We start from the raw sequence: 57,671 nt of genomic DNA, 5'->3' as shown, positions 1-57,671 counted from the left end.
AACCCCATCACCATCATCACAGCAACTAAAAGTTTGTTAAGATGTTTCATACTTAATTTTTTTAATTACAATTTAGTTAATTACAGACAAAAGTAACACCAAATTTTTTAAATACAAAATGAAATGTTAAAAAAAACCTACAAAAATTATTTAAAATGGGAATTATATAACTTTTAACATTTTTCCTACTGATATAAAAGCATTTATTGCTTTTTCCAAATGTTCTTTAGTATGAGCCGCCGATAATTGAACTCTAATTCTCGCTTTATCTTTAGGAACAACCGGAAAGAAAAACCCAATTACATAAACTCCTTCTTTCAAAAGCTCATTAGCCATTGTCTGTGACAACTTTGCATCATATAACATTACAGGTACTATGGCAGAATCACCATCTATAATATCAAAACCGGCTTTCTTCATACCTTCTTTGAAATAATTGGTATTCCATTCTAATTTATCTCTTAAGGAAGTATCTTTCTCTAGTAGCTCAAAAACTTTAATTGAAGCTCCAACAATTGCCGGAGCAAGTGAATTTGAAAACAAATAAGGACGTGAGCGCTGACGTAGCAATTCGATAATTTCTTTCTTCGCAGTAGTGTATCCTCCCATCGCACCACCTAATGCTTTACCTAGAGTACCAGTAATAATATCAACTCTGCCCATTACACCTTTTGCTTCAAGAGTTCCTTTTCCTGTTGCACCAATAAATCCGGCAGCGTGGCATTCATCAACCATTACCATTGCATCATATTTATCTGCCAAATCGCAAATTTTATCCAAAGGCGCCACAAGACCATCCATTGAGAAAACACCGTCGGTAACAATTAATTTAAAACGGGCACCAGCTTCATTGGCTTTAATTAATTGTTGTTCCAAATCTTCCATATTGCTATTTTCATAACGATATCGGGCTGCTTTACACAAGCGTACACCATCTATAATAGAAGCATGATTTAAACTATCTGAAATAATGGCGTCGTTTTCTCCCAATAAAGGTTCAAAAACCCCACCGTTAGCATCAAATGCTGCTGCATATAGAATCGTATCTTCGGTACCATAAAATTCTGCAATCTTTTTTTCCAATGTTTTATGAATATCCTGTGTACCGCATATAAAACGTACAGACGACATTCCAAATCCATGTGTATCCATCGCATCTTTTGCAGCCTGAACAACATCCGGATGCGAAGAAAGTCCTAAATAATTATTGGCACAAAAATTCAAAACTTTTTCTCCTGTCGAAATTGTAATTTCTGCATCTTGTGCAGACGTTATAATTCTTTCTTTTTTGAAAATCCCGTTTTCTTCAATTGTCTGCAGCTCACTTTGCAGATACTCTTTAATTTTACCGTACATTTTAATATATTTAATATGTTAAAAATTAACAAGTTAACCTCATTAAACTCTTAACACCTGATTAATTTTATCACAAATTTACCACATCGATTTCGGTTCCGATGTACACTAATGCCCTTTTTAACACTTTGTATCCTAAATCCTCAATTGCATCCTGGTATTCTTGAATTTGCTGTGTGTATTTTGAATTTATTGCTCCGGTTTTATAATCCAACAAATATGCTTCTTTGTTTTGGGTTAAAACGATTCGGTCCGGCTTTAAAATCTTCCCTTCTTTTTGTACGATTGTCTGTTCGTTCAGAATGTTATTTTTTCCATCAAAACAAATATTCAATTCAGGGTGATTTACTATTTCCAGAAGTGTCTGCAGGACTTTTTCGGCCTGATCAAAATTTATCAAACCATTCTCTAATGCTTTTGTCACTGCCAAATCAACATCTGATTTATCTTTTATAAAAGCTAAAATCTCATGAACTATATTTCCATAAGATATAGCTTCCTGCTGATGCGTTCCCCACATTAAAGATTCTCTTTGCGCAATTTTTATATTTTTCGGATTTAAAACTTCTGAAACAACAGGAATAGTTTTAACCAAATTCAGTACTTCACCTGAAATAGAAAGTCTTTTTTTATCTCCAAATTCGTATTCTAATTTTTCTGAGTCATAAACTCCTTTGTGCATCAAATATTTAATAAAGAAAGAAGCCATATTATTTGGATATTCTCCATCTTTTTTCTCGTTTAAGGATTGGGATATTACATATAATTGCTCCTCGGCACGAGTTAACGCTACGTACAAGACATTAATATTATCCAGTAATTCTTCTTGTTTTTTCAGATTAAAAACCGCCGAAGCACTTTCGCCAAAACCTTCAACCGCACTGCTATTGTCGATCAAAGCTTTTGGAATGCCTAAATCAGCATCTTCGGCATCAAGCCATAATTTATCTTTGGGTTTTCTACTATAATCTTCTTCTGCAAAAGGCATAATTACGACAGGGAACTCCAAACCTTTTGATTTATGGATAGTCATAATTCGAACAGCGTTATTTCCTTCCGGAGATGGGATACTGAATTTGTGTGCATTTTTATCCCAATAACTCAGAAAATCAGCAATTCCGGCTTGGTTTCGAATATCACGTTCCAAAACAATATCCAGAAAATATTGCACATAAGCATTTCCTTCTGAAGGAAGAACAAATTTAGAAATGATAATCTCTACAGCTTCGTACAACGATTTTTTTCGAATATCTTCAAATGAAAGCGAAACATCAAACGATAAAAGCCATTTTTCGAAATCATTTTCAAATCTTTGAGCCATTCCCTGTGCGATAAAATCATGAATTGGCATTTCAATTTCTTTTGTATTTCCTAAAAAATGCAGGAAGTTAGCTTTTGCCTCCAGATCGATACTATTGTTAAGATATTTTAGCAGATGAACAATCAAACGAACTTCTGTCGCATTTTGAATCATCAACGTTTCTGATGACAAAAGCGGAATATTTTGTTCTGTTAAATAATTTGCAATCGCAATTCCCTGATCTCTTTTTCGGGTCAAAATCACAATATCCCGATATTCAAAACCTTCACGAAGAACATTCTGAATTGTGTTTAAAGTTGCCAGAACATACAAATCTGATTTTTCAACAATATCTTCTTCATCTCCAAAATCACTTTTTTCAATTATTGGAAGAAAAGAAATATTTACGTAACCGCCTTTTTTAGAATTTGAATTCTGAAAACTATGATTCTCGTACAAATCCTTATAATCTTCGTTAGAAAATTCAGTCGAAATCAATTTAAAAAAAGCATTATTAAAATCAATTACTTCACTATAACTTCGGTAATTTGTATCTAAATGTTTGATTAACTTATCCGGATTATTGAAAGGGTTTGCATCTTTACTTAATTCAATAAACTGTTCTGCTTTTCCTCCGCGCCAGCGATAGATTGATTGTTTGGGATCTCCAACAATCATTAAAGTTCCTTTGTTTCCTAAATCATCCTGACCAGAAAGTGCATTATCAATTAACGGAATTAAATTTTGCCATTGCATCTCTGAAGTATCCTGAAATTCATCTATAAAAAAATGACGATAACGCTCCCCCAAACGCTCATAAATAAAAGGCGCTGGCTGATTTTGTATTTCGCGATGAATTATGGCATTGAATTCTGAAATTGATAAAATATTTTGTTCTGATTGTATTTTGGCCAGTTCATTACTAACGGTATTTAGCAATGAAAGTGGCGTAATATTTTTTAAGAATGCTTTATAAAAATCTCTTTTTTCGAAGTTTTTATAAACCTTATCCAGAGATTGAAGCAACTCGGGAATTATATTTTCAATTAATGTTCTGTCTTTGGCTGTTTTATTAATGGCAATATCATCAAACTCATGAAACGTTTTATTTCTCGGATTAAATTTTCCATCACGAATACTTTCTAAATGATTTGGAAAAGTTCCTCTCGAAAATGATTTCAAATCAATTCCGTTTTTTTCAATTAACAAAAGAAGTTCTAAAGCATAATCAGCATTTTCTTTTTCTAAATCGCCACATAAAACCGACATTTTCTTTTTGATGGCAACAAATTCTTCAATTGAAGTATCGTGAAAATGAGAAATTTCATTTCGATTATTTTCATTGAGAACTAATCTTCCTGTTTCAAGAATTTCACGCGAAACATCCCAACTTTTATCATCGTCGGTTTTTTCCATCGTAAAATCTATCAATAATGTTGTCAGCGTTTCATCCTGACCAGCTTGAGCAATAATTGCATCTACAGCTTCTACCAATAAATTTTCGGTATCCAAAGTAACCTCAAAAGTCATTGGCAAATTAAGATCATGCGCAAAAGCACGAATTACCTTATGCGTAAATTTATCTATGGTAGAAATATCAAAAGCAGCATAATTATGAATTAAGTGCTTTATAATATTTTGAGATTTTGTTTTGATTTTAATTATAGAAAGTCCTGTTTCACGAGACAAATCTTCCATTAAATCCATGGCTTTCGCCGAAGGTGTATCTTTTGTAAATTCAGACAAACTGCCAACAATACGGCTTTTCATTTCGTGAACCGCCTTATTCGTAAAAGTTATTGCCAGAATATTACGATAAGCGTCATTTTTTGGGGATGAAAGGATAATTTTCAGATATTCTCTAACCAAAGTATAGGTCTTTCCCGAACCGGCTGATGCATCATATATAGAGAAAGACGGACTTTGCATAAGTTTGGTTTTAGTATTGTAAAAATAGGATATTAATATTAAAAACAAATCCCAAAAAAATCAAATTCCAAATTCCAACAACTATGTAGTAAACACAAAATCCAATAATAAAAATTCCAAATCCCAATATCTGTATTTAATTAATACTTCAAATTTTGGAATTTGGAATTTGATTTTTTTGAAATTTAATTTTTTGGAAATGCTCTTTTATTGAAAATAAGCAAAATACCTACTCCTGTAGAAATCGCCATATCGGCAACATTAAAAATAGCATTAAAAAACATAAAGTGTTTACCTCCAAAAAATGGCAGCCAGGCTGGAAGATTTCCTTCCCAGATTGGAAAATAAAACATATCGACTACTAAACCATGAAACCATGTTCCATATGGTTGTGGAGAAAAAAGTGTTGCTAAATTATTTGTGCTGTCATCAAAAATAACTCCGTAAAAAACAGAATCTAAAATGTTTCCGGCAGCTCCGGCAAAAATCAATGCAATAGAAACAATCAAATAAGTTGAGTGGCGTTTTTTAATAGAATCTGCCAGCCAATACCCGATTCCAAAAACTGCAAAAATTCTGAAAACGGTTAAAATTAATTTTCCGTATTCGCCAGGAATTTTTGTTCCCCATGCCATTCCTTCGTTTTCAATGAAATGGATTCTAAACCAATTAAAAACTTCAACTTCTTCGCCTAAAATAAAATTGGTTTTTACGTAGATTTTCGAGATCTGATCAACAAGTAAAACTAAAAATATGAGGAAATACGCTTTTCGTAATGACATTTTATGATTTTTTGATGCGCAAAAGTAACAATTTAATCAAAAAAAACCCTCATTACGAAACGTTAATTCTTTCATATTAAAACGAATTAAACAAAGTCTGATCTCTTTTTTCAAGGCAGACTTTCTCCCAAAAGCAATTTTGCTTTTTATATAAAAACAAAAAACGCCCCTAAAAGGAGCGTTCTTATATATTATCGTTGTAGATTTTTTGCTTCGATACTCATTGTTGCATGAGGTACAATTTTCAGCCTTTCTTTGCTGATCAGTTTACCTGTTACTTTACAAATACCGTATGTTTTATTTTCTACACGGAATAAAGCATTTTTAAGGTCACGGATGAATTTTTCCTGTCTGATAGCCAACTGCGAGTTCGCTTCTTTGGACATTGTTTCACTTCCTTCTTCAAATGCTTTAAAAGTTGGTGAAGTATCATCAGTTCCGTTATTCAAATCATTCATGTAAGCACTTTTTATTAAATCCAGATCGGCTTGTGCTTTTTGTATTTTATTTTGAATTATTTCTTTGAACTCTGCTAAATCAGCGTCAGAGTATCTTGTAATTTCATCTATCATGGTATTTCTATTATTTTGAAATTAATATCACTGTTTTAATATCATCAAACTCAATTTCTGTGCCGTTTTCTAAAGCGTCTACAAAAACCAAATCGTCTGTTAATGTCTCAGACTTAATATAGTCTTCATTTTTAAGAATTGCTTCTTCTAAAAGACCGCTTCTTTGTATTTGAACTTTAATTTTATCAGTAACTTCAAATCCTGAATCTTTACGGATATTCTGAATTCTGTTTACTAATTCTCTCGCGATTCCTTCGTTTTTCAATTCTTCAGAGATTGTAATATCAAGCGCAACTGTAATTCCGTTTGAATTTGCAACCAGCCATCCTTCGATATCCTGAGATGTTATTTCGACATCTTCTAATGATAAAGTTACGTTATTTCCAGCAATAACAATATCTAGCGTTCCCTGCTTGTCCAATTCATTGATCTGATCTGCAGAAAAAGCTTGTATCTCCTTAGAAATCAATCCCATATCTTTTCCAAAACGGGGTCCTAAAGCTTTAAAATTAGGTTTAATCTGTTTTACCAAAATTCCTGAATCATCATCTAAAAGCAGGATTTCTTTTACATTTACCTCTGCCTTTACTAAGTCAGAAATAGCTAGAATTTCAGCTCTTTGATTCTCGTCAAGTACCGGAATCATTACCTTTTGCAAAGGTTGACGCACTTTTATCATTTCCTTTTTACGCAGTGAAAGAACCAAAGATGAGATAGTTTGCGCTTTCTGCATTTTGCTTTCCAACGTTTTATTAACAAAGTTTTCGACAAATTTTGGGAATTCTGCCAAGTGAACACTGCTATATTGCTCAGTTTGCGTCGAACTTGTTAAATCGCGGTACAATTTATCCATGAAAAAAGGAGCGATTGGAGCGCTTAATTTACTGATCGTTAACAAACAAGTATAAAGCGTTTGATAAGCTGCAATTTTATCGTGAGCATATTCGCCTTTCCAGAAGCGACGACGACATAAACGAACGTACCAGTTACTTAAGTTTTCCTGAACAAAGTCGGAAATCGCTCTTGCTGCTTTTGTTGGCTCATAATCTTCATAACATTCGTCAACAAATTTTATTAACGTGTGTAATTCAGATATAATCCATTGATCGATTTCAGGTCTTTCGTTTAACGGAATTTCCGCTTCAGCGTATTTAAACCCATCGATATTGGCATATAACGAAAAGAATGAATAAGTGTTGTATAATGTTCCGAAGAATTTACGACGCACCTCAGCAATTCCCTCAATATCAAATTTTAAGTTATCCCACGGATTTGCGTTTGAGATCATGTACCAACGTGTGGCATCAGGACCGTATTCTGCAATTGTTTCAAAAGGATCTGTCGCGTTTCCTAAACGTTTCGACATTTTTTGTCCGTTTTTATCCAGAACCAAACCATTCGAAACTACATTTTTATAAGCTACTTTATCAAAAACTAAAGTTCCGATTGCGTGCAGCGTGTAAAACCATCCACGAGTCTGATCGACACCTTCTGCAATGAAATTTGCAGGAAAATCTTTGTTCTCGTCGATTTTGTCTTTGTTTTCAAAAGGATAATGCCATTGTGCATACGGCATTGCTCCAGAATCGAACCAAACATCAATTAAATCACTTTCGCGTTTCATTGGTTTTCCTGAAGCCGAAACTAACGTAATTTCATCAACTACATTTTTGTGTAAATCGATTAAATCATAGTTTGACTCAGACATGTTTCCGATTTCAAAACCTTTAAACGGATTTTCTTTTTGAAAACCTGCTTCGATAGATTTCTCGATCGCATTGTATAATTCTTCAACAGAACCAATAAGAACTTCTTCTTTTTTATCTTCAGTTCTCCAAATTGGCAACGGAATTCCCCAATATCTAGAACGAGATAAGTTCCAGTCGTTGGCATTTTTTAACCAATTTCCAAAACGTCCTTCACCAGTAGACTTAGGTTTCCAGTTGATAGTTTCGTTCAGGTCGAACATTCTATCTTTTACATCGGTTACTTTAATAAACCATGAATCTAGTGGATAATATAACAACGGTTCATCAGTTCTCCAACTGTGTGGATAACTATGTACGTATTTTTCAACCTTAAAGGCTTTATTTTCTTCTTTTAATCGAATCGCAATTTCAACATCAACAGAACGCTCTGGCGCCTGACCCGCATCATAATATTCGTTTTTAACGTATTTACCAGCCAATTCTCCTAAATGCGAAGTGAATTTTCCTTGTAAATCTACTAGAGGAACTGCAGTTCCGTTTTCGTCTAAAACTAACATTGGCGGTACTTCCGGAGTTGCTTCTTTTGCAACTTTAGCATCATCTGCACCAAAAGTTGGAGCTGTATGTACAATTCCTGTTCCGTCTTCTGTAGTTACGAAATCTCCGGCGATTACTCTAAATGCATTTTCAGCATTTTGATAAGGCAATACGTATGGTAATAATTGCTCGTAACGAATTTCAACTAAATCAATTCCTTTCGCTTCCGCTAAAATTTTATACGGAAGTTTTTTATCTCCTTCTTTTACATTATCGAAATCAGCATCGTCTTCGCTTGCAAAAAATCCTTTTCCGAATTGTTTTCCAACTAAATTTTTAGCCAAAACAACATTTACAGGTTCAAAAGTATATTGATTGAAAGTTTTTACTAAAACATAATCGATTTTTGGACCAACTGTTAAAGCAGTATTCGAAGGCAATGTCCAAGGTGTTGTCGTCCATGCCAAAATGTGAATATCTCCAAAACCTTGTAAAAAGCTTGGAAGCGTTTCCGGTAAAGTTTTAAATTGTGCTACAATCGTAGTATCTGTAACATCTCTATAAGCTCCGGGCTGGTTTACTTCGTGAGAAGACAATCCTGTTCCTGCTTTTGGAGAATAAGGCTGAATGGTGTATCCTTTGTACAACAAACCTTTATCGTAGATTTGTTTTAAAAGCCACCAAACCGATTCCATGTATTTTGGTTTATAAGTCACATACGGATCTTCCATATCTACCCAATACCCCATTTTTTCGGTCAAATCATTCCATACGTCGGTATAACGCATTACGGTTTTTTTACACGCTTCGTTATATTCTTCGATAGAAATTGTTTTACCAATATCTTCTTTTGTAATTCCTAATTCTTTCTCGGTACCCAATTCTACAGGTAATCCGTGTGTATCCCAACCTGCTTTTCTTTTTACCTGAAAACCTTTTTGAGTTTTATATCTGCAAAAAATATCCTTAATTGCACGTGCCATCACGTGGTGAATTCCCGGTAATCCGTTTGCTGAAGGCGGACCTTCAAAAAACACATAAGGCTCTGCGCCTTCGCGGGTTGTTACACTTTTTTCAAATATATTTTCTTTCTTCCAAAAATCAAGAACTTCTGACGCTACTGTTGGCAAGTCAAGTCCTTTGTATTCAGTAAATTTTGTACTCATTTTATCCTTTTCTTAAACGAGGTGCGAAAGTAAGAAATTTTGAATTATTGACCGCCAATTTCTTGAAATTTCACAAACTTTTGTTGAGATAATAAATACAAAAACAAAAGAATCGATTAGTTTCTGGTATTATTCTCAAAACTTTGAGCAAATAAACCAAAAACTAATCGATTCTAAATATCCGTAACAGGATGGTAACAATTATTTAAATCCGCCGAAATATACTTCTTTCATAAAGATTCGATTTCCAAAAACAGGATTAATTTCAATCTTCTCCCTTTGTTCCTGAAAAATGGTTTCTCCGTTAAAATCTTCAATTTCATAATTGATTTTGTATGGTATTTTCCCAGAATTTAATGCTGCAACCGGACGATAATCTCCAAAAAGTTTTTTCTCGAAAAAGCTCTTGTTGCCGTTATCAAATTCTGTTTTTTCAGTAGAAACGATATTGAAATTTTCTTTATCAATAAAAACGTGATAATCTGTTTTAGGAATTGTTCTGTTTCCCGTACTTAATGTTTTTTCAAAATAATTCAAATGATAACACATTCTTCCTTCGTACATTTCATCTTGCAGAACTTCAAAATTATTCCATAAATCAAGTCTTAAATCGGTAAGAAAGTTGATTAAGTCTACATTTTTAGACAAATTGCCAAAATCATACGGTGTTAATTTTGTCCATTTTGCATTTAATCCGCTTTCGCGATCGTCATGGCTCCAGGCTTCGGCTCCATTAACGATTTCATAATAGCTTTCGGGCATTTTTTTTCTAAGAAGATAATTCGAGTTCGTTGCCCATTTTTCTTCTGTTTGAGATACATTATTTCCTTCAATTTTTAATTTCGAAAACAAATGTGCTTTTTCGACTTTTTTTAAGGCTTCACTTCCTCCTAAATTAGCAACCACTTTTGACAGTAAATTAGCATTTAGCTGATACGGAATAGAATCAAGCATATTAAATCTTTGCATTCTTGCTTTCTCTACGCTTGCTTCTCTGTTTGCTTTTTCAACTTCCCATTCTGCTTCTTGTTGTGATATTTTTTCAAAAAAAGCTAATCTTTTTTCTTCTTTTTCCTCGGCAATTTTAACACCTAATTTTTTAAGATCGGCAAAACGGGTGGTATGGCTTCTTATTTTTTTATCGGCAAAATAACCATTATTTACTTTTTTAATAATCGAAGATCCTCTTGAATCCTGTTTGTCATTCTCGACAAGTAAATTGGCATACGTTAATGCTTTTTCTTTGTTTTCAAGTAAAAAATAAGTCTCAGCCAAATTGTTGGTTACAATAAAGCGGATGTTTTCGTTTGCAGGCGAAGGAGGATATTTAACCAGCAAGCTTTCCAGATATTGCAAATGTGGTGTCAGCAACTTTTCATCTAAACCTTTTTCCAGGGTCACTTTTTCCATCTGAGCCGTTATTTCGTTCTCAAATGCCAACATTTGGTTGTATTCAGAATGCCCTTTAGAAGTTACAAATTCAAATTTTATTTTGGCTTCGTCTACATAATAAGCCAATTTATAATTTAGAAAATTCTGAATTCTGTCGACAGAACTAAAAATGATATGATCTATCCCTAATTCTTCTGCTGTATAATCACCGTCTTTTTCAGCTTGTGCACTTCTTTTATTACTTAGCTCAACAGCAAGTTTCACCTTACCTTTTTCGTACATACCTCCAACTATATGTGATTCCGTACTATTAAAATCCTGAGTAAATAAAATTTTATCTCCACACTTAGCATCCACTTTTATTCTTACATCATAATTAGAATAAACCTGAAATTCCCAGCTATTTCTTTTTTTATCAAATGTGCTATCTACTTTCGTTGCATTGAACTTAGGCAACGCAACAGTCAAGAAAATTTTTAGTTTTCCGTTTGCAGGATCCTTTATAAAACCATCTATGTGAAAATATTTTTTCTTTAAAATAATCTCCTCTTGAATCAACTCTTTATCCATCTGATAAAAAGTGGTTTGCGTTAGAGCATTATCAAGAACAGGAAATTCTGAATATTTTATTACGGGTATATAAAATTTCTTCTTTTTTGAATTTATTTTTTCTTGTGCCTGAATTGAGGTAATTACAAGCAGAATAATAAAGAGTAAAGTTTTTTTCATAGGCAAAAAAAAAAGCCATCAGAAGTAAATCCTGATGGCTTTTATGTGTTATTATTATTTTTTGTTGAAGATTTGAATAGATTTATCCGAAACATAAAAAATGTTTTGTGTCGCAGGATCTATTTCATAAAGTGGTTTGTTGTTGTTGAAGATAATTTTGTCAACTTCAACTCCGTCAGCTTTATTTACTTTAACTAATATTTTTTCTCCTGTATCTGCTTTTGCAAAAATATAAGAGTAATCTCTGTTTTGTTTCATTGCGTTGAAACGTTTGTCAAATTTAGCCGCTACCAATCCCAAAGCTGCTGAACCAGCTGCCATATCTCTTGATTGTTTCATTTTTGATGAATTCTCTTCTCTAACAACAGTAGATCTCATGTTTCCGTTAGAATCACGATATGTCATTGTTAATTCAGAACCTTGTATAGCACTTACTCCAGAACCAATTCCTAAACCAATACTTCCTGCAATTGCAGCACTTTTAAGTAAACGTCTTGTTCCTTCGCCTGGTTGTGTGTATACGTGGTGGTATTTTACAGTTCCGTCCAGATTAACTCCCATTACTTCAACTGGGCCGGAAAGAACAACTCCCCAAGGGAATAATTCGATACTGTTTAATTCTTTTTCTTTTTTGATGTTTACTTTAGCAAACGGCTCTGGCTTATCGCTGATGCTTGGGTCAAATTTGTATAATTTTTCGTCGTTGTAAACTAAATACGAATTTGTTGCTTCGTCGTAAGTTGGTAAAACCGGACGGCTTTTATCAAAATTGATGTTACGTTTCCAAAGTTTAATTCCGGTTTTGTAATCAACCATGTTTCCGTAAGTACCAGTTAAGTACATTACTTTTTCACCTACTTTACCTAAGTAATAAATTGGATCTTCTTTGTCATCAGAAATTTCGATGAATTTTTTCCAAAGTTTTTCTCCGTCTTTATTGATTAGCATCATTTCATTTTCTGCAACATATAAGAAATCCTGATCGATAGGAATTACTCTTTTCAATCCATCTCCACGTGCATCTTTTTTCCAGATTTTTTCTCCTGTTTTTAAATCAAAAAAGTTAAAACCACTATTATGAGCCACTAATAACTTTGTTCCCCAATCTTCTAAATAAACAACTTGTTTTGTTTTGATAGATTCTTTCCATATACTTTTTCCGTCATCTGTACTTAAAACATTTAAATATTGTTTGTTAGAAAATAAACCTGCAGCGTTCACTACAACAATATTTTTATCGTTTTGTGTTTCATAGAATTTTGTATATTCTTCAGCTGCTTTCCAGTTTAATTTTCCAGTTTCTTTATCAAAAGAATACAAATTACCGTAAAGTAAATAATAAACAGTATTTCCGTGAATTTTTGCTTTGTTGGTATTAGCAGATAATTTCAAAGAAAAACTAATCATTGCTTTTGCTTTGTCAACAGTTGTAGTCCATTTAAGTTCCCCTGTAGCCATATCCAATAAAGCAATTGCCATATCTCCGTCTTTTTTCAAAGTAAGAAGATATTCATTCGTTTCAGGAATAAAATCTGATTGAAATACCCAGAAAGATTCTTTAGAAGAGTTGTAAACAACTTTTCCTGTATCTGTATTGATAATTAAATACTTTGAATTGATATAAGCTTCAACATAAGGACTTCCCGAAACGGTTGTTAAGTCTCTTTTGTCTTTGAACATGTTTCCAAAATCTGGATCAGTTAATATATCTTTAGACGTAATTGTTCCAAAATCTTCTTTCGTTAAAGTCCAGACAACTTTTTTTGTTTCAGGATCTAAACCTTTTACAGTTCCACCTTCTTTAAAAACAACAATTCCTGTTATTTCGTTTTGAACAATATCCTGTACACTGTTCTCTGTTGTGATTATTTCATCGTATTTTCTTTGAGCAGTCGCCGAAAAGGCAACTAAGAAAAGCAAAATAATCGAAAAAGTAATTTTCTTCATAGTTGTTAGCTTATAAAATTAATAAATTAAGTATGGGCAAATTTTTGATCTCACTAATCGTTTGCGAATATATATAAATTATACTTTAATTAAGAAAAAATTTCCCTCAAAACATCTAGCGATTTTGGCCTCTTAAATCCCTCTAAATGAAAACTATAATACTCAATTAAGACTTTTAGTAAGACTTGTCTTTCAACCACATGAAATACCCTTTGATCGTTGTCAAATTTTAGGTCAATTAATTTTTTAAACAGATTTGTTTCATGCTCCGTTAAGGCATTTATTCCATGAAAAAGTGTAAAAACGCCATCGTTCATTTCAAAAAAAGGCAAATCAATTTCGGAAATATCCGGATAAAAACCCAAATATTTTGTTGCCTCTAAAAGTAGGATTAAATGAAAATTGGAAACTTCGTCGTGATGGTCAAACCAGATTAAGGCGTTTTCTAAAAATTCAAAAAGTGATTCGTTTTTTTCTTCTTCCTGAATAGAATGATGCAGCATTTCTGAAAGAAACATTACAATAGTGCTTTTTACAATGTCGGTATGAATGGTTTGAAAAGGAACTGCCGTTTTTATTTCTTTTAAATTTTCAAGCGTGCCTTTGTTCTTATGAACAGCTTCAATTTCTAAAATCGAAAATGGCTGGAAATAAGCAATCTTCTGACTGGTTTTTCGATTTGAAAAAGCGTCACGCACAAAATAAGATTTCAGTCCGCTTGAAAGTGTAAAACATTTTACGATCAAACTTTTTTCCTGAAATTTTAATGCTGAAATAACAATTGCTTTGGTTTTGACTAACAACTTTTAATTTAGATTTTAGATTATTAGACTTCTTATATATTAGACTTTTGATTGTAGTCATTAATTAGATTATTTAGTCCAAATAATTATCTAATTATCTCCATTTCCACATTATCTAATTATCATTACTTTCTTCACTTTCGTTTCGCCACCGTCCTGAGCAGAAATAAAAATCATATACACGCCAGAAGCCACTTTATATCTTCCAAAAGCTGTTGTATCCCACTCAATTGTTCCTCCTGCCGAAGTTGCTTCGTAAACTAAACTTCCGGTAATATCGGTAATTTTCACATTGGCTTTATCCAGCAAACCTGCAATTTTTACAGTTCCCGTAAACTCCGGACGTACCGGATTTGGGTATACATATACACTATTCAGATCTTCGTTGGCACCTGTTGCAATACCGCCAAAAGAAATTAATCCTTTATTGGTTGCAATAAAAACTTCTCCGGTTGTACTGTTGATTTTTATATCGTTGATGGTATTACTTGGTAAAGGTGAATTATTTATAGTAAAATGATATTTCGTTTCCTGGCCGTTTGGTGAAACCATAAAAACTCCCGAATCTGAAGTTCCAATCCATTTATTATTGGCTCCGTCGACTACAATCGAAGTAATGAATTGCTCATACAATAATTCCTGAGCCAGATTATCATCTATAATAATGATTGCATTTGCCGTTAACTGACTTTCTGTTTGAAAACTGCTTACGTTTGACAAAACCCGTAATCCTTTTGTGGTTCCAATCCACAATTGGTTTTTAGTATCAACTGCCAATGCACGAACATCTACAGAAGGTAAATTCCCAACATCGGTACCAAAAGTCATTTTTTTAAAGGTATTGGTAGTTTCGTTAAAACCCACTACTCCTTCTCTGTAAGTAGCGATCCATTTTGTATTATTTTTATCTACAACAAGCCCGCCGTAAGAATTGTTTTCAACATTATTAAGAATCGTTGCCAGCGAGTAACTGCCCCATTGTCCGTTTGTTTTTAAAACTTTCAATCCATTTTTAACCCTGCTATTCGTTATCCATAAATTTCCTGATTTATCAAAAGCAGTTGCATTGGCACGAATATCTATAACATTATAACCATCAATTTTTAAACTTTCCAGACTGCTGTTTTTTTCATTATATAAAATAGTTGGAGTATCGTTTTCTAATTTTAATAGACCTGAAAAAAAGGAACTTGCATAAACCTGATTGTCATTATTAGGATTAATAATAACACGAGACATTGATTTTGCATCAAAAACATCTTCGTAAGGAATATTTAACCAGCCTGAAGTATTGTATTTACTAATACCGTAACTATCTAAAGGATAAGGATTATAACTCAAATCATAATCTCCATAAACAGCCCAAACACTGTTTGGACTAACATCTAATGAGAAAATATTGTTTCGTACCGGCCCAATTGGTGTTATATTTTCGAAAGCTGAATTCCCGGAAAGAGTTGAAGAAAATAATCCGTTTTCTTTTGTCCCGATGTAAATCACATCTCCAACAGCAGTTGCACAACTAAAACTTAAGGTATTATCTAAAACCTGAGTATTGGTTATTTGACGATTTAAAACCATTTTGTTATTATAAACATAAACCGAATTTGCTGTTGTAATAAACAAATTATGATTTTCTGCTTTCATATCCGCAGAAGGCTGCGAAAGCTGTAAAAACCCAATAAATGTATTTGAATTAAATCGATGAATATATCCAACTGAATTAATTGCAATAAGTTCTGTATCCAGCGCTTCAACGCTTGACCAGTCGCCGGAATTTACAATGCCCCATTGATTAAAGTCAATTAAGTTAGGACTTGTACTATTTGCTCTTCGAATACCGCTGGAAGTTGCTGCGTAAATAAATCCGTTAAAAAATGCGGTTTGTTTTACACTAATTTCGGCTCCGTTATCGCCTATAAAATAAGTATCACCAAACTGAGAAGTAGTTAAATTAAATTGTACAATACCAAAATCACATGAAACATAAATCAAGCCATTATATTCCATAAAATGATTGACTTTTTTAATATTGGCCGCCAATTGTTTATTAATGATATCGACTTTTTTTATTATACTTCCGTCAGTTTCATTGATTACAATGATCATCCCGTTTTCGTAACCTATAATTGTTTTTTTGAAAGTTTCGCTATGATATACTGCCGAAATTGTTTGTCCCGAAAGTCCATCAATTGTAGTGGTTGTTTTAACAGCATTTGAAACATTACTTTTAGAGAACAAAGCATTTTCTGAAGCAGCAAAAACAGTTGTCGAACTTTCTGAAATATCTTTTATTTCATTAAATGAAAAATAACCTTGCCACGATAAAGTATTCTGTGCAAAACTTAATTGCATAAAAATAAAAAACAAAATATACAGAAACCTTCTCATCATATTAAATATATTCGGATAGGCAAATATACTACAAACCAAAGTATTTGAATTTTGTTCTGTATAAAATGATTTTCCTTATAATTATCCACCACGATTTCACGAATTTTTTCATTATTTAATTCGTGAATTCGTGGCGAAAATAAAAAAGCCCTCATTTATCATAAAGAAAATGAGGGCTTTTGAAAATTATATTTAAAAATTAAACTACACCTTGCGCAAGCATAGCATCGGCAACTTTAACAAATCCGGCAATGTTTGCTCCTTTTACGTAGTTTACATAGCCATCTTCGCCCATTCCGTATTTTTTACATTGGTTATGAATTCCAACCATAATATCTTTTAATCTCAAATCTACTTCTTCGCTTGTCCAGTTTAAACGAATTGAGTTTTGTGTCATTTCAAGACCAGATGCAGCAACTCCACCAGCATTTGCAGCTTTTCCTGGTGCGAATAAAACTTTATTATCCAGGAATAATTTTATAGCGTCTAATGTTGAAGGCATATTTGCAGCTTCGGTTACACATAAAACACCATTATCAATCAATTTTTTAGCATCTTCGCCTGTCAATTCGTTTTGAGTAGCACACGGAATAGCGATATCAACTTTTACTTCCCATGGACTTTTCCCTTTATGAAAAACAGCGTTTGGATATTTCTTAGTATAAACTTCGGCTCTGTTATCACCAGTTGCTCTCATCTCTACCATATGCTCGATTTTTTCTCCAGAGATTCCTTCTTCATCATAAATGTATCCATCAGGTCCGGAAATAGTAACTACTTTTCCACCTAATTCATTTATTTTTAAAGCAACTCCCCAAGCCACATTTCCAAATCCTGAAATTGCTACTCTTTTACCTTTAATCTCATGTCCGATAGTACGCAACATTTGATCAGTAAAATAAACAACTCCATATCCTGTAGCTTCAGGACGAATTAATGAACCACCATATGCAAGTCCTTTACCGGTTAAAACACCTGTAAATTCATTTCTTATTCTTTTATATTGACCAAATAAATAACCAATTTCTCTTGCACCAACACCAATATCTCCGGCAGGTACATCTAAATCAGGACCAATATGACGACATAATTCTGTCATAAACGATTGACAGAAACGCATGATTTCACCATCAGATTTTCCTTCAGGATCAAAATCAGAACCACCTTTTCCCCCACCCATAGGAAGTGTTGTCAAACTATTTTTGAAAACTTGTTCGAAAGCAAGGAATTTCAAAACTGATAGGTTTACAGTGTGATGAAATCTGATTCCGCCTTTGTATGGCCCAATTGCAGAGTTCATTTGAATTCTAAAACCTCTGTTTACAATTATTTCCCCTTTGTCATCTACCCATGGAACTCTAAAAATTATAGAACGTTCTGGCTCAGCAATTCTAAGAAGTAAGTTTTTTCCATCATATTTTTTTCGCTCTGCAATAAATGGAATTACCGTTTCTGCAAATTCTCTAACGGCTTGAAGAAATTCTGGCTCGTTTGGATTTTTTGACTCGACTAGAGCCATAAACTCATTAATTTTTTGTTCCATTTTGAAATAAATTATTCAAGTAAATATTTAAATTTTAGCACAATAAACAAGAAAATACGTTTAAGAAAACGTTTTCGTTTTAACAAACAAAGATATAACAAAATGCTGACCGAATGTTATTTTTTTTAATTCTAAAGAGTGAATTATATAATTTTCAAACATTCCTAAATATAGCATTTACCACATCTCTATTTAATTCAAATCATCACAATTAAAGTTAACAAATTAAGTATTTTGTTACTTATTTTTTAATACGTTAATTTTATATTTTGAATCGTACATGTTTTTTATATATTTGCCAAGATTTGAAAGCCCAAACAACATGCTTAAACCAATAGTACTCACATTATTCGCCTTTTTAGGAATCACTACAACTGCCTTTGCTCAATCTGATTTAGCACAAGAAGTAGGAATAATATTCGGACCTGTATCTTTTCAATCTGATTTTGGAGAACGCCACGATATGAAAACCAATGTTGGTAACTCAGGTTTTGGTGTAGGATTAGTTCACTTTATTAACTTTTCTGCAAATAATAACAGAGAAAGTTTCTTTACAGAACATTTTAAAGTTAGATCTGAATTATCTTTTAACAAAACCAATCTTGAGCATTATGGTCAATGGGTGGATAGAGAAGAACAAAAGGGACTTGTCCAACATCTAAGAGCGATGAAAGGAAGCACAACTTTAGTAAACCTTGGATCTCAATTAGAATTTTCTTTTATAAAAATTCATGACTTCGAAAACTCAGTTGGCAGCTTTAGTCCTTATTTAAGTTTAGGATTTCAGGCAAGTTATTATTCTACAAAAGTAGGATCAAGATTGGGTCAATTAGGACTTCCTTCAACAACTTTTGCAAAATACCTTACTCCTTCGGATGGTCGCCCTTATGGTTTTTCTAGCGAAAACGGCGTTGTACTATCTGTAGTTACCGGAGTTGGGGTTCATTATAAACTAACCGAAATGAGCGATTTAATGTTTGATATTCGTTATCAAGGATTCAATTCTGACTGGGTTGATGGTTTAAATCCAAACAAAGATATTTATAAAGAAAATAAATCAAACGATTCTCAGGTTTGGTTCAACGTAGGATACATTATGTATTTAGAATTTTAAAGAAATCTCAAAATAAAAAAAATCCCAAATTCCAAAATGATTAACATTGGAATTTGGGATTTTTTATTTGTGATAATTTTTATGCTAAAGCCTGCTCTATATCAGCAATTAAATCTTCTGCGTCTTCAATACCAACACTCAATCGAACCAGGTCGTCGGTAATACCAACTTCGGCTCTCTTATCTGCAGGAATAGAAGCGTGTGTCATCAAAGCCGGATGATTGGCCAAAGATTCAACTCCGCCTAAAGATTCTGCCAAAGTAAACACTTTCAATTTCTCTAAAAATGCAATCGAATCTTCCTTTTTACCCGAAACGAAGGTAAAAGAAACCATTCCTCCAAAAGCTTTCATTTGCTTCTTTGCAATTTCATGAAAGGGATGACTTGGTAATCCAGGATAATAAACTGTTTTTATTTTTGGATGGTTGCTTAAAAATTCGACCATTTTTTCTCCATTTTCACAATGTCTTTGAACTCTTAATGAAAGCGTTTTAATTCCTCTTAAAACCAAAAAACTATCCATTGGACCAAGAGTTGCACCGGTTGCAAATTGCTGAAAATGCAATTGTTCTCCTAAAGCTTCATCTTTTACAATTAAAGCTCCCGCTATTACATCAGAATGTCCTCCTAAATACTTTGTAGCAGAGTGCATTACAATATCGGCTCCCAAATCAAGAGGCTTTTGTAAATAAGGCGTTGCAAAAGTATTATCAACAGCAAGCCAAATTTTCTTCTCTTTGGTGATTTTTGAAATCTCTTCAATATCGGCCAGTTTCATTAACGGATTTGTTGGTGTTTCAACCCAAATTAATTTTGTGTTCTCATTGATTAATGATTTCAATTTTGCAATATCAGTCATATCAACAAAATGAAATTTAATTCCTGAATCTTTATAAACCCTTGAAAACATTCTATAAGTTCCGCCATACAAATCATCCATTGCAATGACTTCATCTCCGGCTTTAAATCCTCTCAGAATACAGTCTGTTGCCGCCAATCCAGATGAAAAAGCCAATCCGCGGGTACCATTTTCAATACTTGCCAAAGCATTCTCTAATGCTGTACGGGTTGGGTTCGATGCACGGCTATATTCATAATCGCCCAAGGGTTGTCCCGGACTTGTTTGAATATAAGTTGAAGTTTGATATACCGGAGGCATAACAGCTCCCGTACTTGGATCATGATGTTGACCACCATGTATTACTTTAGTATTGAATTTCATATAGTTACGTTTTTTAAACTCTTTTTCTAAGTACAAATTTACCGTTTAATTTATTCTAATTCTGACACAACTTCTTACCTTTGTATATAATTAACACTTTTAGATATGAAACAGTATAGTTTTTTAGTCTTCTTGTTTCTATTATTCACTAGTTGTAACAAGGGGCTTTCATTTGAAAATGAAACATTTGAAAAAAAATCTACCATACCATGTAAAATCGATTGTCCACAAATTACGATTGATATTCCTATTGCAAAAAATATTCCTGTCGTTGCAGACAGCATAAATAAAAAACTCTTTTTGGTAATAAAAGAAATTGTTTATTTTGGAGAAGAACCTCTAAAACTAAATGATTACAATACATTGGCAACTTCATTTATTGCTTCTTACGAAGAAATGCATGAAAAATTTCCCAACGAAACATTTGGATGGGAAGGAAAAATTAAAGGAAATATAGAATTTGAATCCGACCAGATTATAAATATTAAACTAGATCATTACACTTTTACCGGAGGTGCTCACGGATATCAGGGATATCGCTCTTTATTGTTTAATCCCAAAACAGGAAAAACCATTTTTAATGATCAGATTTTTAAAAATGAAAAGGAATTTAAGGCTTTCGCCGAAAAGGAATTCCGCAAGAAATATAAAATTCCATCAAAATCAAATATTAATGCAACTGGCTTAATGTTCGAAAATGATAAATTTCACCTGCCACAAAATATTTTTTATACAGAAGAAGGTTTGCTTTTATATTACAACTCTTACGAAGCCGCTTCTTATGCAGATGGTCCAAAAGAGATTTTGTTTCCTTATGATGAAGTGAGTAGATATTTGAAATATAAATAGAATTCTAGAAAACATTATACCTTAAAAAAGAAACCTTTTCTTACATTTGATGCGATTTAATTTACAACAAATGAAAGATAACAAGTTATATCATATTTTAGATTTAATTGAAGAAATAGATAAGGTTGATAAAATGCTTATTTTACACAAAGACTCAGATTCAACTCTAATGTTAAGTCAATATAAAAATCAAAAACTAAAGCTAAGTAATTATTTAATTAAAGAACTTTTAACTAACAGTAATAGCAGAACTGAAGTTATGTACATTATTAAACTTTTTATAGAGAATTCTATAATAATAAAATGAGTCATTTACAATTTGAGGAAAATGATAATTTAAAAAAAAATGAAAACGTATTTATTGAAAATTACGCTGAATAAATCTCCATTAAGGTAAAATCACTGTGTGTTAGACGCACTGCTGTGCGTCTCTACGAAAAATCTTTGTGTAAAAATCTTAGAATCTCAGAACCTTAAAAAAAACCTTTGTCACTTTGAACCTTTGCTACTTTGAACCTTCCTGAAAATCATATTTCATCTTCCTCAAAATCCTTAATGCTTCTTTAAAAGATAAATAAACTTGCGAAAAAGGTTTTAAAAGCAATTTCGAATCAATTAATTTTTGTTTTGCATCATCAAAACCATTCAAATAACAAATCATAAAAGTCGACGGAAGATTCTCTAAATCTTTCATCTCTCGTTCTGACAAGGCAGAACCTTTTTGCAGTTTTTGAAGCAATGCCATATTCGAATTATAAATATGAAAAAGCATTGGTCTGTTGAATTCCGGAGGCTGAAAAAGCATTTTTCGATCGATTTTATAATAACCGTTGTCAAAAAACCGAATCGTTTGCTCTTCCAGAGGATAATAACTCGTTTTATCATTTAATCCTAACGGAACATATTCGGTTATTGTAAAACTATCATCATCAAAAACTATTGTAACAACATCCTGAGCTGAGTAAAAAAGTTTAATTTGTTCGTTGATTAATTCGATATCAACGCGGGAAAGAAAAGTTTTATCACGGGACTTTTTAGGAACTCCCGCCCAGCAAATCACAAATAATTCCTTAAAAACATAATATTTGGGCGACATGTCTTTATGCCTGAAATTCATAAAATCGATAACGCCGTCAAGAGTATATTGAATACTGTTGCGCGAACTATTTTCGATTCCAATAACAGTTTCGGTATTTTGGTAATTTTTCTCTACTTCACCTTCAAACGGAATAGAATTACTGCCTCGCCTAATAAAAACACTATTGGGGAGAATGGTATGAATTCCTTTTTTGAAATAAGAAACTTTGTTTTTAGGTTTAATAGTTACCAATCCAATTACTCTGTCTTTTGGAAGATTTGGGAATGGGACGTTTTCGTATTGAATTTTTGGTGGATTTTCTAAAAAGGCATTAACGAGATTCTGAATTCGGCTATCGTCAAAGAAATCGTCGCCAACTATTTCATTATCCTGATCCTCAACACCAACTACGATATAAGAATTATTAGTTGGGTTTGAATTTGATAGCGCACAAATGTGTTTCAAAAATTTTCCTTTTCCTTCGCGTGTATGCAAATTCAACTGTCTTTTTTTATCATAAAAACTGCTCTCGTCATTATGAGCGAGTAAGTTTTTGATTAAAAGACGTTTGTTGATCATTCTTTTTAGATTGTTAGACTGGCTTAGATTTTTAGACTTCTTAGAATATTGACTTTCAGATTTCTAAATTAATCTAATTTTCTAAGAAGTCTAAAATTCCAGATTATTTTATTGATAATAAAAAGCTCCAGCGGAGTATTATGTTTATAGCTAATTAACACCCCCTATAAAAAGCTCCAGAGAAGCGATATTAGACTTTCTATATAATCATTCAAATATTTCACCCCGCTGGGGTTCTATCGGATAAATTTATAAATATCTATAAATATGATGTCCCTCTGGGACTTGGATATTGTAACTTTCTTTAATTAATCTTAAAATCAGAAAATATAACTTAAATATTTTTCTTAACAATCGTCGACGATGCCTGTGCCGTACTCATTACCATCAAATCGGCAATATTTACGTGATACGGTCTTGAAACCACAAAATGAATAATATCTGCAATATCTTCTGCCTGCAACGGATCAAATCCTTTGTATACATTCGAAGCTCTTTCTGCATCGCCTTTAAAACGCACTTCACTAAATTCTGTCGCCACCATTCCCGGATGAATTGCGCCTACGCGAATGCCAAACGGATTCAAGTCAATTCGCATTCCGGCAGTAATAGCATCAACGGCATGTTTTGTACCGCAATAGACATTTCCGTTCGGATAAACTTCTTTTGCGGCAGTTGAACCAATATTGATAATATGTCCCGATTTTCTCGCTGTCATTTGCGGAATCACAGCTTTTGAAATATACAAAAGACCTTTTACATTAATGTCAATCATTGCGTCCCAATCGTCCAGATCACCTGTTTGAATAGGATCTAAACCATGCGCATTTCCCGCATTATTTATTAAAACATCAATTTCTGAAAATTCTGCCGGCAATGAATTGATGTTTTTCAAAACCGCCTCTTTATCCCGAACATCAAAAGAAAGCGAATGTACTTCTGTAAATTCAGAAAGTTCTTTTTCAAGTTCTGTTAAACGTTCTTTACGTCTTCCGCAAAGGATGATTTTATAGTTGTTTTTTGCCATTATTTGCGCAGTTGCTTTTCCAATTCCGCTTGTGGCACCAGTAATTAAAACTGTTTTTTTCATTCTTATTTTTTTATTTTTTTGCCACAGATTAAAGGATTCTCACAGATGAAAAAATCATTTTTATCTTGTAATCTGTGGCAAATATTTCTTAGTTCTCAATTTTTATTATTCCATTCCTCTAAATTCAACACCATATTCACCGCCGTCCAGGTTTCACCATCAACCTTTCTTAATAGTTTTTTATCAGGATTCATTTTGAAACCGACTTTTTCATAACACTTTATTGCGCCAATATTAAAATCAAAAACGTTCAATTCAATGTGTGTTTCTTTTCTATTTTCAAGAATGAATTTCACTAATAAGATTATCATTTGCTCACCAATTCCTTTTCCCCTTTGGTTTTGATCAATAATCAGGATTCGACCCAGCTTTGCAGAATCGTTATTAAAATAAATTTGACCATGTCCAATAGTACTTCCATCCGAAGAATTGGCAACTCTAAAAGCAATTCTGTTTTTATCAGAAAGTGTTTTATTAATTTGCTCTTCCGTTAAGGGAAAAGTAAATTCCGGACCGCCAAATTGCATTAAATCCTTTGCATTTTTTACCGAATCTATCAATTCAGTATAGTGTTTTTTATCAAATTTTTCTAAGTGTATCATTTTTCAGAAATGCATTATTTAAGGCACATCGTCGCCCATACTTTCTGTCCAGATTGCAAACCAGTCTTCTTTATCCATTTCTAATTCAACTGCTTTCATCAAAGATTGAATTCTGGCAACATTAACAGTTCCTGCAATTGGAACAACTTTAGCAGGATGTTTTAAAATCCAGGCCAATAAAAGTGTATCAGAACCAAAACTATATTTTTGAACCAATTCTGAAAGTAATTTTTTTAAACGACGTGTTTTCTTGGTATCTTCTCTAAAAACAGTTCCAAGCGGATTCCACGACAACGGACAAATCTTGTGCGTTTGCATATAATCTAAACTTCCGTCAGTCATTGCTTCATAATGAGTTGCAGAAAATTGCACCTGATTATAGCTCACTTCTGTTTTTGATCGAATTAATTCGGTTTGAGAACTCGTAAAATTTGAAAGTCCAAAATCAATAATTTTTCCTTCTGATTTTAATTTTTCCACGGCTTCAGCAATTTCATCTGCCTGCATTAACGGACTTGGTCTGTGCAATAAAAAAACATCAATAAAATCTGTTTTTAATTTTTTAAGAGATTCCTCAGCCGACCAAATAATGTACTCTTTCGAATATTCATAATGTTTGATTTTGTTCTCCGGACGTTTTTCAGCAATCATCTGAATTCCGCACTTGGTAATTAACTGTAATTTTTCGCGTGAAATCTTGCTGGCGTGAAATGCTTTTCCAAAATCTGCTTCGGTGGTATAATCTCCGTAAATATCGGCGTGATCAAAAGTGGTAATTTTGTTTTCGATACAAATTTGTATCATGTTTTCCATTTCTTTAGTGGTAAGGTTTTTATCCCATACCCCCCAATTCATAGTACCCGAAATTATGGGCGATAATGCTGTTTTGCTCATGGTTTTATTGCGTTATTTTTGGTAATAAATATGCTTTAATAAAACATATCGACCAAAGTTCTTAAAAATATAAAAATAGATTCACAATTCGTCCTTAAAATTAGGTCTTTGGTCGAAGTTTTAACCATTCTTTAACATCTTACTTCTCAAAAAATATTCAATTTGCACTCTCAAAAGTTAGACATAAAAATCAGCGTTTTAAAATAGGTTTTAAAAATATTTATATGGAAGAAAATACAACGACTTTAGACATTAGAGCGATAAATGAAAAAATTGAAAGAGAAAGTGCTTTTATAGACCTTCTTACAATGGAAATGAACAAAGTTATTGTGGGCCAGAAACATATGGTCGAGCGTCTATTAATCGGACTTTTAGGGCAAGGGCATATTTTATTAGAAGGTGTTCCCGGACTAGCCAAAACTTTAGCGATAAATACATTGTCTCAAGCGGTACAAGGTTCTTTCAGCCGTATCCAGTTTACTCCCGATTTATTACCTGCCGACGTTGTCGGAACGATGATTTACAACATCAAGGCAAATGAATTTTCTATTAAAAAAGGACCAATTTTTGCCAATTTCGTACTTGCAGATGAGATTAACCGTGCTCCGGCGAAGGTTCAATCTGCCCTATTAGAGGCGATGCAGGAAAAACAAGTTACTATTGGCGACACCACTTTCAAGCTAGATCGTCCGTTTTTAGTATTGGCAACTCAAAACCCTGTTGAGCAAGAAGGAACATACCAACTTCCTGAAGCACAAGTTGACCGTTTTATGTTGAAAACCGTAATTGATTATCCAAAAATTGACGAAGAGCGTTTTGTAATTCGCCAAAACTTAAAAGGATCTTACGAAAAAGTAAATCCTGTAGTTTCTGTAGAACAAATTTTGCGTGCGCAAGAAGCTGTTCGTGAAGTTTACATGGACGAAAAAATCGAAAAATATATCTTAGATATCATCTTTGCTACTCGTTACCCAGAGAAATACAAATTAGCAGACTTAAAACCTCTTATTAGTTTTGGAGCATCGCCACGTGGAAGTATCAACCTTGCCAATGCGGCAAAATGTTACGCTTTCATCAAACGTCGTGGATATGTAATTCCAGAAGATGTTCGTGCCGTTGTACATGATGTTTTACGTCACAGAGTTGGGATAACGTATGAGGCTGAAGCCGAAAACATTACTTCTGTAGACATTATCAACAAAATCGTAAATGAGATTGAAGTACCTTAAAAATTTGTTTAATGTTTCAAGTTTCAGGTTGTTGTAAAGCAAACTTGAAACTTGAAACTTTTAAACTTTAAACAAATCAAATGGATACAAAAGAGCTTTTAAAAAAAGTACGGAAAATAGAAATCAAAACCAAAAGACTGAGCAATCATATCTTTTCCGGTGAATACCATTCTTCATTTAAAGGGCGCGGGATGACTTTTAGCGAAGTGCGTCAATACCAATATGGCGATGATATTCGTAACATCGATTGGAATGTAACCGCACGCTATAACGAAGCACACGTAAAAGTTTTTGAAGAAGAACGCGAATTAACCATGATGTTAATGGTTGATATCTCGGGTTCTGAAGGGTTTGGTTCAAAAAGTCAGTTTAAAAAAGACATCGTCACCGAAATTGCGGCAACGATGGCTTTTTCGGCTACACAAAACAATGACAAAATTGGTTTAATATTATTTTCTGATAATGTTGAATTGTACATTCCGCCAAAAAAAGGACGTTCGCATGTTTTGAGAATCATTCGTGAATTGATCGAATTTGAACCAAAAAGTAACAAAACCGATGTTGGCGCTGCTTTAAAGTTTTTATCAGGAACCCAGAAAAAGAAAGCGATAGTTTTTGTCATTTCCGATTTCATGTCTGAAAATTATGAGCAAACATTAAAAATTGCTTCAAAAAAACACGATATTACAGGAGTTCGCGTTTATGATATCCGCGAAGAAAAAATCCCAAATTTAGGAATGGTCAGCATGCTTGACGCCGAAACCGGAAAAGTACAATTGGTGGACACGGGTTCGAAATCAGTACGAATGAATTACGAAAAACACTATCAGGAAAGAGTCAATTATTTCAAGGAAATTTTCAGTAAATCCGGAGCCGGTGTTGTAAACACAAGAGTTGATGAAAATTACGTGACAAAATTATTGGGGTATTTTAAGTCAAGATAAATATAATTTTAGATTGCAGTCCCGATAGCTATCGGGATAGATTTTATAAAATTCATAATATTATACACATAAAAAAATCCGCTTAAATCTGTGCCATCCGCGTCATCCGCGTTCCATATTTAAGCAATACGTTTTAGACTAAAATCTGAAAACAAAATCAAATGAAATTAAAGTTTTACATATTTTTATTTTTACTTTCCTCCTCTATTTTTGCGCAGCAAAAGCAGATCGAGACAAGCATTGATACTACAAAAAATAAAATTGGAGCTGAATTTAAGTTAACACTTAAAACAGTTGTGAGTTCAAAATCGAAAGTTGTTTTTCCTAAACTAAAAAACATTGGTCCGCTTGAAGTGATTCAATCCTATCCAATTGATACGGTTAAGAAAAATGATACTTATGAATTGATCAAAAAATATGGTTTAACGCAATTTGATTCAGGAAAATATACCATTCCGAGCATTAAAATTTTAATTGATAAAAAACCTTTTTCAACCGATTCAATTCGGGTTGAAGTTAACAATATCAAAGTAGACACATTACAGCAAAAAATGTACGACATCAAAGACATTACCGCTGTTGATAACGGTATTGGCGACTGGTGGATTTATATTTTACTAGTACTTGTTATTATCGGAATTGGTGTTTTTGTTTATTGGTTCGTCAAAAAACGTCAACAGAAAAAAATCGAAGAAGAAGTATATAAAACGCCGATTGAAAAAGCGACAAGTTTGCTAAACAATCTGGAGCAAAAAGAATTGGTTCAAAAAGGGGAAATTAAAGAATATTATAGTGAACTAACGGATATTGCACGTAATTATATTGAAGAAGCAATTCATATTCCGGCAATGGAAAGCACAACTTCTGAATTGATTCAGGCAATAAGACTTGCTTCTACCAAGAAGAAAATGACCTTAACGCCAGAAACAGTTGAAAATCTGGAACGTGTTTTACGTCAGGCCGATTTAGTGAAATTTGCTAAATCTAAACCACTTGATTTTGAAATTACAGATGACAGAAACAAAATACAGAAAGTAATTTTAACGCTGGATAACGCAATTCCAACTGAAGTACCTGAGGAAATAGAAGATCAGTTATTGAATGAAGCACAAAGACAAAAGCAAATTAAACTGCAATTACAGAAAAAGCGCAACAAACGTATTGCAATTGCCGTTGGTACAGTTGTCTTTTTATTGGCTGCAACAACAACTTTTTTCATTGCTACAAAAGGTTTCAAATATGTAAAAGATAATGTAATTGGTCATAAAACCAAAGAATTATTAGAAGGAGAATGGGTAAAAAGTGAATACGGAAATCCAGGTGTTTTAATCGAAACTCCAAAAGTTTTAAAACGTATGGATACTCAAAAAGTACTTCCAAAAGAGGCAATGGCCCTGATTAAGGAAATGCAGCTTTTTGCATACGGAAGCATGATTGATAATTTTTACATCACGGTTTCAACAAGTAAATTTAAAACTCCAACTGATATTGATTTAGCAAAAGCGCTGGAAGGAAGTTTGAAAATAATTGAAGCTCAGGGCGGTCATAATATCATTGTAAAACAAGAAGATTTTCAGACTAATGAAGGTGTTCAGGGAGTAAAAGGATACGGAACAATGACGCTTTTAAATCCGGTTGATAAAACAAGCGCAAAAGCATATTACGAGATTTTATTATTCAAGCAAGATCAGGGATTACAACAAATCATGATTTTGCACGAAGAAGGCGATACTTATGCAAACGATATTACAACCCGAATTTTAAATTCTGTTGAACTTAGAAAAGCGAGCAACTAATGAATAAAATAACTTTTTTAAATCCGGAATTTTTCTGGTTGTTTCTTTTAATTCCAATTGCAATTGCTTGGTTTTTCTGGAAACGCAACCAGCAATCGGCTACGTTAAAAATGAGTTCAACTCAGGGTTTTAAAAACAGCGAGTCATTTTGGACAAAACTAAAACCTTGTCTATACGTTTTTAGAATTATTGCTTTATGTTCTTTGATAATTGCATTAGCAAGACCAAGAACAGTAGACATCAGCAATCAAACTAAAACAACAAAAGGAATTGATATTGTAATAGCAATTGACGTTTCAGGAAGTATGCTTGCCAAAGATTTAAAGCCAAACCGCATGGAAGCTTTAAAAAGAGTGGCTGCAGATTTTGTTGAAGAAAGACCAAATGACAGAATCGGGTTGGTTTTATACGCTTCTGAAGCATATACAAAAACTCCGGTAACGAGCGATAAACCAATTATTCTGGAGGCGATAAAAGAAATCAAATACGATAATCTGTTACAAGACGGTACCGGAATTGGAATGGGATTGGCAACTGCCGTAAATCGCCTTAAAGACAGTAAAGCAAAAAGCAGAGTAGTCATTTTAATGACGGATGGTGTTAATAATGCCGGTTTTATCGAGCCGGAAACGGCTGCTGATATCGCTAAACAATATGGAATAAAAGTATACACAATTGGTTTGGGAAGTAACGGAATGGCATTGTCTCCATATGCATATGCACCAAATGGAGGATTTTTATTCAAAAATCAAAAAGTAGAAATCGACGAACAATTGATGAAAAGTATTGCCCGTAAAACTGACGGAACTTATTTTAGAGCAACAAGTAACGACAGGTTAGCGCAGATTTACAGCGCAATTAACAAATTAGAAACAACTGAAATCCAGGAATTAAAATTCTACGATTACGACGAAAAATACAGACCTTTTGTTTTACTCGCAGCATTTTTATTATTATTAGAAGTTGGTTTAAGAAATACAGTTTATAGAAGCTTTATTTAATTTTTTCAAAATTAAAAAATTACAATTTTTAAAATTCCAAATTCCAAATTGGATTGGGTTTTAAAAAAATGAAGTAGGCAAAAATTTGGAATTTGGAATTTATTCCCACAATAATTGGGATTGGAATTTAAAAATTATATGGAATTAGACGAAAAAAAATATTTATACCTTTTATTCTTACTGCCAATTGTGGTGTGTATTTTCTTTTTCAATTTGTATTGGAAAAGAAAAAAACAACGTGAATTTGGTGACATTGAAATGGTGAAAAAACTAAGCCCTGAAAGTTCTGTTTTTAAACCTGTATTGAAATTATCGGTTTTACTTTTGGCACTTGCTTGTATCATTATCGGATTGGTAAATCCGAAGATTGGGACTAAAATGGAAACCGTAAAACGTGAAGGTATTGATATTGTTTTTGCAGTCGACGTTTCTAAAAGTATGCTTGCAGAAGATGTTGCACCAAGCCGTTTAGAGAAAAGTAAACAATTGGTTTCGCAAATTATTAATAATCTTGGAAGCGACAGAATTGGAATCGTGGCTTATGCAGGAAGTGCGTTCCCGGTTTTACCAATTACATCAGATTATAGCGTTGCCAAAATGTTCCTGCAAAGTATGACTCCGGATATGGTTTCATCTCAAGGAACTTCGCTTGACGAGGCCATCAGATTATCATCTACTTATTTCGATGAAAAAAGCAAAACCAGTAAATTACTTATTTTGATTTCTGATGGAGAAGATCATTCTGAAGGCGCTTCTGCTGCTGCGGAAGAAGCCAATAAATTAGGAATGAAAATTATTACGATTGGTATTGGAACTGAAAAAGGAGGAACAATTCCGTTAAGAGAAAATGGTATAATAAGAAATTATCAAAAAGACCAAAACGGACAAACTGTTATTACAAAACTGAATCAGGAAGGCTTAAAATCAATCGCCAAAGCAACAAAAGGCGGTTATGTTTATGGCGGAAATACAAAAGAGGTTTTAGAATACATTAAAAATGCATTGAATAACATCCAGAAAACAGAATTTGAAGCTACGCAAATGGCCGATTTTCAATCGCAGTTTCAATGGTTTCTTGGTTTAGGATTCTTATTGTTATTTGTAGACATTTTCCTTTTGGAAAGAAAAACAAACTGGATTAAAGAGTTGAATTTATTTAACGAAAAGAAATAATTGTTTCTAATAAAATTTGAAACAAAAAAATAAAAACATTAGAATGAAAAATTTACTTCTTTATATTTTACTAACGGTTTCCTTGGCGGTTTCGGCTCAGGAAAAAGATAAAACATTGCCTGAAGGTAATGAAGAATATAAGCAGAATAAATTTGTTGATGCTGAGGCAAATTATAGAATTTCGGAATCAAAATTCGCAAAACGCGGTGTTGCTTCTTATAACTTAGGAAATACAATTTACAGACAAAATCAGGCGTCTGAAGCTAAATTGGCTTACGCTAAAGCAATTAAAAATTCCAAATCAAAATCTGACAAACATAAAGCCTATCATAACTTAGGAAATGTTTTTATGAAAGAGAAAGATTATACGCAGGCAGTTGAGGCTTACAAACAAGCATTGCGTAATGATCCGACGGATGATGAAACGCGTTACAACTATGCGTACGCTAAACAAAAACTAAAAGAAAATCCTCCGAAAAACGATAAAAACAAAGACAAGAATAAGGATAAGGACAAAGACAAGGATAAAAATAAAGATAAGGACAAGGACAAAGACAAAAATAAGGACAAGGATAAGGATAAAGACAAAAAAGACGACAAAGGAGATAAAGACAAGGACAAAAAAGATGGTAAAAATGATCCGAAAAAAGATGATAAATCAGACAACAACGGAGAACCAAAACCACAACCTGGCGGAATTTCAAAAGAGCGTGTTCAGAATTTATTAGATGCCGTAAACAACGAAGAAAAGAAAATTCAGGATAAAGTAAATGCTCAAAAAGTAAAAGGCAGTCCTAGAAAAACAGAAAAAGACTGGTAAAACAAAGTTGAATCGTTTAATCGTTGATTTGTTTAACTGTTAATTCGATTAAACAATAAAACGGTAAAAAAAACGATTAAACATATTAACAATTAAACGATTAAACCCCAAAACGATTAAACAATTTTAATGAAAAGATATTTAATTCTATTACTATTCACTTTTCAGGGGCTTATGGCTCAAGTTCAATTTGAAGCCAAAGTAAGCAAAAACACGCTTGGACTTAACGAAAGACTTCGTATTGACTTTATTATGAATGTTGATGGAGATAACTTTGACCAGCCAAATTTTGAAGGATTTAGAGTGGTTGCAGGTCCGAGTCAGCAAGTGAGTCAATCGTGGATAAACGGCCGAAGTTCTTTTCAAAAAATTTACTCTTATATTTTACAGCCTGCGCAAAAAGGCACAGTAACTATTAAACAGGCCACAATTGAGTTTAATGGTCAAATCTACAAAACAGCACCTATAAAAATTGTGGTTACCAATGCTGTTGCCGAGGAAAGAGATCCGAATGACAGACCACAAGGTTCTGGAAGCGAAACCTTAAATCTTGTTGCCGAAATTTCGAAAACAAGTCCATATTTGAACGAACCTATTACGGTAGTTTATAAATTGTACTTTAATAATATTGGTGTTACCGGTTTTAAAGAGCTGGCAAAACCAAAATACAATGATTTCTGGAATCAAAATATTGACATCAAACAATTAAAGATCGAAGAAGGAACTTATCAAGGTCAGAGATGTTATTTTGTGGTCTTGAAAAAAACGATCTTATACCCTCAAAAATCGGGGAGATTAACAATAGAACCGCTTTCATTAGATATTGGTGTTCAATTGCCAACAAATCGCCGCGATATGTTTGGGCAAATGATTTTATCTGATGATAATAAAATAGTTTCGGCCGGAGCAAAAACTATTAATGTAAGACCTCTTCCTGAAGCTACTAAACCGGAAGGATTTAGCGGAGCAGTTGGTAAATTTAATTTTACGGTTACACCTTCAAGAACAACTTTAAAAAGTGGCGAAAGTCTTGATTTATATGTAAGTGCCAGTGGAAGCGGAAACATGAAACTGTTTACTTTACCAAAACCGGTGGTGCCAAATGCACTTGAAATGTATGATCCTGTTCATGACGAAAAAGTAACCACAACATTGTCTGGAATGTCTGGAAAAATCTCAGACAAGTACACCATTATTCCGCAATACAAAGGGAAATATGCCATAAAAGCAATGCAGTTTTCTTATTTTGATTTGAATTCAGGTTCTTATAAAACCATAAATTCTCCGGAAATTATGATTGATGTTCTCGACGGACCAATGCAGGCGGAAGCAAATGCAACAGCAAGCGCATCTAAAAATGTGATTTCGAAAACAGAACAATTTAAATACATAAAATCAAAAACCAACTTAGTTTCGATTGCTAAAGATGATTTTTACGGTTCGAATTTATATTATACCCTATTGTTCCTGCCTTTCGTGATTTTACCCATTATTATCTTGGCTAAGAAGAAAAAAGAAGCTATTGATAGTGACGTTACCGGAAACAGAATCAAAATGAATAATAAACTGGCGAAGAAATATTTATCTGAAGCCAAGAAACAGCTTAACAATAAAGAGCCGTTTTATATCGCATTGGAAAAAGCAATGCACAATTTCCTGAAAGCGAAATTACATATTGAAACCTCAGAAATGAGCAAAGACAATATTCGCGAATTATTGTTGTCAAGAAATGCAAATCCGGAAACGGTTCAAAATTTTATTGTTTTGACAGAAAACTGCGAATTTGCGCGTTATGCTCCGGCTTCTAGCGCTTCGATTCAGCAGGATTATGATAAGGCCGTTTTGATTATTTCGGAATTGGAAAAGCAAATCGTTTAGTTTTTAACCGCGACGTTAATTTTACCGCAAAGTGCGCTAAGAAAAGTGATTTTGATTGCGTTGATTTTAAGTTCGCAAAGTTTAAAATCTTTTACATATTTAGAAAATGAAAAATATATTATATCTCTTTTTATTAATCTCTCAGGTTTTCTTTGCTCAAAACGGCTTTGAAAAAGGGAATGCTTTTTACCAAAAAGCGCAATATAAGGAAGCGGTTCAGGAGTACGAAAGCGTTATTAAAGAAGACAAACAGCAATCTGCTGAGTTGTATTTTAATTTGGCTAATTCTTATTATAAACTGAACAAAGTAGCGCCTTCTATTTACAATTATGAAAAAGCTTTGGTTTTAAAACCTAATGATGCTGAAATTTTAAACAACTTAAAATTTGCAAAAAAACTAACTATTGACGAAATAAAAGAAGTTCCAAAAGTAGGTTTCGCAAAACTGATTCAAAATTTTACAGGCATTTTTACCTATAATACCTGGGCGGTAATTTCTGTTGGAATTGCTTTTGCTTTCCTGCTAAGTTTTATTGGTTATTATTTTTCTCAGCTTACGGTTTCAAAAAGAATTTATTTCATCGGAATGTTTGTTCTTTTGGTTGCTTTACTATTAAGCATTGCAGCCGGAATGTCTGAAAAAGACCATTATGATAATGATCGCCCGGCAATTGTTTTTGCAGAAGTTAGCGAAGTAAGAAGCGAACCTCAAAAAGCAGGATCAGCTATTTTCTTATTACACGAAGGAGCAAAAGTTTACGTTACAGAAACTTTAGGCCAATGGAAAAAAATAGAATTAACAGACGGAACTGAAGGCTGGATTGATTCTTTGACCATTAAAGAAGTGAAGTAAAATTTTAAAAATTCAAATAAAATCCCGAAGCTTCGGGACCAAATTCCAAGTTAGTAACAATTGGAATTTGGGATTTTTTTTATTTTTTGATTCTTTATAGACCATCTATATCGTAGAGACGCACAGCAGTGCGTCTACACCCAGTATATCGACAAAGATTGCGTACACGCACTGCTGTGCGTCTCTACAAAACAATATGGTGAAAATTAAAATGTATATATTTTCTCAGGCGTAACGCAATAATCCAATTTTACATCTGATTCAAAAACATCATCGATTTGGTTTACGGCTTCAAAAAATGAAAGACCAATTTTGATGGTTTCCGGTTTGCATTCTGCCAGGAATTTATCGTAAAAACCTTTTCCGTAACCAATTCGGTTTCCAAAAATATCAAAAGCCAAAAGTGGTACAAAAACTACTTCAATAGTTTCAGATGGAACCGGCAAACCATTTACTGGTTCAGGAATATTGTATTCGTTTTTTTTGATTTTGGTATTATCTGTCAATAAAAAGTGAGACATCTTTCTGGTTTCAAAATCACTTTTTGAGATCACGATTTCTTTATCTTTTCCGGAAAGCAAATGCAAAACATATTCGGTATTGACTTCTTTTTGTTCTTCTATCGGTAAAAAAACATGGTAATAGGTTTTATCCCAAATAGGCAATTGCAGTAATTCATTGGCTACAGCCAGACTTTTTTCTTCAATTTCGTCAGGCGAAAGTGCTGCCCGAAGACTTTTATAATGTAATCGTAATTCTTTTTTATTCGTCGGCATCTTCTTCTCCTGGATTATTTTTAGAAATATGATAAATAGCATCGCCTTCATACACAATTGGCGAATGATTAGCATTAATGACATATCCTTCGTGCGGTGCTTTTACTTTTTGCTCGAATTTACCAAACGGATCTGTAATAATCGCCAAAATAGTTCCTTTGGTAACAAACTTGCCAATCAAATTATAATCATGCAATAAACCGGAGCATTTCGCACGCAGCCAAACTGAGTTTTTAATAAAAATCGAAGGGCTTTCTGGTTCTTCTACAATCTGAATTGGATCAAGCATTCCTAAATAATTCAGTAAACGCTTTACTCCCATCACACCTTCATTTGCAATAACATTATTGATATCTAATGATTTTCCGCCTTCAAAAAGCAACATTTTCACATTGGCTTTTTCTGATGTATTTCTGAAAGAACCACCAATATTTTTAGAATAAAGGGTAAAAGGCGCATTAAAAACATCTGCCAAAAGTTTTAATTCCTTGTTGTTTTCCGTGATTCTAATTTGCGGAGCATTAAATCTACTGGCACCTCCGGCATGAAAATCGACTGCGTAATCTATAATAGGCAAAATTTCGGCTACGATATGAAACGCAAAACGACTTGCTAACGAACCTTTTTTACTTCCTGGAAAAACACGATTTAAATCACGCCCGTCAGGAAACTCTCGCGATTTATTTACAAAACCATAAATATTGATAATCGGAATACAAATAATAGTACCGCGTGTTGGGCGATTTATTTTTTTGCTAATGATCTGACGCACAATTTCGACACCATTTATTTCGTCGCCGTGAATTCCTGCAGAGAATAAAACCACAGGGCCATCAAGCTTTGAGCGACGTACAATAATAGGAATATTTAGTTTTGTAGTCGTGTGTAATCGGGCAATTTCAACGTTGATTGTTTTATGTTCTCCTGGCAAAACCGGTTCGCCAAAAATAATCATGGGCTTGTTATTTTTCATATGAATTATAAAATCTAAATATAGAAATTATTCTTTTGATTTCGTAAATTTGGAACTAAATCAATGTTAAGCTTCAAATGAAAATCGGAATGGTTTTTGGAACGCTTTTCAGACATCTTCAGAAACAAAAAACAGAATGCAAAAACCGTCTTTAGAACTACAGATTCAAACCTTGCCGGACAATCCCGGTGTGTATCAATATTATGATAAAGACGATAAAATATTGTACGTTGGCAAAGCCAAAAATCTAAAAAAAAGGGTTTCTTCTTATTTTAATAAGATTCACGATACGCGAAAAACAAATGTGCTGGTTCGAAAAATTGTAACCATCAAACATATCGTTGTTCCTACAGAAACTGATGCGCTTTTATTAGAAAATAACCTGATCAAAACATTGCAGCCACGCTATAATGTGTTGTTGCGCGATGACAAAAGTTACCCGTGGATTTGCATTAAAAAAGAACCTTTTTCGAGAATATTCCTGACCCGAAGAATGGTCAAAGATGGGTCTGAATATTTTGGACCGTATACGAATTTTAAAATGGTGCATACAATTCTTGATTTAATCAAAGAATTGTATCCGTTAAGAACCTGCAATTACGATTTAAGTCAATCAAATATCAATTCGGGTAAATTTAAAGTTTGTCTTGAATATCATATTGGCAATTGCAAAGGCCCTTGCGAAGGTCATGAATCATTTGAAGATTATCAAAGACAAATTGATGCTATTCGCGAAATTCTGAAAGGAAATTTTAAAGAAAGCATGAAAGATTTTAAGCGTTTGATGAACGATTATGCGCAGAATCTACATTTTGAAGAAGCGCAGAAAATCAAAGAAAAAATAGAAATTCTTGAGAATTACCAGTCGAGATCAACAATTGTAAATCCGAAAATTACCAATATCGACGTGTTTTCGATTGTATCGGATGAAAGTGCGGCTTACGTGAATTTTTTACAAATTTCGCACGGTTCGATTATTCGTTCGCACACCATGGAAATCAAGAAAAAACTGGACGAAACCGATGAAGAATTATTGGAACTTGCGATTATAGAAATGCGCGAACGTTTTAATTTATTATCTAGAGAAGTAATTGTTCCGTTTGAAATTGATTTGGGAGAAAAAATAAAAACCACCGTTCCGCAGCTTGGTGACAAAAAACAGATTCTGGATTTATCAATCAGAAATGCTAAGTTTTACAGAATCGAACAACTGAAACAATTGCAAATTGTAGATCCTGACCGACATGTAAATCGTATTATGGCACAGATGCAAAAAGATTTGCGCCTGCCTGTAGAACCACGACATATTGAATGTTTTGATAACTCAAATATCCAGGGAACCAATCCCGTTGCGGCCTGCGTAGTTTTTAAAGATGGAAAAGCCAGTAAAAAAGATTATCGCCATTTTAACGTAAAAACCGTTGAAGGCCCTGACGATTTTGCATCGATGACCGAAATTGTGTATCGTCGTTACAAAAGATTACTGGATGAAAATGAACCGCTCCCGCAATTGATTATTATTGATGGAGGAAAAGGACAATTATCTGCTGCTTTAAAAAGTATTGACGATTTAGGTTTAAGAGGAAAAATTGCCATTATCGGGATTGCAAAACGTCTCGAAGAATTATTTTACCCGGGAGATTCCATTCCGTTATATTTAGATAAAAAATCTGAAACGTTAAAAGTAATTCAGCAGTTAAGAAATGAAGCGCACCGTTTCGGAATCACGTTTCATCGTGACAAACGAAGCAAAGCCGCGCTCAATTCTTCTGTAGAAAGCATACCGGGCATTGGCGAAAAAACGATGCTTACGTTAATACAACATTTCAAAAGTGTTAAAAGAGTAAAATTGGCTACCGAAAAAGAAATATCTGACGTTGTAGGAGTATCAAAAGCCAAAAAAATTGTCGACTTTTACAAAACCAACTAGTTATTTCTTATGCGCCCAATTCAGCTGTACATTACGAATACTTGTTCAAAACAATTTTTTTCCATTTCCAACTGGTTTGTTCAGTTGGTAGTTCTCGTATTTTTATTTTTTAATTCGCAACAAACATTTTCGCAGGAACAACAAGACAGCGTAAAAAGACCCAAAATAGGTTTGGTTTTAAGTGGCGGCGGTGCCAAAGGATTTGCACATATTGGAGTTTTAAAAGTTTTGGAAGAAGCCGGAATCAAAATCGATTATATTGGCGGAACCAGTATGGGATCTATAATTGGCGGACTTTATGCTTCTGGCTACAACGCCTCTCAAATTGATTCTATTTTCAAAAAAACCAATTTTGACGAATTGATAAACGATTATATTCCGCGTTCGTCCAAAAACTTTTATGGCAAAAAAAATGATGAATTGTATGCCATTGTTTTACCTTTTAGTAATTTCAGAGTTGGTATTCCCGAAGCACTTTCAAAGGGAATGTATAATTATAATTTATTAAGCAGTTTAACCCGAAATGTTAGGCATGTTCGCGATTTTAACAAATTGCCAACTCCGTTTTTATGTATTGGTACAAACATCGAAACCGGTGAAGAAGTTTTACTAAACAAAGGCAATCTTGTTCAGGCAATGATGGCCAGCGCGGCTTTTCCTTCCCTCTTTACTCCGGTAGAAATCGACGGAAAATTATTGGTTGATGGTGGAGTGGTTAATAATTATCCTATAAAAGAAGTTCGTAATCTTGGTGCAGACATTATAATTGGTGTTGATGTTCAGGATGATTTACTAAACCGAAAAAGCCTAAAAAATGCAACGAGAATTTTGGTACAAATCACCAATCTTCAGTCGATTGACAAAATGAAAAACAAAATCAAAGACACCGATGTTTACATAAAACCCGACATTCGTGATTATGGCGTAATTTCATTTGATAAAGGCGAAGAAATAATAAGAAAAGGTGAAGAAGCTGCTTTTGCTGTTTACGAAAAAATCAAAGCTCTGACAAACGAAACTACTTTTTATAAAAAACCAAAGCTAAAAATAAGCTCTGACACTATTCAAATTAAAAAAATAAACAGCGATAAATTAGACAATTATACTAAAGAATATATTCGCGGGAAACTTCGTTTTAAACCCGAAAGTACTATTACTTATGATGATTTAAAAGCCGGAATGAACAATTTGGATGCGACACAAAACTTTAGTGCGATTTCTTATTGTTTACAACCAAATGGAAATGAGGATGATTTAGATTTGGTATTAAGAGAAAATCCAACGCAAACGTATTTGAAATTGGGTTTGCATTATGATGGACTTTATAAAAGCGGAATTTTATTAAATCTTACACATAAAAAAACATTTTTGAAAAATGATGTAACTTCTTTAGACATTATTTTAGGAGATAATTTTAGATATGATCTTAATTATTATGTTGAAAATGGTTTTAATATAAGTTTTGGATTTCGTTCGAGATTAAATCAATTTAATCGAAATGTGACCAATAGTTTCAGCAGTTTAATTACAGAAAGTCCGGGAAATTTAATTAACGTTGACTTTATGGACGTTACGAATCAGGCTTATTTTCAAACTATTTTTGTGCAAAAATTTTTAATGGGCGGCGGGTTTGAATATAAATACTTGAAAATAAATTCGCCAACACTTTCTAATGAAGATAACATCATCGAAAAAAGCAGTTATTTTAGTGTTTTCGGGTATTTAAAATACGATTCTTTAGATAATAAAAGTTTCCCTCACTCGGGAATATATTTTTCGACAGATGTGCAAACCTATTTGGCATCTTCAGATTATACACGAAAATTCAAACCTTTTTCTACAGCAAAGGCAGAAATTGCTTTTGTTGACAGATTATTCAAAAAAGCTACTTTTAAAATCGAAGCCGATGCCGGATTTAATATTGGCAGTGACAGCGTTCCTTTTTTTGATTATATATTAGGTGGATATGGATATAATAAGATCAACAATTTTAATTATTTCTACGGATATGATTTTTTAAGTATTGCCGGAAACAGTTATATAAAAACAGCATTGACGCTTGATTATGAAATATTGAAAAAAAATCACGTTAATATTTCTGCTAATTATGCCAATCTTGGTGATGATATTTTTACGACTGTTGATTGGGTTTCTATGCCAAAATATTCTGGTTATGCTATAGGCTACGGTTTGGAAACAATTATAGGACCAATCGAAATTAAGCATTCGTGGTCGCCGGAAATGTCAAAAAGTTTTACCTGGTTTAGTATCGGATTTTTGTTCTAATCTCAATTCTTTAAATTTTGTGGAAAAACGTAATTATTTAACCGCAAAGTCCGCAAAGTTTTTTAAAATATTTTAAGTTTTGTCAAAATGCAAAGCTCGCAAAGCTAAATCAATACAAAGCTTTGCGAACTTTCCCTTCTTTATAAAACCTAATAGTAAAAAACTTTGCGGACTTTGCGGTTAAATTTTTTGCTTTTCAAATTTGCTTTAATTGAGAAAAAATTGAATTATTTTGCAACTATATCGTTGTAATGTCAAAAATTTTAGATTAATTTGCGGTTATTAAATGGTATGATTTATAATTTAAATCAATAAAAATTACGACATTTGTTATAATGAAAACAAAATGGACAGGTTTATTAGAATATCTTCAATTCCTCATCAAGAGAAATCCTGAGTGAAACCAACGAATTGAGATGATTAGTCAATAATAAATTGATCTGATTATCTGTTCACACAATTCACCTTTTTCGAATTATCTAATTTACAAATTATCTAATTGAAAAGCCATGCCATTATATCATAAACTTGGAGATTTCCCTCAAAAGAGACACACGCAATTCGAAAAACCTAACGGAGGTTTTTATTACGAACAACTGTTTGGAACCGAAGGTTTTCACGGACATTCGTCATTATCATATCATGTTCACAGACCAACTCAGGTTAAAGAAATTTTAAACTCTTATTCGGTTGAACCAAAAATTGCAATCGGAAAAAACATAAAGTCATTACTATTTAAAGGTTTTGAATTAAAACCGGAGAATGATTTTCTCGACAGCCGAAAAGCCATGATGGTCAATAAAGACTGTATTATCGGACTTGCAGCTCCAAAAGAATCGCTTCGAAATTATTTCTACAAAAATGCCGATGCCGACGAAATGCTTTTCATCCATAAAGGAAAAGGAAAATTAAGAACCATGTTAGGAAATATTCCTTTTGAATATGGAGATTATCTTATTATTCCGAGAGGCATCATTTACCAAATAGAATTTGAAACGGAAGAAAACCGACTTTTTTATGTCGAATCTTACTCTCCTTTTTATACTCCAAAACGTTATAAAAACCAATCAGGTCAGCATTTAGAGCATTCGCCATTTTGCGAACGTGATTTTATTTTACCAAACGAATTGGAAACACATGACGAAAAAGGTGATTTTTTAATTAAAATCAAAAAAGAAGGCATGATTCACGAAGTGGTTTATGCAACGCATCCTTTTGACGTTGTGGGTTGGGACGGTTACAATTTCCCATACGGATTTTCAATTCATAATTTTGAACCTATAACGGGACGTGTTCACCAACCGCCTCCGGTCCATCAAACATTTGAAACGGCAACTTTTGTCGTTTGTTCTTTCTGCCCGAGACTTTACGATTATCATCCGAAAGCAATTCCGGCACCTTATAATCACAGTAATATAGATTCTGACGAAGTTTTGTATTATGTTGATGGCGATTTTATGAGCCGTAATAATATCGAGCAGGGCCATATCACTTTACATCCAAAAGGAATTCCGCATGGACCGGCACCAGGCGCAATGGAACGTAGCATTGGTCACAAAGAAACCCAGGAATTGGCCGTTATGGTTGATACATTCAGACCATTAATGGTTACTGAAGAAGCAATGGGGCTTGATGATGGCAAGTATTATAAGTCCTGGACGGAGTAAGATAATTAGATAATGTGCTAATTAGAAAATTAGATAATGTTCTTGAAAACGCAAAAATTAGAAAATGCGGCAATTAGAAAATTAGATAATTATAAAAAATGATTTAATTTGTAAATTTAAACTTACATAAAATAATTATCTCATTATCAAATTTTCTAATTTATCATATTACAACATGACTTTCAACGAAAAATACAAGGACAACGCTCTTTTAATAAAAACTTTCGGTTTTGCCTTAAATATTATTGACTATACAACTGAATTACAAGACCAGAAGAAGTTTGTAATTGCAAATCAATTACTAAAAAGCGGAACATCAATTGGGGCAAATTCGAAAGAGTCACAAAATGCAGAAAGCAAAGCAGATTTTATTCATAAATTAAAAATTGCAATTAAAGAAGCTGACGAAACAGAATATTGGTTGTTTTTGTGTGATGCGCACAGAGAATATCCAAATTGCAAACGTTTATTAAATGATCTATCAGAAATTTTAAAAATTTTAAATAAAATAATATCAACATCAAAAATGAAATAATAATTAGATAATTTGTCAATGTGCCAATTAGAAAATTAATCTAATTAAGTACATTTTTAGGAATTATCTCATTATCTCATTCTCAAATTATCTCATTATGAAAGAAGTAAAATCAGTAGAATACGGTTTAGAAAAAATCTTTGAAGGAGCGCAGGATTTCCTTCCATTATTAGGAACCGATTATGTAGAATTCTACGTAGGAAACGCAAAACAATCTGCACATTATTATAAAACTGCTTTTGGATATCAGTCATTAGCGTATGCAGGATTAGAAACAGGAGTTAGAGACAGAGCGTCTTATGTTTTGAAACAAGACAAAATCAGAATTGTTTTAACAACGCCATTAACGCAAGATTCACCAATTCACGAACATCTTAAAAAACACGGGGACGGAGTAAAAGTTGCCGCACTTTGGGTTGAAGATGCGAGAAGTGCTTATGAAGAAACCATAAAACGAGGTGCCCGCTCTTTTATGGAACCAACGGTTGAATCTGATGAGTTTGGTGAAGTTGTTCGTTCAGGAATTTATACATATGGAGAAACAGTTCACATTTTTGTAGAAAGAAAAAACTACAACGGAGTTTTTCTGCCAGGTTATAAAGAATGGAAATCTGACTACAATCCGGAACCAACGGGATTAAAATATATTGATCACATGGTTGGAAATGTGGGTTGGAATGAAATGAATACCTGGGTAAAATTCTATGAAGAAGTTATGGGATTTGTAAATTTCCTTTCTTTTGATGATAAACAGATTACCACAGAATATTCTGCATTGATGAGTAAGGTAATGTCGAATGGAAACGGAAGAATTAAATTTCCAATCAACGAACCAGCCGAAGGAAAGAAAAAATCTCAAATTGAAGAATATTTAGATTTTTACGGTGGTCCCGGAATTCAGCACATTGCCATTGCTACAGATGATATTATAAAAACAGTTTCGCAGTTAAAAGCACGCGGAGTTGAATTTTTATCTGCTCCTCCTCATACTTATTATGAAGCAATTCCTGAAAGATTGGGTGTTCATATGGGTATGATGAAAGAAGATATTAACGAAATTGAAAAATTAGCCATCATGGTCGATGCCGATGAAGATGGGTATTTATTACAAATATTTACGAAGCCAGTTCAGGACAGACCAACGCTATTTTTTGAAATTATTCAAAGAATGGGGGCAAAAGGATTTGGCGCAGGAAACTTTAAAGCCCTTTTTGAGTCGATTGAAAGAGAACAAGAATTAAGAGGAACTTTGTAAAACCGCAATATTTTTACATTAAATCGAAGAATTCTCGGTAAAACGATGCTTTTTATGCAAATGTTATGTTAAACTTACTTTTTGCTATTTGTTTTTTGAACTTTATATCTACCTTTGCACTCGCAAATCAGAAAGGGGTGGTTTCCTTTCGAATTGATATAAATTTCATAATTTATAGTTTTTTGGTTAGTTAATAGCATAAAAACTCAGTCATTTTTGACTGAGTTTTTTTGTTTTGGTACATTTGGAATAGAATTTGCATTTAATTACCTTTATAATGAAATGTAAAAATTGTACTATGAAAAAGTTAGTTCTCATCATATTAGCCCTTACCGTTCTCAGTTTCGACGCCCAAAAAGAAGATGCTTTTGATACTGGTGAATATTTTAAATTCAGAATCCATTATGGAATTGTAAATGCCGGTTATGCCACACTCGAAGTTAAAGACGCAACCATAAATAATAAAAAGGTTTTTCATGCCGTGGGTAAAGGATACACCACCGGAATGTCAAAATTTTTCTTTAAAGTTGAAGATTTATACGAAAGTTATTTCGACAGACAAACAGGTGAACCATATCGCTATGTTAGAAAAATTGACGAAGGCGGTTATACCAAAAATCAGGAAGGTATTTTTAACCACGGAGAAAATAGAGTTTTAGTAAAAGATTATAAACGAAAAACCGAAAAAACAATTCTTCTTACTGATAATGTGCAGGATATTGTTTCGTCTTTTTATTACCTGCGAAATCATCCCAACATTGATAAACTAAAATCTGGAGAGTCAATTACAATCGACATGTTTTTTGATGAAGAAATCACAAAATTTAAGTTAAAATATGTAGGTCGTCAGGATATTACAACTAAATTTGGAACCGTTTCTACGATGGTCTTTAAACCATTGGTACAAACAGGAAGAGTTTTTAAGGAAAAAGAAAGCTTAACACTTTGGATATCAGACGACAATAACAAAGTTCCGATTAGAATAAAAGCAGATCTTGCAGTAGGTTCCCTCAAAGCAGATCTTGATGAATATAAAGGATTAAAAAATCCATTTAAAGTAAAAAAATAATGAACACCACAGATAATTCTGAATCACTTTTAAAAGAAATTGACCTTAAATTTCAAGCTATAAATCAGAAAACAGATGTACAACTTGAAGGTTTGCTTTGGTCAAAACCAATTACATATTGGGATTACATTCAGACTGATGCACTTTTAAATTTACAGATTCAGCGTACTACACTTCCTGACGAAATGGTTTTTATCATGTATCATCAGGTAAACGAATTGATTTTTAAAATGATCTTGTGGGAAATTGATCAAATTGCTGATACAGAAAATATTCAGGTAGATTTTTTTAGTGAAAGATTGTCCAGAATCACACGTTATTTTGACATGCTTACGAATTCGTTTAGTATTATGGAAAACGGAATGGAAGTGGATCAATACATGAAATTCAGAAATACTTTGACTCCTGCTAGTGGTTTTCAAAGTGCACAATACAGATTAATCGAATTTGCATCTACGGATGTTATCAATTTGACAGATCGCAGATACAAGGAAAGTTTTGATGAAAATACAGATCCAGAAACCAGTTTCGAACATTTGTATTGGCAGGCCGCAGGAAAAGATTATCAAACCGGAAAAAAATCTTATTTGCTTCAGGAATTTGAAAACAAATATAAAGATCAGTTTTTGCGTCAAATGTCATCTTTCAAAACAAAAAACATCTGGCAAAAATTTACGCAGTTACCCCAAGCAGATCAGCAAAATGAGGAATTAATTAAGGCAATGCGTCATTACGATCAAACGGTAAATATTACGTGGGTAATGCAACACCTTAATACTGCAAGAAAATACATACTAGAAAGCGGAAAAGGCAATGGCGAGGCAACTGGCGGAAGCGATTGGCAAAAATATATGCATCCAAAATTTCAAAGACGCATCTTTTTTCCTAAATTGTGGACCGAAGAAGAATTGTCCAATTGGGGAAATGAAACCACTGTTTAATTTCTCAAAAATTTTAAAAGTTTGAAAAAAGCATTCGTAATTATAATAGTATTATTTTCCATATTTTCATGTAATAAAACTGCTGAAAAGGTAGAAACTAAAATTAGCAAACCAAAATCTAAAAAAATAGAATTTGGTTTTAATTACGCTGACTTTAATGTACTTCACGATACTATAAAAAAAGGAGATTCGTTTGGATCTATTTTCCAAAGCCAAAATATTGGTGACAAAAAAGTGTACGATATTGTCGAGCAGATTAAAGATTCTTTTGATGTAAGAACGATTCGATACAACAAACCTTATACAATTCTTCGATCTAAAAATAAAACCAACAATTTAGAAGTTTTTATTTATCAGCCCGATGCTTTAACTTATTATGTAATTGATGTTAGAGATAGTGTTGCAAAGGCTTATAAAAAAATAAAACCTGTAACTTTTAAACGTAAAATAATTGGTGGTGTTTTAAAAAGCTCATTATCTGAAACTCTAGGAAACGAAAGTGTAGAAACAGCACTTGCCAGCAGAATCACCAAAGTATTCTCCTGGTCTATTGACTTTTTTAAATTAAAAAAAGGAGATCGTTACGGATTAATTTTTACTGAACGTTTTATAAACGGAAAAGTTTATGATGGCGTTGAAGAACTTGAAGCGGCATTTTTTGAATATAAAGGAAAAATTATTTATGCTTTTCCGTTTGAAAAAGACACACTTTCAGGAAAAGTAGAATATTATGACGATGAAGGAAAAACACTGAAAAACTTCTTCTTAAAAACTCCAATTAAATTTAGCCGAATCACTTCACGTTTTACGATGAACAGATTTCATCCGGTACAACATACCTGGAAGGCACACAAAGGAACTGATTATGCAGCTCCAACAGGAACACCAATTTCTACAACTGCATCCGGAGTTGTTGAAGCGACTGGTTATACGGCCGGAAACGGAAACTTTGTAAAAGTAAAACACAACGGTACCTACTCTACTCAATATCTGCACATGTCCAGAATTTTAGTAAAACGCGGACAAAGAGTTACACAGGGACAAAAAATAGGATTAGTTGGAAGCACAGGACTAGCTTCTGGCCCACACGTTTGTTATCGTTTCTGGAAAAACGGAATTCAGGTTGATGCACTTCGCCTAAATCTTCCAACGGGAGAATCTTTAACAGGAAATGACAGAAACCGTTTCTTAAAGCAAATGGAACCTTTAAAAAGAGAATTGGATAGTATTGGGAATTTGTAGCATCATTTTATCCAAAAAATCAATAATAAATTTATGATTGAAAATTTTATTGCTTTCCGAAATTTCCCAACATTAAATCAGGCTAAAGATCTTGAAGTATTATTAAATCAAAACAATATTAAAACCGTTTTAGGGGATAATATTCCTCCTGTTGATGTAACTTTCTCCGGAAGTACTTTACAAAATCAATACGAAATAAAAATTGATCCGTCAGATTTTGAAAAGGCTGAGGCTGTTCTTGAAAAAGACACCGAAAATCTTCTTGACATGATAGATAAAGATTACTATTTGCTGAGTTACACGAATGAAGAACTGTATGAAATTCTTTTAAATTCTGACGAATGGAATGTTTTCGATTATAAACTAGCACAAAAACTTTTAACGGATAGAGGAAAAACTATCGATCCTGAAATGCTGGCTTCTTTAAAAAAGGAGCGCTTAAAAATCTTAGCTAAACCGGAAGAAAATCAAAAACCCTGGATTATTGCCGGATACATATTTGCACTTTTAGGCGGCGGAATTGGAATTGTTATTGGATATTCTCTTTGGAGATCTAAAAAGACGCTTCCGAATGGAGAAAGAATTTATTCTTATAATGCTGAAGACCGAAAAAATGGACTGAGAATTTTTTTGATTAGTATCATTATTTTTCCAATATCATTTATCCTGAGTCTTTTATCCAGAGTATAATTGGCGGATTTTTAAACTTTCAATTCTAAGATTAAAAGCTATTTGGAAAATGTTTTCCTAAACTCCGACGGATTCATTCCTTTATGTTTTCTAAAAACCTTATTCAAATGACTTTCATCTGAAAAATGAAGTTCATCGGCAATTTCGTTTATTCTCATATCAGTATTTAAAAGTCTCGCTTCGATTAATCTCAATTTATAATTTGAAATATATTCCTGTAGTGTTTCTCCGGTTTGTTTCTTAAAATACTTTCCGAAATAATTCAGCGAAATATTAAAATGCTCACTTATTATATTTGCTTTTAATTGTTTTGGATTATATATGTTTTCCTGAATATAATGCAGTATTTCAAGCACAACTTCACCCGTCGCTTCTTTAATATTCTTTGGTAATTTTAAGGCAATATTTCTCGCTACAATTGTGATTATAGCATTTACAATTTGCTCTGTTATCTTTTGATGATAAATTTGCTGATTTGTTTGTTCGTTTATGACACTTTCAATAAGCGAAGCAATTAAAGGTTTGTCGACTGTGTTTTTTAAAATACATCCTGGACGATGACTTGCGTTTTGCAAAATATATTCCATACGCTGCACTGTTTCCTGCATTCCTTTTTGAGAATTTGTTTTGATATAATATTCGTTAAATCGGAGAAAAAAGAATTTTGTTGGCGTTAAAATTTCAAACGAATGTATGTCCTGAGGCGTAACAAGAAATAGATTCCCTGAGCGATATTGAAATTGATTATTATTAATAATCTGAATTCCGGTTCCACTTACAACATATATCAATTCAAAAAAATTATTCTTCCGCGTTGTTTTCGGGAACTGTTGAAGTTCTTTTACATCGACTTCAAAAGGGAGATATAAATTTGTGTTTGTCATCAGGCTAAAATACAATTTTAGTACCAATAAGTACAATTTTCATTGAAAGCTAACCCGCTAATTTTGTATCTGATAACAAACAAAATTCGTAAAAATGAAAATACTTTTAATTGGAGCAAATGGTGAAATCGGCAAAATACTAAAACCTGAATTTGCTAAAAATCACGAAATTATTTCTGCCGGAAGAACAAGCGGAGATTTTAATGTAAATATTACTGATGTAAATTCGATTGAGAAATTATTTCAGCAAATCGGAAAAATTGATGCCTGCATTTGTGTTGCCGGCGATTGTTACACGGGAGAATTACTTTCGCTTGACGAAGAAAAATTAAACATTGGCATTCAGAATAAATTATTGGGTCAAATAAATCTTGTCTTAATCGGACAGAAATATCTAAATGACAACGGCTCTTTTACTTTGACTTCTGGAAAAATGGGAGATAAACCGGTAAAAAACAATGCGGCAAAAGCAATTGTTAATGGCGGAATAAACAGTTTCATTCTCGCCGCTTCTTTAGAACTTGAAAGAGGAATTCGCATGAATGCTATAAGTCCGGCAAAAGTTGCAGATATTCCGATTCATGAATTAACAACTGCTTATTTTAAAAGCGTCGAAAGTACTGTAAACGGAGAAATTATTAAAGTAAACTATTAATCATTTTAAGATGAAAAAACTAAAAACGGTTGCAATAGTATTATTTATCGCCAATATTACTTTTGCCCAAAAAATCGAAAAAACATTAATTGGCACGTGGAAATTGATTTCTGTTGAAAATACAAATGCTGATGGAACTAAAACATTTCCGTATGAAACAAATCCAAAAGGGTTATTATTTCTTGACGACAAAGGAAACTATGCTATTCAAATTTACAAAAATGAAAGGCTTAAAATAATCTCGGGAGATAAAAACAAATGCACTCCTGAAGAAAATGCAGCGATTGTACAAGGAAGCAATTCGCATTTTGGCAAATATGAAATCGATGAATCTACGAAAACTATTACTTTTAAAATTGAAACTGCTTCTTTCCCGAATTGGGAACAAACAGAGCAAAAACGATCTTACAAATACAATAACGGTCAATTAGAATATATAGTTGTTAATACAACCCAAGGCGGAAAATCGGTTACGGCAAAAGTCGTCTGGAAAAAACTTTAATCGAAATAGCAATTCTTAAGAAAAACGTTTTCGTAACTAATTGTTATATAATTATGAAGCTTTAAGCTATTAAAAGTAATTTCAGTATTTTTGTGTTTCAATAAACAAACTTTCAATACAAACAAAAATGGCTTTAAACACAACAAACCCAACCGGGACTGAAGCGTGGAAAAATCTGCAAAACCACTATAATGCGATTCAAGCAACTACGATACAAGAATTGTTTCAACAGGATAATGCCCGCGTTGAAAAATTCAATTTACAATGGAATGACTTTTTAGTTGATTATTCTAAAAACAATATCAATCAGGAAACTATTTCACTTTTGCTAGAATTGGCCAATTCAATTGGATTGAAAAATGCGATTGCTGATTATTTTGGCGGAGAAATCATCAATCAAACCGAAAACAGAGCAGTTTTGCACACAGCTTTACGCGCGCCGGAATCGGCAACGATTAAAGTTGATGGCGAAAATGTAATTCCTGAAGTTTACGAAGTAAAAAATAAAATCAAGAAGTTTACAAAGGAAATTATTTCGGGAGAAAGAAAAGGTTTTACCGGAAAAGCTTTTACTGACATAGTAAATATCGGTATTGGAGGTTCTGATCTTGGTCCGGTTATGGCTGTTGAAGCTTTACAGTTTTACAAAAACCATTTAAATGTTCATTTTGTTTCGAATGTTGATGGTGATCACGTAAATGAAGTTATTAAAAAACTGAACCCGGAAACAACTCTTTTCCTGATTGTTTCTAAAACTTTTACAACTCAGGAAACTTTATCAAATTCTGAAACTATAAAAGAATGGTTTTTAAAATCGGCTAAGAAAGAAGATATTGCAAAACATTTTGTGGCGGTTTCTACAAACATTCAAAAAGTAACAGAATTTGGAATTAATCCTGATAATGTTTTCCCGATGTGGGACTGGGTTGGAGGAAGATTTTCTTTGTGGAGCGCTGTAGGTTTAAGCATCGCTTTGGCAATTGGTTTTGACAATTACAATGATTTATTGAAGGGCGCCAATGAAATGGATGAACATTTCAAAACTGCAGAATTTGACCAGAACATTCCGGTAACTTTAGCTTTATTGAGCGTTTGGTATAATAATTTTTTTGGTGCCGAAAGTGAAGCTTTGATTCCGTACACACAATATTTACAAAAATTAGCTCCATACCTGCAACAAGCAACAATGGAAAGTAATGGAAAAAGTGTTGGCCGTGACGGAAAACCTGTAAACTACCAAACTGGAACAATTATTTGGGGAGAGCCGGGAACCAATTCTCAACATGCTTTTTTCCAATTGATTCATCAGGGAACAAAATTAATCCCAACTGATTTTATTGGATTCGTAAAACCATTATATGGAAACGAAGATCATCACGACAAGTTAATGTCAAACTTTTTTGCTCAAACTGAAGCTTTGATGAACGGAAAAACAGCAGAGCAAGTTCAGGCAGAATTTGACAAACAAGGACTTGCTGCAGAAAAAGCCTCTTATTTATTGCCATTTAAAGTTTTTACCGGAAACAAACCAACAAATACGATCTTAATTCAAAAACTAACTCCAAAATCTTTGGGTTCTTTGATTGCTCTATACGAACACAAAATTTTTGTTCAGGGGGTTATTTGGAATATCTTTAGTTTTGATCAATGGGGAGTAGAATTAGGAAAGCAATTAGCAAATTCTATTTTAGAAGAAATAAATACTAAAACAGTAAAAAGCCATGATAGCTCAACTTCGTTTTTACTGAATCATTTTTTAAGCAATAAGTTAACTTAAAAATTACATAGCGAATTTGAAACGCCTTAATTTAACAAAATTAAGGCGTTTTTTCGTATAAATCATGTTATTTAACAAAGAAAACAGATGTTTTTGAAAGTTAAACACTACAAGTTAGGCTGTATTATTATCATTTTAACAAAAAACACGGCAGTAAATTCAAAAAAAACTGATTTTAAGTAATACAAAAAGAAAAAATCATTTTAATGTGCAACAGATTAAACAAATCTACCCTTTCTTAACATTTTGATAACATTATCTGATTTTAATGTTATAATTTTGCCAAAAACAATAAACTAAATAAACAAATGAAGACAATGAAAAATTGGTTACTCACGGGACTATTGTTCATGATAGTTTCAACCGCATTTTCTCAAAACAAAATTACGGGTACTATTACCGATGGTGCTCTTTCTTTACCTGGTGCAAATGCAGCAGTTAAAGGATCTTCAGACGCTGGTTCAAGTGATTTTGATGGTAAATTTACGATTACAACTTCAGCTACATCTGGACAAGTTGTTGTTTCTTATCTTGGATATGAATCAAAAACAATTTCTTTTACTGTTGCAAATGGAGGAACTGTTAACTTAGGTGTTATTACTTTAAGCGCAAATTCAAATGAATTAAGCGAGATTGTTGTTAAAAGTAGTACAGTAGATATCGCAAAAGACAGAAAAACTCCTGTTGCGGTTTCAACTATTAAAGCAGCTGAAATTCAAGAGAAATTAGGTTCTCAGGAATTTCCTGAAATTCTTAAAAACACTCCTTCTGTATATACTACAAAATCAGGTGGTGGATTTGGAGATTCAAGAATAAGTATTCGTGGTTTTGACCAAAAAAATATTGCGGTTATGATTAACGGTATGCCAGTTAATGACATGGAAGGTGGAACTGTATACTGGAGTAACTGGGCAGGTTTATCTGATGTAACTTCTGCAATGCAGGTTCAAAGAGGTTTAGGATCTTCAAAATTAGCAATTGCTTCTGTTGGAGGAACAATTAACATTTTGACAAAAGCTTCTGATTTAAAAGAAGGAGGATCTGTTTCAACTTCATTTGGAAATGATAACTATATCAAATCACAAGTTTCTTATTCTACAGGAAAATTAAGCAGTGGTCTTTCTGCATCTGTTTTATACAGCCATACTCAAGGTGACGGTTATGTAGACGGAACAAAATTTAATGGAGATAATTACTACATTGGTCTTGGTTATGCTACTAAAGATAACAAACACGACTTTCAATTTACTTTTACTGGTGCACCTCAATGGCACAACCAAAGAACAAGTAATATTACTTTAGAAACGTACCAAAAATACGGAACTGCTACTGATCCAAATATTAAATACAACTCTGACTGGGGTCTTTTAAACGGAAAAGAATTTAACATTAGAAGAAATTACTACCACAAACCGGTAGCTTCTCTTAACTGGGATTACAAAATTAACGAAACTACTAAATTATCAACTATCGCATACGCTTCTTTCGGACGTGGTGGTGGAACAAATGGTACTGGTGGAATTCAAGGAAGTAACTACGCTAACGCTAAATTAAGAACTGCAGACGGATTAGTTGATTATGACAAAATCGTAGCATACAACTCTGGTCAACCAGTAACTCTTGCTGGTGCAACAACACCAATTACACGTACACCAAATGCTGCTGGTCAGTATCAAAATACGTCAAGTTCAGCAGGAACTGGAGCTGGTATTTCTCAAATTTCATCAATCAACTCTCATAACTGGTATGGTGCAATTATCAATTTAGATAAAAAACTAGGACAATACTTTACTTTAGATGCTGGTATTGATGTTAGAGGATACAAAGGTCTTCACTACCAAAATATCAACAACCTTTTAGGAGCTGACAATTATTTAGATAATTTTAATGTTAACAGCCCTAATAGAGTTTTAACTCAAACAAATTCTGTTTATCCTTCTTGGAATCCTTTCAAAAGTACAAGTGGAGAGGAAAAAATTAACTTCAACAATGATGGTGATGTAAACTGGTATGGTGCATTTACACAATTAGAATATTCTAATGATAATTTGACTGCATTTATTCAGGGAGCTATTTCTCAACAAGGTTTCAAAAGAGTAGATTATTTTAAATATGCATCTTCTGATCCATTATCTAGTACAGATTACGAAAACATCCTGGGAGGAAACGTAAAAGGAGGAGCTAACTACAACATTAACGAACACCACAATGTATTCGTTAACGCAGGTTACTATTCTAAACAACCTTTCTTTAACGCAGTTTATCCTGGAAATGCTTCAATTGTTAACCCACTTTTGACAAATGAAAAAATATTAGGTCTTGAGGCAGGATACGGATTCCGTTCAGGTATCTTTAACGCAAATGTTAACGTTTACCGTACTTCTTGGAAAGATAGAAACTTAAGAATCACCGATACAAGAACAACAAATACTGGAGGTTATTTTGACTATACTGGAATTACAGAAGTACATACAGGTATTGAACTTGAAGGTACTGCAAGAGTTATGGACAAGTTAAAAATTAACGCAATGTTCTCTATGGGAGATTGGGAATATGAAGGAGAAGCAAACGCTACTACTTATGACAACCAAAATAATGTAGTTGAAAGCGCATTATTATATCTTGACAAAGTAAAAGTTGGTGATGCTGCACAATTAACAGCTTCTTTAGGAGCTACTTATGAAGTACTTACAAGATTGAACGTTGATGCAACTTACAACTATAATGAAAAATTATATGCTTTCTTAAATCCAAACAGTTTTACGGCTGCTGATAATAAAGGAGCTTTAGAGTTACCTTCTTATGGATTAGTAGATGCAGGTATTTCATACAAATGGTTAGTTGGAAGAACAAAAGCAAACTCTGTTAACTTTAGACTAAACGTAAACAACTTGTTTGACACAGTTTATATTGCTGAATCAAAAACAAACAACTTTGCTAGTGATAATCTTCCTGTTGCAGCTGGTCAACCAGCCGGATCAAATGGAACTTACGCTTCAAATGGTTTAGTTTACAGAGGAATTGCAACTAATAACGCAGTATTCTTCGGTTTCGGTAGAACTTGGAACTTTAGCTTACGTTACGATTTCTAATATTTAGAATCTAAATAAATATCAAAAACGGCATTGACTTTTAAGTTCAATGCCGTTTTTTTATACCCTTTTTTGTTATATTTGTTTCAATCAAAAAAACAATTTATGTATTATTTTCTACAAAAATTTCACTCTGGCTGGGCATATTTAGCTTTGCTTCTTTTATTAATTGCCGTTGTAAATGCTATCATCGGATTAACTTCAAAAAAAGAATTTACTGGTAAAGATCGCAAAATTGCCTTATTTGCATTAATCGGAACTCATACTCAATTATTAATCGGTTTGATCCTTTATTTTGTTTCTCCTTTGGGAAAAGCTGCTTTTGGACAAATGTCTAACGCAGAACTTCGATTAACTTCATTAGAACACCCCCTAATCAATATCATAGCCATCATCCTAATCACAATTGGATGGTCTAAACATAAAAAACTAATTAATAGCGAAGCAAAATTTAAAACATTTGCTATTTTTTACGGTTTAGGATTATTGCTTATTTTAAGTAGAATCCCCTGGAATCTGTGGTTTTAAAAACCATCAACTAAAGCCCTAAAATTAGGGCTTTTTTTATCTCGGCATATTATTTGTACAAAGTCCCCAAGTCTGAAAAACAATAACCCATGAGAATTAAAAAAAACATTACCCTCTCTCTATTTGCAATTACATTTTTAAGTTGTTTTACTACTATAACGAGTCAAAACAAAACAGCGGTAGAACCTCCTAAAATTATTCAGGACACAGTAAAAATTGGAAAATTATCAGTCCCGCCATTAGAAAGTGATTCTATATTTACTGATAATGGTTTAAAATTAAAACCTTACAAAAAAAATGCACACGCTTCTTATTACGCCGATAAATTTACCGGAAGAAAAACAGCAAACGGAAGCAGATTTGACAATAACAAATACACTGCAGCCCACAAAAAGCTCCCATTTGGTACTAGAATAAAAGTAACCAATGAAGCAAATGGGAAATTTGTAATTGTAAAAATTACCGATCGTGGTCCGTTTGTAAAAACGCGTGAATTAGACCTCTCGAAAAGAGCTTTTATGGAAATAACAAAAAGCAAAGGTGCAGGAGCGATGAAAGTGACAATAGAAAGAATAATAGAATAACAAAAAAGTCCCTTAATTGGGACTTTTTTTATACAAACTTTCGAATACTCATTATAATTCCGGTATGAATTCCTTCATGGTAATTCACAAAGTCTAACGCATCCTGAACATTTGTGAGTTCAAACCCCATACTTGTCAGGTAGGTTGTATAGTTTTGAAAAATTCCCTCATTAACATCTTTTTCAGTTTTATCTAAAGTTGAAAAAAGTAATGTTCTGATTTCATCAAGTTCTGATTGTGAAACGTCTCCTTCGGGTTTTGTTCCTTTTTTATATTTATCAATGAATTCATCAGAAACCAGCGTTGGCAAACCTGATAATTTATAGACTAAAACTTGTTGTGAAGAAATACAATGCGCCACATTCCAAATTAAATTATTACTATATCCTGCCGGAATTTTATTTAATTGTTCCAATGAATGATTATCCAAAATCTTCAGGAGAATTTCGCGAATGGTTTTCTGTACTTTAAAAACTGAACTCATATTTATATTTTTTTTATAAAATTAGTCATTTTTATATTTCAAATGGATTTTCTTTGTATTCTAATAAATCAGAAATCATGAACAAAATATATTACTTAGCTTCTTGCGATACGTGCCGAAAAATCATTAAAAGTTTACCAAAAGACAACAATCTGGTTTTTCACGATATTAAACAAAACCCGATTACAGAAGCTGAACTGGAAGAAATGTATAAACTTGCGGGAAGCTATGAAGCTTTATTCAGCAAAAAAGCACAGTTATACAAATCAATGGATTTAAAAAACAAGAATTTGACCGAAGCTGATTTTAAAAAATACATTCTGGAACATTATACTTTTATCAGCCGTCCGGTTTTTATTATTGATGAAAAAATTTATATTGGCAATACACAACCTGTGACATTACAGGTAATGAAGGCTTTAGAAAAGTAATAACCCTAAAATTCTAAGAATTCGGGGTTGCGTTAGGGATAGAAGCGGAAATCCTTTTTTTGAGCTTTTTCTGCTCAAAAAAAGATTGG

At 33.1% G+C, this 57,671-nt stretch carries 47 protein-coding genes (1 of these 47 running past the window's edge); 27 read left to right on the top strand and 20 right to left on the bottom strand.

Annotated features, from left to right (window positions below; genetic code table 11):
- The 11 genes from RT99_RS14740 to gdhA all read right to left on the bottom strand — a co-directional run.
- A protein-coding gene (locus RT99_RS14740) for an OmpA family protein (protein WP_042565523.1) crosses the window boundary here: on the bottom strand, positions 1 to 50 show its 5' portion. Its footprint begins 1,426 nt before the window's first position; the window shows 50 of its 1,476 coding nt (coding positions 1–50); the start codon lies at positions 48 to 50; the stop codon falls past the left edge of the window.
- A 112-nt stretch (positions 51 to 162) separates the two neighbouring features.
- On the bottom strand, positions 163 to 1,356 hold the full coding sequence (gene kbl / locus RT99_RS14735) for a glycine C-acetyltransferase (protein WP_042565522.1): 1,194 nt from the start codon (positions 1,354 to 1,356) through the stop codon (positions 163 to 165).
- A 70-nt stretch (positions 1,357 to 1,426) separates the two neighbouring features.
- The gene (locus tag RT99_RS14730) at positions 1,427 to 4,585 is read right to left on the bottom strand and encodes an exodeoxyribonuclease V subunit beta (RefSeq protein ID WP_042565521.1); all 3,159 of its coding nucleotides are present in this window, start codon (positions 4,583 to 4,585) and stop codon (positions 1,427 to 1,429) included.
- Positions 4,586 to 4,770: 185 nt separating this feature from the next.
- Positions 4,771 to 5,367, bottom strand: coding sequence for a lipoprotein signal peptidase (locus RT99_RS14725; RefSeq protein ID WP_042565520.1), 597 nt, complete (start codon positions 5,365 to 5,367; stop codon positions 4,771 to 4,773).
- Positions 5,368 to 5,558: 191 nt separating this feature from the next.
- Positions 5,559 to 5,939 (bottom strand): TraR/DksA C4-type zinc finger protein, encoded by a 381-nt coding sequence (locus RT99_RS14720; protein ID WP_026983623.1) that lies wholly within the window; start codon positions 5,937 to 5,939, stop codon positions 5,559 to 5,561.
- A gap of 10 nt (positions 5,940 to 5,949) precedes the next feature.
- Positions 5,950 to 9,351 carry an isoleucine--tRNA ligase gene (gene ileS / locus RT99_RS14715; RefSeq protein ID WP_042565519.1) on the bottom strand — a complete coding sequence of 1,134 codons (3,402 nt, stop codon included), beginning with the start codon at positions 9,349 to 9,351 and terminating at the stop codon, positions 5,950 to 5,952.
- Positions 9,352 to 9,552: 201 nt separating this feature from the next.
- The gene (locus RT99_RS14710) at positions 9,553 to 11,472 is read right to left on the bottom strand and encodes a hypothetical protein (protein WP_042565518.1); all 1,920 of its coding nucleotides are present in this window, start codon (positions 11,470 to 11,472) and stop codon (positions 9,553 to 9,555) included.
- Positions 11,473 to 11,526: 54 nt separating this feature from the next.
- Positions 11,527 to 13,419 carry a PQQ-binding-like beta-propeller repeat protein gene (locus RT99_RS14705; protein WP_042565517.1) on the bottom strand — a complete coding sequence of 631 codons (1,893 nt, stop codon included), beginning with the start codon at positions 13,417 to 13,419 and terminating at the stop codon, positions 11,527 to 11,529.
- An 89-nt stretch (positions 13,420 to 13,508) separates the two neighbouring features.
- Entirely contained in the window at positions 13,509 to 14,222 is a 714-nt protein-coding gene (gene recO, locus RT99_RS14700) for a DNA repair protein RecO (RefSeq protein WP_042565516.1), read from the bottom strand.
- A 111-nt stretch (positions 14,223 to 14,333) separates the two neighbouring features.
- Entirely contained in the window at positions 14,334 to 16,616 is a 2,283-nt protein-coding gene (locus RT99_RS14695) for a two-component regulator propeller domain-containing protein (protein ID WP_042565515.1), read from the bottom strand.
- Between the two features lie 199 nt (positions 16,617 to 16,815).
- Entirely contained in the window at positions 16,816 to 18,159 is a 1,344-nt protein-coding gene (gene gdhA, locus RT99_RS14690) for an NADP-specific glutamate dehydrogenase (protein ID WP_042565514.1), read from the bottom strand.
- A gap of 322 nt (positions 18,160 to 18,481) precedes the next feature.
- Between gdhA and RT99_RS14685 the strand changes: the two genes are divergently transcribed.
- The gene (locus RT99_RS14685; protein ID WP_042565574.1) at positions 18,482 to 19,273 is read left to right on the top strand and encodes a hypothetical protein; all 792 of its coding nucleotides are present in this window, start codon (positions 18,482 to 18,484) and stop codon (positions 19,271 to 19,273) included.
- Between the two features lie 79 nt (positions 19,274 to 19,352).
- Here RT99_RS14685 and RT99_RS14680 read toward each other — a convergent pair whose 3' ends face one another.
- Positions 19,353 to 20,531 carry a cystathionine gamma-synthase gene (locus tag RT99_RS14680; RefSeq protein ID WP_256365473.1) on the bottom strand — a complete coding sequence of 393 codons (1,179 nt, stop codon included), beginning with the start codon at positions 20,529 to 20,531 and terminating at the stop codon, positions 19,353 to 19,355.
- Between the two features lie 69 nt (positions 20,532 to 20,600).
- On the opposite strand from RT99_RS14680, the gene RT99_RS14675 reads away from it, so the two are divergent.
- Positions 20,601 to 21,344: a DUF3298 and DUF4163 domain-containing protein gene (locus RT99_RS14675; protein WP_042565512.1), complete on the top strand. Its 744-nt coding sequence runs from the start codon at positions 20,601 to 20,603 to the stop codon at positions 21,342 to 21,344.
- Positions 21,345 to 21,414: 70 nt separating this feature from the next.
- Positions 21,415 to 21,651: a hypothetical protein gene (locus RT99_RS14670; protein WP_042565511.1), complete on the top strand. Its 237-nt coding sequence runs from the start codon at positions 21,415 to 21,417 to the stop codon at positions 21,649 to 21,651.
- A 198-nt stretch (positions 21,652 to 21,849) separates the two neighbouring features.
- On the opposite strand, the gene RT99_RS14665 is transcribed toward RT99_RS14670, so the two are convergent.
- The 4 genes from RT99_RS14665 to RT99_RS14650 form a co-directional block, all read right to left on the bottom strand.
- Positions 21,850 to 23,001, bottom strand: coding sequence for an ATP-binding protein (locus RT99_RS14665; RefSeq protein ID WP_042565510.1), 1,152 nt, complete (start codon positions 22,999 to 23,001; stop codon positions 21,850 to 21,852).
- 334 nt (positions 23,002 to 23,335) lie between these two features.
- Positions 23,336 to 24,091 (bottom strand): SDR family NAD(P)-dependent oxidoreductase, encoded by a 756-nt coding sequence (locus tag RT99_RS14660; RefSeq protein WP_042565509.1) that lies wholly within the window; start codon positions 24,089 to 24,091, stop codon positions 23,336 to 23,338.
- Positions 24,092 to 24,186: 95 nt separating this feature from the next.
- On the bottom strand, positions 24,187 to 24,693 hold the full coding sequence (locus RT99_RS14655; RefSeq protein ID WP_042565508.1) for a GNAT family N-acetyltransferase: 507 nt from the start codon (positions 24,691 to 24,693) through the stop codon (positions 24,187 to 24,189).
- 18 nt (positions 24,694 to 24,711) lie between these two features.
- Positions 24,712 to 25,587, bottom strand: a complete 876-nt coding sequence (locus tag RT99_RS14650) for an aldo/keto reductase family oxidoreductase (RefSeq protein WP_042565507.1) — start codon at positions 25,585 to 25,587, stop codon at positions 24,712 to 24,714.
- Between the two features lie 224 nt (positions 25,588 to 25,811).
- On the opposite strand from RT99_RS14650, the gene RT99_RS14645 reads away from it, so the two are divergent.
- From RT99_RS14645 to RT99_RS14610, 8 genes are all read left to right on the top strand, one after another.
- Positions 25,812 to 26,816, top strand: coding sequence for a MoxR family ATPase (locus RT99_RS14645; RefSeq protein ID WP_007807095.1), 1,005 nt, complete (start codon positions 25,812 to 25,814; stop codon positions 26,814 to 26,816).
- Positions 26,817 to 26,896: 80 nt separating this feature from the next.
- Positions 26,897 to 27,760 carry a DUF58 domain-containing protein gene (locus RT99_RS14640; protein WP_042565506.1) on the top strand — a complete coding sequence of 288 codons (864 nt, stop codon included), beginning with the start codon at positions 26,897 to 26,899 and terminating at the stop codon, positions 27,758 to 27,760.
- Between the two features lie 161 nt (positions 27,761 to 27,921).
- A complete protein-coding gene (locus tag RT99_RS14635; RefSeq protein WP_042565505.1) occupies positions 27,922 to 29,556 on the top strand; it encodes a hypothetical protein in 1,635 nt (544 codons plus the stop codon).
- Complete coding sequence (locus tag RT99_RS14630) at positions 29,556 to 30,557, top strand: VWA domain-containing protein (RefSeq protein ID WP_042565504.1); 1,002 nt, start codon at positions 29,556 to 29,558, stop codon at positions 30,555 to 30,557. The genes RT99_RS14635 and RT99_RS14630 overlap by 1 nt, the downstream gene beginning before the upstream one ends.
- 138 nt (positions 30,558 to 30,695) lie before the next feature.
- Entirely contained in the window at positions 30,696 to 31,730 is a 1,035-nt protein-coding gene (locus tag RT99_RS14625) for a VWA domain-containing protein (protein WP_042565573.1), read from the top strand.
- 43 nt (positions 31,731 to 31,773) lie between these two features.
- Complete coding sequence (locus RT99_RS14620) at positions 31,774 to 32,550, top strand: tetratricopeptide repeat protein (RefSeq protein ID WP_042565503.1); 777 nt, start codon at positions 31,774 to 31,776, stop codon at positions 32,548 to 32,550.
- A gap of 129 nt (positions 32,551 to 32,679) precedes the next feature.
- A complete protein-coding gene (locus tag RT99_RS14615) occupies positions 32,680 to 34,428 on the top strand; it encodes a BatD family protein (RefSeq protein WP_042565502.1) in 1,749 nt (582 codons plus the stop codon).
- A gap of 106 nt (positions 34,429 to 34,534) precedes the next feature.
- A complete protein-coding gene (locus RT99_RS14610) occupies positions 34,535 to 35,281 on the top strand; it encodes a tetratricopeptide repeat protein (protein WP_042565501.1) in 747 nt (248 codons plus the stop codon).
- A 206-nt stretch (positions 35,282 to 35,487) separates the two neighbouring features.
- Here the strand turns inward: RT99_RS14610 and RT99_RS14605 are convergent, their stop codons facing one another.
- Complete coding sequence (locus RT99_RS14605) at positions 35,488 to 36,057, bottom strand: 5-formyltetrahydrofolate cyclo-ligase (protein WP_042565500.1); 570 nt, start codon at positions 36,055 to 36,057, stop codon at positions 35,488 to 35,490.
- On the bottom strand, positions 36,044 to 37,030 hold the full coding sequence (locus RT99_RS14600) for a succinylglutamate desuccinylase/aspartoacylase family protein (RefSeq protein ID WP_042565499.1): 987 nt from the start codon (positions 37,028 to 37,030) through the stop codon (positions 36,044 to 36,046). The genes RT99_RS14605 and RT99_RS14600 overlap by 14 nt, the downstream gene beginning before the upstream one ends.
- A gap of 136 nt (positions 37,031 to 37,166) precedes the next feature.
- Here RT99_RS14600 and uvrC point away from each other — a divergent pair, with 136 nt between their 5' ends.
- The 9 genes from uvrC to RT99_RS14555 all read left to right on the top strand — a co-directional run bounded on the left by uvrC (position 37,167) and on the right by RT99_RS14555 (position 48,645).
- Positions 37,167 to 38,960, top strand: coding sequence for an excinuclease ABC subunit UvrC (uvrC, locus tag RT99_RS14595; protein ID WP_042565498.1), 1,794 nt, complete (start codon positions 37,167 to 37,169; stop codon positions 38,958 to 38,960).
- A gap of 9 nt (positions 38,961 to 38,969) precedes the next feature.
- The gene (locus RT99_RS14590; RefSeq protein ID WP_042565497.1) at positions 38,970 to 41,246 is read left to right on the top strand and encodes a patatin-like phospholipase family protein; all 2,277 of its coding nucleotides are present in this window, start codon (positions 38,970 to 38,972) and stop codon (positions 41,244 to 41,246) included.
- 509 nt (positions 41,247 to 41,755) lie between these two features.
- The gene (locus RT99_RS14585; RefSeq protein WP_042565496.1) at positions 41,756 to 42,913 is read left to right on the top strand and encodes a homogentisate 1,2-dioxygenase; all 1,158 of its coding nucleotides are present in this window, start codon (positions 41,756 to 41,758) and stop codon (positions 42,911 to 42,913) included.
- 175 nt (positions 42,914 to 43,088) lie between these two features.
- On the top strand, positions 43,089 to 43,448 hold the full coding sequence (locus tag RT99_RS14580) for a four helix bundle protein (protein WP_042565495.1): 360 nt from the start codon (positions 43,089 to 43,091) through the stop codon (positions 43,446 to 43,448).
- A 94-nt stretch (positions 43,449 to 43,542) separates the two neighbouring features.
- Positions 43,543 to 44,703, top strand: a complete 1,161-nt coding sequence (hppD, locus tag RT99_RS14575) for a 4-hydroxyphenylpyruvate dioxygenase (protein WP_042565494.1) — start codon at positions 43,543 to 43,545, stop codon at positions 44,701 to 44,703.
- A 298-nt stretch (positions 44,704 to 45,001) separates the two neighbouring features.
- Entirely contained in the window at positions 45,002 to 45,772 is a 771-nt protein-coding gene (locus RT99_RS14570; RefSeq protein WP_042565572.1) for a DUF3108 domain-containing protein, read from the top strand.
- A complete protein-coding gene (locus tag RT99_RS14565; RefSeq protein WP_042565493.1) occupies positions 45,772 to 46,713 on the top strand; it encodes a tryptophan 2,3-dioxygenase family protein in 942 nt (313 codons plus the stop codon). Before RT99_RS14570 ends, RT99_RS14565 begins: the two co-directional genes overlap by 1 nt.
- A gap of 21 nt (positions 46,714 to 46,734) precedes the next feature.
- Entirely contained in the window at positions 46,735 to 47,955 is a 1,221-nt protein-coding gene (locus RT99_RS14560; RefSeq protein ID WP_042565492.1) for a peptidoglycan DD-metalloendopeptidase family protein, read from the top strand.
- A gap of 33 nt (positions 47,956 to 47,988) precedes the next feature.
- The gene (locus RT99_RS14555; protein WP_042565491.1) at positions 47,989 to 48,645 is read left to right on the top strand and encodes a hypothetical protein; all 657 of its coding nucleotides are present in this window, start codon (positions 47,989 to 47,991) and stop codon (positions 48,643 to 48,645) included.
- Positions 48,646 to 48,683: 38 nt separating this feature from the next.
- Here the strand turns inward: RT99_RS14555 and RT99_RS14550 are convergent, their stop codons facing one another.
- Positions 48,684 to 49,529, bottom strand: a complete 846-nt coding sequence (locus tag RT99_RS14550) for an AraC family transcriptional regulator (RefSeq protein ID WP_042565490.1) — start codon at positions 49,527 to 49,529, stop codon at positions 48,684 to 48,686.
- Between the two features lie 94 nt (positions 49,530 to 49,623).
- Here RT99_RS14550 and RT99_RS14545 point away from each other — a divergent pair, with 94 nt between their 5' ends.
- The 6 genes from RT99_RS14545 to RT99_RS14520 all read left to right on the top strand — a co-directional run bounded on the left by RT99_RS14545 (position 49,624) and on the right by RT99_RS14520 (position 56,667).
- On the top strand, positions 49,624 to 50,184 hold the full coding sequence (locus RT99_RS14545) for a short chain dehydrogenase (protein ID WP_042565489.1): 561 nt from the start codon (positions 49,624 to 49,626) through the stop codon (positions 50,182 to 50,184).
- A gap of 10 nt (positions 50,185 to 50,194) precedes the next feature.
- Positions 50,195 to 50,686 carry a lipocalin-like domain-containing protein gene (locus tag RT99_RS14540; protein ID WP_042565488.1) on the top strand — a complete coding sequence of 164 codons (492 nt, stop codon included), beginning with the start codon at positions 50,195 to 50,197 and terminating at the stop codon, positions 50,684 to 50,686.
- A gap of 127 nt (positions 50,687 to 50,813) precedes the next feature.
- A complete protein-coding gene (gene pgi, locus RT99_RS14535) occupies positions 50,814 to 52,463 on the top strand; it encodes a glucose-6-phosphate isomerase (protein ID WP_042565487.1) in 1,650 nt (549 codons plus the stop codon).
- A 308-nt stretch (positions 52,464 to 52,771) separates the two neighbouring features.
- Positions 52,772 to 55,555 (top strand): TonB-dependent receptor, encoded by a 2,784-nt coding sequence (locus tag RT99_RS14530; RefSeq protein ID WP_042565486.1) that lies wholly within the window; start codon positions 52,772 to 52,774, stop codon positions 55,553 to 55,555.
- Between the two features lie 105 nt (positions 55,556 to 55,660).
- Entirely contained in the window at positions 55,661 to 56,083 is a 423-nt protein-coding gene (locus tag RT99_RS14525) for a hypothetical protein (protein WP_042565485.1), read from the top strand.
- An 89-nt stretch (positions 56,084 to 56,172) separates the two neighbouring features.
- Entirely contained in the window at positions 56,173 to 56,667 is a 495-nt protein-coding gene (locus RT99_RS14520) for a septal ring lytic transglycosylase RlpA family protein (protein WP_042565484.1), read from the top strand.
- 28 nt (positions 56,668 to 56,695) lie between these two features.
- On the opposite strand, the gene RT99_RS14515 is transcribed toward RT99_RS14520, so the two are convergent.
- The gene (locus tag RT99_RS14515; protein ID WP_042565483.1) at positions 56,696 to 57,151 is read right to left on the bottom strand and encodes a DinB family protein; all 456 of its coding nucleotides are present in this window, start codon (positions 57,149 to 57,151) and stop codon (positions 56,696 to 56,698) included.
- Positions 57,152 to 57,228: 77 nt separating this feature from the next.
- Here RT99_RS14515 and RT99_RS14510 point away from each other — a divergent pair, with 77 nt between their 5' ends.
- Complete coding sequence (locus RT99_RS14510; RefSeq protein WP_042565482.1) at positions 57,229 to 57,582, top strand: arsenate reductase family protein; 354 nt, start codon at positions 57,229 to 57,231, stop codon at positions 57,580 to 57,582.
- The last annotated feature ends 89 nt before the right edge of the window (positions 57,583 to 57,671 follow it).

This window comes from Flavobacterium sp. MEB061 (assembly GCF_000834715.1).
Lineage (GTDB): Bacteria > Bacteroidota > Bacteroidia > Flavobacteriales > Flavobacteriaceae > Flavobacterium > Flavobacterium pectinovorum.
The sequence above is the reverse complement of the archived record's forward strand: the minus strand, read 5'-3'. Positions and strand labels throughout refer to the sequence as shown.

Excerpts from the sequence above, each read along its gene's own strand:
- RT99_RS14540 (WP_042565488.1), top strand. The coding sequence starts at position 50,195 with ATGAAAAAACTAAAAACGGTTGCAATAGTATTATTTATCGCCAATATT.
- RT99_RS14585 (WP_042565496.1), top strand. The coding sequence starts at position 41,756 with ATGCCATTATATCATAAACTTGGAGATTTCCCTCAAAAGAGACACACG.
- RT99_RS14615 (WP_042565502.1), top strand. The coding sequence starts at position 32,680 with ATGAAAAGATATTTAATTCTATTACTATTCACTTTTCAGGGGCTTATG.
- RT99_RS14555 (WP_042565491.1), top strand. The coding sequence starts at position 47,989 with ATGATTGAAAATTTTATTGCTTTCCGAAATTTCCCAACATTAAATCAG.
- RT99_RS14675 (WP_042565512.1), top strand. The coding sequence starts at position 20,601 with ATGAAACAGTATAGTTTTTTAGTCTTCTTGTTTCTATTATTCACTAGT.
- RT99_RS14645 (WP_007807095.1), top strand. The coding sequence starts at position 25,812 with ATGGAAGAAAATACAACGACTTTAGACATTAGAGCGATAAATGAAAAA.
- RT99_RS14590 (WP_042565497.1), top strand. The coding sequence starts at position 38,970 with ATGCGCCCAATTCAGCTGTACATTACGAATACTTGTTCAAAACAATTT.
- RT99_RS14720 (WP_026983623.1), bottom strand. The coding sequence starts at position 5,939 with ATGATAGATGAAATTACAAGATACTCTGACGCTGATTTAGCAGAGTTC.
- RT99_RS14650 (WP_042565507.1), bottom strand. The coding sequence starts at position 25,587 with ATGAGCAAAACAGCATTATCGCCCATAATTTCGGGTACTATGAATTGG.
- RT99_RS14545 (WP_042565489.1), top strand. The coding sequence starts at position 49,624 with ATGAAAATACTTTTAATTGGAGCAAATGGTGAAATCGGCAAAATACTA.
- RT99_RS14600 (WP_042565499.1), bottom strand. The coding sequence starts at position 37,030 with ATGAAAAATAACAAGCCCATGATTATTTTTGGCGAACCGGTTTTGCCA.
- RT99_RS14530 (WP_042565486.1), top strand. The coding sequence starts at position 52,772 with ATGAAGACAATGAAAAATTGGTTACTCACGGGACTATTGTTCATGATA.
- RT99_RS14515 (WP_042565483.1), bottom strand. The coding sequence starts at position 57,151 with ATGAGTTCAGTTTTTAAAGTACAGAAAACCATTCGCGAAATTCTCCTG.
- RT99_RS14640 (WP_042565506.1), top strand. The coding sequence starts at position 26,897 with ATGGATACAAAAGAGCTTTTAAAAAAAGTACGGAAAATAGAAATCAAA.
- pgi (WP_042565487.1), top strand. The coding sequence starts at position 50,814 with ATGGCTTTAAACACAACAAACCCAACCGGGACTGAAGCGTGGAAAAAT.
- RT99_RS14725 (WP_042565520.1), bottom strand. The coding sequence starts at position 5,367 with ATGTCATTACGAAAAGCGTATTTCCTCATATTTTTAGTTTTACTTGTT.
- RT99_RS14630 (WP_042565504.1), top strand. The coding sequence starts at position 29,556 with ATGAATAAAATAACTTTTTTAAATCCGGAATTTTTCTGGTTGTTTCTT.
- RT99_RS14685 (WP_042565574.1), top strand. The coding sequence starts at position 18,482 with ATGCTTAAACCAATAGTACTCACATTATTCGCCTTTTTAGGAATCACT.
- ileS (WP_042565519.1), bottom strand. The coding sequence starts at position 9,351 with ATGAGTACAAAATTTACTGAATACAAAGGACTTGACTTGCCAACAGTA.
- RT99_RS14730 (WP_042565521.1), bottom strand. The coding sequence starts at position 4,585 with ATGCAAAGTCCGTCTTTCTCTATATATGATGCATCAGCCGGTTCGGGA.
- RT99_RS14625 (WP_042565573.1), top strand. The coding sequence starts at position 30,696 with ATGGAATTAGACGAAAAAAAATATTTATACCTTTTATTCTTACTGCCA.
- RT99_RS14620 (WP_042565503.1), top strand. The coding sequence starts at position 31,774 with ATGAAAAATTTACTTCTTTATATTTTACTAACGGTTTCCTTGGCGGTT.
- RT99_RS14565 (WP_042565493.1), top strand. The coding sequence starts at position 45,772 with ATGAACACCACAGATAATTCTGAATCACTTTTAAAAGAAATTGACCTT.
- uvrC (WP_042565498.1), top strand. The coding sequence starts at position 37,167 with ATGCAAAAACCGTCTTTAGAACTACAGATTCAAACCTTGCCGGACAAT.
- RT99_RS14705 (WP_042565517.1), bottom strand. The coding sequence starts at position 13,419 with ATGAAGAAAATTACTTTTTCGATTATTTTGCTTTTCTTAGTTGCCTTT.
- RT99_RS14670 (WP_042565511.1), top strand. The coding sequence starts at position 21,415 with ATGAAAGATAACAAGTTATATCATATTTTAGATTTAATTGAAGAAATA.
- RT99_RS14610 (WP_042565501.1), top strand. The coding sequence starts at position 34,535 with ATGAAAAATATATTATATCTCTTTTTATTAATCTCTCAGGTTTTCTTT.
- RT99_RS14550 (WP_042565490.1), bottom strand. The coding sequence starts at position 49,529 with ATGACAAACACAAATTTATATCTCCCTTTTGAAGTCGATGTAAAAGAA.
- RT99_RS14665 (WP_042565510.1), bottom strand. The coding sequence starts at position 23,001 with ATGATCAACAAACGTCTTTTAATCAAAAACTTACTCGCTCATAATGAC.
- RT99_RS14635 (WP_042565505.1), top strand. The coding sequence starts at position 27,922 with ATGAAATTAAAGTTTTACATATTTTTATTTTTACTTTCCTCCTCTATT.
- RT99_RS14605 (WP_042565500.1), bottom strand. The coding sequence starts at position 36,057 with ATGCCGACGAATAAAAAAGAATTACGATTACATTATAAAAGTCTTCGG.
- kbl (WP_042565522.1), bottom strand. The coding sequence starts at position 1,356 with ATGTACGGTAAAATTAAAGAGTATCTGCAAAGTGAGCTGCAGACAATT.
- gdhA (WP_042565514.1), bottom strand. The coding sequence starts at position 18,159 with ATGGAACAAAAAATTAATGAGTTTATGGCTCTAGTCGAGTCAAAAAAT.
- RT99_RS14655 (WP_042565508.1), bottom strand. The coding sequence starts at position 24,693 with ATGATACACTTAGAAAAATTTGATAAAAAACACTATACTGAATTGATA.
- RT99_RS14525 (WP_042565485.1), top strand. The coding sequence starts at position 55,661 with ATGTATTATTTTCTACAAAAATTTCACTCTGGCTGGGCATATTTAGCT.
- RT99_RS14570 (WP_042565572.1), top strand. The coding sequence starts at position 45,002 with ATGAAAAAGTTAGTTCTCATCATATTAGCCCTTACCGTTCTCAGTTTC.
- RT99_RS14510 (WP_042565482.1), top strand. The coding sequence starts at position 57,229 with ATGAACAAAATATATTACTTAGCTTCTTGCGATACGTGCCGAAAAATC.
- RT99_RS14695 (WP_042565515.1), bottom strand. The coding sequence starts at position 16,616 with ATGATGAGAAGGTTTCTGTATATTTTGTTTTTTATTTTTATGCAATTA.
- RT99_RS14660 (WP_042565509.1), bottom strand. The coding sequence starts at position 24,091 with ATGAAAAAAACAGTTTTAATTACTGGTGCCACAAGCGGAATTGGAAAA.
- RT99_RS14520 (WP_042565484.1), top strand. The coding sequence starts at position 56,173 with ATGAGAATTAAAAAAAACATTACCCTCTCTCTATTTGCAATTACATTT.
- RT99_RS14710 (WP_042565518.1), bottom strand. The coding sequence starts at position 11,472 with ATGAAAAAAACTTTACTCTTTATTATTCTGCTTGTAATTACCTCAATT.
- RT99_RS14580 (WP_042565495.1), top strand. The coding sequence starts at position 43,089 with ATGACTTTCAACGAAAAATACAAGGACAACGCTCTTTTAATAAAAACT.